This window comes from Agromyces zhanjiangensis (assembly GCF_040496055.1).
Lineage (GTDB): Bacteria > Actinomycetota > Actinomycetes > Actinomycetales > Microbacteriaceae > Agromyces > Agromyces zhanjiangensis.
The window spans coordinates 227,532-283,271 of sequence record NZ_JBEPKB010000001.1; the positions used below are offsets into that span (position 1 = coordinate 227,532).

The window sequence follows — 55,740 nt, forward strand, 5'->3', positions numbered from 1 at the left end:
AGGAACCACCGTGGCAGACGCGACGACCCCGCAGACCATCGGCATCATCATGAACGGCGTCTCCGGCCGCATGGGATACCGCCAGCACCTCGTGCGCTCGATCCTCGCGATCCGCGAGCAGGGCGGCGTGCTCCTCGCCGACGGCGAGACCCGCGTGCAGGTCGAGCCGATCCTGGTCGGCCGCAGCGAGAAGAAGCTCGCCGAGCTCGCCGCGAAGCACGGCATCGAGCACTACTCGACCGACCTCGACGCCGTGCTCGCCGACGACCGCTGGCCGATCTACGCCGACTTCCTCGTGACGAAGGCCCGCGCCGCCGCGATCACGAAGGCCATCGCGGCCGGCAAGGCGATCTATACCGAGAAGCCGACCGCCGAGAGCTACGCCGAGGCCCTCGAGCTCGCGCGCCTCGCAGCGGACGCCGGTGTCAAGAACGGCGTCGTGCACGACAAGCTCTACCTGCCCGGCCTGCGCAAGCTCAAGCGCCTCGTCGACTCCGGCTTCTTCGGCAAGATCCTCAGCGTCCGGGGCGAGTTCGGCTACTGGGTGTTCGAGGGCGACTGGCACCCGTCGCAGCGCCCGAGCTGGAACTACCGGGCCGAGGACGGCGGCGGCATCGTCGTCGACATGTTCCCGCACTGGAACTACGTGCTCGAGAACACCTTCGGCCGCGTCGAGTCCGTCTACGCGAAGGCCGTCACCGAGGTCGCCGAGCGCGTCGATGAGAAGGGCTCGCGGTACACCGCGACCGCCGATGACGCCGCGTACGCGATCTTCGAGCTCGAGGGCGGCGTGACCGCGCAGCTCAACTCCAGCTGGACGACGCGCGTCAATCGCGACGAGCTCGTCGAGTTCCAGGTCGACGGCACGCTCGGCTCCGCCGTCGTCGGCCTGTTCGGCTGCAAGATCCAGCCGCGCAACGCGACGCCGAAGCCGGTGTGGAACCCCGACCTCGCCGACGACCACGACTACGCGCAGGACTGGATCGAGGTGCCGACCACCGAGGAGTTCGAGAACGGCTTCAAGACCCAGTGGGAGGACTTCATCCGCCACGTCGTCGAGGACGCCCCGAACACGTACGACTTCCTCGCGGGTGCGCGCGGCATGCTCCTCGCCGAACTCGGCCTCGAGTCGTCGAGGACCGGGCGCCGCATCGACGTCCCCGAGGTCACGCTCGACTCGGGGGCAGAGACGGCGGATGCTGCGGCATCCGGCACCGACGAGACGAGCGAGCTGACGGGGGCGCGCTGACCATGACCACGCTGACCCTGCTGGGAGCGGATGGCGCGACCCGCGCCGCCCCGCTGAATCCGGCGCCCGCCTTCGCGAAGCCCCGGCGCCCGCTCGAGTCGCGCGTCGCCTACGCGGCCGCGCACGTCGTGCCGAAGGCGCACGCCGACAACACGCCGGGTCAGCCGGCCGAGATCGACTGGGACACGACGCTCGCCTTCCGCCACCACGTCTGGTCGTGGGGCCTCGGCGTCGCCGACGCGATGGACACGGCCCAGCGCAACATGGGCCTCGATGCGGCGGCGACCCGCGAGCTCATCTCGCGCAGCGCCGCCGAGGCGGCGTCCGTCGGGGGCCGCGTGGTCGTCGGCGTCAACACCGACCACGTCGAGGACGAGCACATCTCGCTCGAGCAGGTGATCGACGCCTACGTCGAGCAGCTGCACCACGCCGAGGACGCGGGCGCCGGGGCCGTGCTCATGGCCAGCCGCCACCTCGCGCGCGTCGCGCAGAACGCCGACGACTACCGCCGCGTCTATCGCGAGGTGCTGTCGAAGGCCGGCGCGCCGGTCGTGCTCCACTGGCTCGGCACCGCCTTCGACCCGGCGCTCGAAGGCTACTTCGGGTCGACCGACACGGATGCCGCGGCCGCGACGCTCCTCCAGGTCATCGAGGCCAACCGCGACACGGTGCAGGGCGTGAAGATGAGCCTGCTCGACGCGGAGGCCGAGATCTCCGTGCGTCGTCGCCTCCCCGCGACGGCCCGCATGTTCACCGGCGACGACTTCCACTACGTCGGCCTCATCGAGGGCGACGAGCAGGGTCACTCCGACGCGCTGCTCGGCGCGTTCGCGGCGCTCGCGCCGAATGCCTCGGCCGCGATCCACGCGCTCGACCGCGACGACGTCGCCGAGTACCGCCGCATCCTGGGGCCGACCGAGGAGCTGTCGCGCCAGGTCTTCGCGGCCCCGACGTACTACTACAAGACGGGCGTCGCGTTCCTCGCCTGGCTGAACGGCCACCAGCCCGCATTCCAGATGGTCGGCGGCCTGCACGCCGCGCGGAGCTTGCCGCACCTCTCGCGCATCGTCGAGCTCGCGAACGGTTCGGGCGCGCTCGAGCGCCCCGAACTGGCGGCGGCGCGCTGGCACGAGCTGCTGACGATCAACGGCGTCGACACGACCCGGGCGGATGCCGCATCCGCGACGGCCGCGGGCGCGCCCGCCGTGGCGCCGTCCTCCGAGGCGGTCCCCGCATGAACGCGCACCCCCGCCTCTCGCTGAACCAGGCGACGATCAAGCACGCGTCGCTCCAGGAGGCGCTCGACGTCACCGCGGCGGGCGGCTACCAGGCGATCGGCCTGTGGCGCGAGCCCGTGGCCGAGGTCGGCCTCGCCGAGGCATCCGCTCGCCTCACCGACTCGGGGCTGCGCTTCACGAGCCTCTGCCGTGCGGGCTTCTTCACGATGCCCGAGGGCCCGGAGCGGCGCGCGTCGATCGACGACAACCGCCGCGCGATCGAGGAGACCGCGACGCTCGCCGCCGCGGGCGCACCCGGATCGACGGCCGTGCTCGTGCTCGTCGCGGGCGGCCTGCCGGCGGGCTCGACCGACCTCGTCGGCGCGCGCGCCCGCGTCGCCGGCGCCCTGGCCGAGCTGGTCCCGGATGCCGCCGCGGCGGGCGTCCAGCTCTCGATCGAGCCGCTGCATCCGATGTACGCCTCCGACCGCGCGGTCGTGTCGACGCTGAAGCAGGCGCTCGACCTCGCGGCGCCCTTCGCCCCCGAGACGGTGGGCGTCGAGGTCGACACGTTCCACCTCTGGTGGGACCCGGAGGTGCTCGACCAGGTCGCGCGCGCCGGCCGCGAGGGCCGCATCGCGAGCTACCAGGTGTGCGACTGGAACACCCCGCTGCCGGCCGACGTGCTGCTCTCGCGCCACTACCCGGGCGAGGGCGTGATCGACTTCGCGGCCTTCACCCGGGCTGTCGAGGCCACGGGCTACGACCGCGACATCGAGGTCGAGCTCTTCAACGCCGACATCTGGGCGACCCCGTACGCTGAGGTCGTCGCACGCACCGCGGCATCCTTCGACCGTGCCGTGGCGCCGTACCTCACCGCTGCGGACACCCCCGCCCCGACCCCCGCCCCCGCCGGCTGACGCCGGCCGCCCGCCCCCCACCGAGTCACCCCGACCGGTCGCCCGGCCCCGGACGCGAGCGATCGGGGTGACGCGTCTCCCCGGAACCGAACGCCCAGCACGCACCGAACCGCCGAACACGCAGAGAGAGCCGAGCACCGCGATGACGCAGACCGCCCGCATCACCGTCCACCCGTCGTTCGTCGTCGGCGAGATCGACCGCCGCATCTTCGGCTCGTTCGTCGAGCACCTCGGGCGCGCGGTCTACACGGGCGTGTTCGAGCCCGGGCACCCCGCCGCCGACGCCGACGGCTTCCGCGACGACGTGATCGCCCTCACGCGCGAGCTCGGCACGAGCCTCGTGCGCTACCCCGGCGGCAACTTCGTCTCGAACTACGTCTGGGAGGACGGCGTCGGTCCCGTCGAGGACCGCCCGACGCGGATCGACCTCGCGTGGCGCACGATCGAGCCCAACACGTTCGGCACCGACGAGTTCATGCGCTGGGCCCGGAAGGCGGGCGTCGAGCCGATGATGGCCGTGAACCTCGGCACGAGGGGGGCGGATGCCGCGGCGAACCTCGTCGAGTACTGCAACGTCCCCGGCGGCACCGCCTGGAGCGACCGGCGGCGCGCGAACGGCGCCGAGGAACCCTACGCCGTGAAGCTCTGGTGCCTCGGCAACGAGATGGACGGTCCGTGGCAGATCGGCCACAAGACCGCCGACGACTACGGCAAGCTCGCGAGCCAGGCCGCGCAGGCCATGCGGCGGGTCGACCCGTCGGTCGAGTTCGTGGTGTGCGGGTCGTCGAGCCGCGAGATGCCGACGTTCGGCGAGTGGGAGCGCGTCGTGCTCGAGCACACGTTCGAGGACGTCGACTACATCTCGGTGCACGCGTACTACCAGGAGCGCGACGGCGACCGGGCGTCGTTCCTCGGCTCCGCGGCATCCTTCGAGGCGTTCATGCACGAGGTCGTCGCGACGGCCGACGCCGTGGCGGCGCGCCGCCACTCGGCCAAGCGCCTGAAGCTCTCGGTCGACGAGTGGAACGTCTGGTACATCTCGGAGTTCCCGGGCGAGGACGACCTCGCCCTGCTCGAGCAGCCGCGGCTCATCGAGGACGTCTACTCGGGCCTCGACGCGGTGGTCGCCGGCGACCTGCTCGCGACCCTGATCCGCAACGCCGATCGGGTCGCCGTGGCGTGCCTCGCGCAGCTCGTGAACGTCATCGCGCCGATGCTCACGGAGCCCGGCGGCGACGCCTGGAAGCAGACCACGTTCCATCCGATCGCGCTCACGGCCGCGCACGCCACGGGCGTCGCGCTCGACGCGCGGGTCGACGGGCCGACCCTCGCGACCGACAGGCACGGCGAGGTCGCCGGCGTCTCCGCGACCGTGACGTGGGACGCGGTATCCGGTTCGCTCGTCGCGATCCTCGTGAACCGCACGGCCGAGCCGGTCGGCGCCGCGGTCGAGCACCTCGGGTTCGCCGACGTCGCCCTCGCCGAGGCATCCGTCGTCGTCGCCGACGACAACGCGCGCGGCGCCTCGTCGACGGATGCCGCGGCCGGCCTCGCCGCGCGCGGCGCCGCCGCCGCACCGCTCCCGCTCGAGGGCGTCGCGACCGTCGGCGACGTGACGACCGTGCCGCTGCCGCCGGAGTCGTGGGCGCTCGTGCGGCTCACGGCCCGGGTCGCGTAGCGGCTCCTCCACGCCCGCGCGCCTGCCGCAGTGCGGCCGTACCGCCGTCGGCGGACGGGCCGCCGCACGCTCCCGACGCCCCGCGAACGCCCCCGGCCCGCCGCTGCGCGGCACCGGGCCGCCGCTACGCCGACTGCACCCGATGCAGCTCGGCGTAGCGTCCGCCGCGCGCGACCAGCTCGTCGTGCGAGCCGACCTCGACGACCCGCCCGCGCTCGAGCACCACGATCCGGTCGGCCGAGCGGATCGTCGAGAGCCGGTGCGCGACGACGAGGGTGGTGCGCCCGCGCATGAGGCGGCCGAGCGCGTCGCGCACCTTCGCCTCCGAGGCGGGGTCCAGGGCGCTCGTCGCTTCGTCGAGGATCAGCACGCGCGGGTCGCGCACGAGCGCCCGTGCGATCGAGAGACGTTGCCGCTGGCCGCCGGAGAGTCGCGCGCCGCGTTCGCCGACGACGGTGTCCCAGCCGTCGGGCTGCGCGTCGACGATCTCGAGCGCGTTGGCGTCGCGCAGGGCCGCGAGCACCCGAGCGTCGGAGACCTCGCCGAGCCCGTAGACGATGTTGTCCCGGATCGTGCCCTCGAAGAGCACGGACTCCTGCGGCACGACCGAGACGAACCGGCGGAAGGTCCGGAGGTCCAGTTCCTCCATGTCGACGCCGTCGAGCAGCACGCGGCCGCGCGTGGGCCGCAGGAAGCCGAGCACCAGGTTCAGCAGCGTCGACTTGCCCGAGCCCGACGAGCCCACGAACGCGACGGTCTCCCCCGGGCGGACCTCGAGGTCGATCCCGTCGAGCGCGGGCGGCTCGCCGAACTCGTAGCGCACCTCGGCCTGGTCGAGGCGGATGCCGCCGACCACGTGCTCGACGGCGCGCTTGCCCTCGTTGAACTCGAGGTCGGGCTCCTGCAGCACCTCGGCGATCGACCGGATCGACTCGGTGCCGCGCGCGATGATCGGCAGCAGCATGAGCAGGCCGGTCGCCGCGGAGGTGAGCAGCGCGAAGTAGGAGCTCAGCAGCACGACCTGACCCGCGGTGATGGGCAGCCACCCGGCGATCGAGATCCAGGCGGCGAGCACGAGGCATCCGACGCCCAGCAGTTGCAGCGTGACCCACGACAGCGATGCGAAGCGGCCGTTCAGCAGGTCGAGCCGGAGCCCGGCCGAGCGCACCCCCTCGGCACCCGTCGCGACGCGGTCGACGGCGACGTGCTCGAGGCCGTGGGCGCGGGTGATCGGCAGCAGCGTCGCCATCTCGCCGACGCGCGCCGAGAACTGCTCGACCTCGAGCCGGAACCGCTCGTTGCGCACCCGGCTGCGCCGGTTCAGGATGGCGCGGAGCAGCACGGCCAGCGGGATGGCGAGCGCGTACACCGGCAGGAACTGCGGGACGTTGATCGCGGTCATCACGATCGCCCCGATGAGCACCATGGTCGCCGAGAGCAGCGGATGGGCCGCCTGCTGCAGCATGACCTCGATGTTCTCGACGTCGCGAACGACCTTCGTCTGCACGATCGCGGAGTCGGACCGCGTGTGGAACCCGATGGAGAGCGACTGCAGGCGGGCGGCGAGCGCGTTGCGGAGGTCGCGGCCGATGTCGCGGACGGCGCCCATGAAGAGCTTCGTGTACGTGACGTGGTTCGGGTAGTTCTGCAGGAGCGCGACGATCGCGATGCCCGCCCACAGTGCGAGTTCGCGGAGCGGCCCGCCGGCGACGACCACGTCGATGATCTCGGCGGTGACCACCGGCATGAGCCAGAGCGGTGTGTCCTTCAGGGCGAAGAAGAAGACGGATGCCGCGACCCGGCGGCGGTGCATTCCGAGCAGCCGCAGCACCGAACGTCCGGGTCGTCGCCCGTCGATGGCCCGTTCGATGTGGGAAAGCGCTTGCCCGTGCATTCCTCCATTGTGCCCTCGATGCGGACGGCCCGCTACGCCTCGGAACCGGCTGGGAGCGCTCTCTCCGACTCGTTCCGGGAGTGTCGCCGCGGCCGTCGTCGGCGGCGTGAGCCTCTTCGGCGGCCGCGGTCGCCTGCTCCACGCCGCGATCGGCGCCCTGGTGATCGCGGTCATCACGAACGGACTCGGGCTGCTGAACCTCGGAGCCGGCGTCAACCTCATGGTCACCGGCGGCGTCCTCATCCTCGCCGCCGCCGTCGACGCCGCGTCGCGAGTCCGCTACGGCGGGAGCCTCATGAGGACCTGAGGACGGGTTCCGGCGGTCCGGCCTCCTCAGCTCCGACCGAGCCGAGCCTCGATAGGCTGGATCGGTGTCGTTCGAACCTCGCTCCATCCCGGTCGATCCCGATGCCAAGGGCGCACTCGCGTCGAAGGGACTCGACTACCGCCTGATCGACCCCTCCGACAGCGCGGCGCTCGACGGCTGGATCGACGCCGACCACCGTGGCTTCCACCACGCCCGCCCGCGGGAGGTCACGCGCGAGTACGAGCGGCGCGTCATGGGCGAGCGCCGGCTGCACGGCGTCTTCGATCCCGGCGTGCCCGACCCGATCGTGCCGGTGGCCACGGTCTCGAGCTGGCCGACCGGGCTCAGCGTGCCGGGCGGCCGGAGCGTCGACGGCTGGGCGGTGAGCTCGGTCACGGTCTCCCCCACCCACCGGCGCCGCGGGATCGCTCGCGCCATGATGGAGGCCGAGCTCCGCTCCGCGAAGCGGGCCGGCGCCGCCGTGGCGATGCTGACCGTCACCGAGGCGACGATCTACGGCCGCTACGGGTACGCGCCTGCGGCGCGGGCCGCCACGATCGAGATCGACCGGCGCCGGGCGAAGTGGATCGGGCCGGCCGCGCCCGGTCGCGTGCACTTCGTCGAGCCGACGACGCTCCGCGATGCGGCCGCCGCGATCTCGCGTCGCGCCGTGGCCCGCACGCCGGGCGAGATCGACCGGTGGTCGGGGATCCTCGATCGGATGCTCGGCCTCGTCGACCCCGAGTCCGACGCGTCGCGTTCGCTGCGCGCGATCCGCTACGACGACGAGCACGGCCAGCCCCAGGGCTTCGCCGCCTTCCGAGTGACCCGTGAGCCGAACGAGCCCGGCTGGGCCGAGTTCGACGTGCTCGCTGCGGCGAGCGACGACGCGGAGCGCGCGCTCTGGCGCGTGCTCGTCGAGCAGGACTTCGTGTCCGGCATCCGCGGCAGGCTGCGATCCGTCGACGAGCCGATCGAGTGGCTCCTCGAGGACCCGAGGGCCGTGCGGGTGACCGAGGCGACCGATCACCTGTGGGTTCGCATCGTCGATGCGGCGGCGGCACTGGGCGCCCGGCGGTACGGCGCGGCCGGCGAGCTGGTGCTCGACATCGAGGATCCGCTCGGCTACGCCGCGGGCCGCTACAACCTGCTCGCCTCGGCCGACGGCCGGGCGGTCGTGCACGTCCCGCGCCCCGACGGGTCGACGGATGGCGCGGGCGGCGGCTCGACCACGTCCGCCGCGCCCAAGCGCGAACGCGCCCGTGCCCGGGCCGCGAGCGCCGAGGGTTCGGGGTCGCGTTCGGCTGCGCGCGCTGCCGAACCGCGATCGCTGAAGCTCGACGTGCGCGACCTCGCCTCGATCTACCTCGGCGGCGTCCGGCCCTCGGTCCTCGCGCGCGCGGGCCGGATCACGGCGTCGTCGAGCGGCGCGCTCGAGCTCGCCGACCGCATGTTCGCGTCGACGCGGGCACCGCACCTCAGCATCTGGTTCTGATCGCCCGGGCGGGCGAAGGCTCCGGCGACGTCGGGGCGCTCCGCGCCCCGGAGGTCAGGCGACGTCCTGCCGCGGGAAGATGACCTTCTCGACGATGATGATGAGCGACGCCGCGACCGGGATCGCGACGAGCGCGCCGAGCACGCCGCCGAGGGTGCCGCCCGCGACCGCCGCGATCACCACGAGCGCGCCCGGCACCGCGACGGCGCGGCTCATGATCCGCGGGCTCAGCACGTACGCCTCGAGCTGCATGTAGACGAGGTAGTAGATGGCCGCGGCGAGCCCCGTCGCCGGCGAGGCGGCGAGGCAGATCAGCGAGATGACGACCGCGCCCGAGAGGGTTCCGATGAGCGGGACGAGCGAGCCGAGGAAGGCGATGAAGGCGAGCAGGATCGGCGCCGGTGCGCCGATGATCGTCAGGAAGACGAGGCTCAGCACGCCGTTCACCGAGGCGAGGCTGATCTGCCCGATGACGTACCGGCCGACGGACCCGGTGATCTCCTGCGAGACGTCGACGAAGCCGTTGCGCGACGACGCGGGCACGAAACGGGCCGCGTAGCGCTTCATGGCATCGAGGGAGGCGAGGAAGTACAGGGTGAGGATCAGCACGATCGTCGCGCCGGTGAAGCCGCCGGCGATGCCGGCGCCGACTGCGAGGATACCGCCGGTGAGCGCGCCGATGTTCGCGGGGTCGGCGAGCCAGTCGCCGATCCCGGAGATCGAGTCGGCGAGCCAGGTGCTGCTGCCCGTGATCGCGCCGATCCAGGCGACGAGGTCGCTGTCCTGGAAGTCCGTGACGATCTGCTCCCAGTTGGTGACGACCTCGGTGATCTGGGTGATGACGATCGGCACGATGGTCGCGATCAGGCCGACGAAGAGGCCGATGACGAAGGCGAACACGATGAGGATCGCGACCCACCTCGGCATGCCGCGACGTTGGAGCCAGCTCACGATGGGGTCGAGGCCGAGCGCGAGGAAGAGCGCGAGCGCGATGTAGAGGATGACCGTGCTGAGCTGGCCGACGACGCCGCCGATGAACAGCGCGACGAGCACGCCGATCGCTCCGACGAAGCCGATCCGGAAGGCACGGACGCGCACCTCGGGGGCGCCCGGGTCCCGGTCCGCGGTCACCTCGGCCTGCACGGCCGGCTCGGGTTTCCGGACGGCTCCGGCGACACGTCTCCACATGGCTGCGACGCTACGCCCGCCGCCCGTGCGGGCAGGGTCGGCGCGCCGCGACCGTGCCCGCACCGAGCGGTGGCACGGCCCCGGCCGCTGGGATCCCGACCACCACTAGCCGATGAGCCCGGTGCTCGCCGCGATGCCGACGACGATCGCGATGCCCACACCGAGGATGCCGAGCACGATGCCGGCGATCCCCGCGTTCCGGCGCCGTCGATCGGTTGCGGAGACCGCGTCGCCGTTCGCGCGCGCCCACACCGGGACGCGCCCCTTGCGCACCTGCTTCTCGAGGATCATGAGGCGGATGATGTCGCGCATGGTGCTCGCGACGTCGTGCGCGTTCGGGCGGACGGCGGGGTCGTCCGCGGTCATCGCCCCGAGGATCGACCGCCACTCGGCGCTGAGGTCCTCGGGGATGGCGGGCGGGCGGTGCAGCCGCGCGAGGGCGGCCTCGATGGGCGTGCCCGTGTACTCGCGTTCGCCCTTCAGCGCCTCGAGGAGCACGAGGCCGAGCGAGTAGATGTCGGTCGCCGCGGTCACGTCCTCGCCGCGCGCCTGCTCGGGCGAGATGTACGCCGCGGTGCCCATGATGGTGCCGTGGCCGGTGAGCCTGGTGCCGTCGACGAACTGCGCGACGCCGAAGTCGGCGAGGCGGGTCATCAGCGTGTACCCGAAGGTGGGGATCTCGCTGACGAGGATGTTCTCGGGCTTGATGTCGCGGTGGATCACCCCGCGACCATGCACGTAGCTGAGCACGTCGGCGACCTGCGCGCCGATGTCGGCGACCTGTCGGGGCTTGAGCGGGCCCTCGGCGATGCGATGCGCGAGCGACAGGCCGTCGATGAGCTCCATCACGAGGTAGCGCCGCTCGATCCCGGCGTGGATGAGGCGGCCGGCGTCGTGGACCGGCACGAGTCCGACGTGGGTCAGGCCGCTCAGGAGGTTGATCTCCCGCTCGCGGCGCTGCTGGTCGGCGACCGTCTCCTCGCCGTCGCGGAAGAGCTTGACGGCCACGTGACGGCCGAGCTCGTTGTCACGGGCGCGGTAGACGTCGGCCATCCCGCCGGAGCCGATGTGCTCGAGGAACTCGTATCGGGGCAGCGGCTCGACGAGCGCCTCGGGTGCGGGCTGGGCGGCACCGTCGTATCCGGGGGCCGGAACGGGGCGCGGGGTCACCGCCGGCACCACGGGCATCGCGCTCGGGTCGGTCCGAAGGGCCGGGTCGGAGTACGGCGCCTGCGTCGGGTCCGTGACCGTCCCGGGATCCATGCGACGCGTCGGGTCGGTGCGTACGCCGACGCCGGGCATGCCGGCCGGCCCTGCACCGGGCGGAGCGGTGAGACCGTCATTGGGTGTCGACCCGTGCATCGGCGGCCTCTTCTCCTCGGCCATCGGCCGACTCTGTGCTGTGTGACTGCTGCGTGGCAGTTTCGCTAGTTTATCTAACTAGCATCTTGCCGGACAACTCCTTCCGAGAAGTATCAGCGACGGCATCTCGCGCAACAACTTCGGTCGACAGGCTTGACAGGACGCGGAATCTCCGAGTGGGTCGCGTCAGGAGCCCGTGGCGGTGCGGGCGGCGTCGATCGCGGTCACGGGCGCCGCAGGCGCCTCGTCGCCGGCTGCATCGCGGACGGAGTCGACCGCATCGCGCATCGAGTCGAGGAAGTCGAGGACCGCGACCGCCCGCTCCGGGTCGAGCCCCTCGGCGACCTCGATCATCCGACGGTGCATCTCGCCGAGCGTCGCCCGGACCTGGTCGTCGCTCGCGATCGTGGGCGCGATGACGAGCGCGCGCCGATCGGTCGGGTGAGGCCGGCGTTCGACGTGCCCGCTGCGCACCAGTCGGTCGATGAGCACCGTCGTCGAGGCGGACGAGATCCCGAGGTGCGCGGCCAGGTCCTTGGGGCTCACGGACCGCCCCTCGCCCTCGCGCTTGAGCAGGTAGCGGATGGCGAGCAGGTCGGTCTCGCCCATCCGCATCGCCGATCGCGTTCGTCGTCGCATCGCCGCCTCGGCCGCGCGATAGTCGCGCAGCGCGTTCAGGACCGCGACCCCTCGCCGGGTGCGATCGGCGGAATACCAGTACCCCGAGGATCGCTCGTCAGACATCTAGCTGATACTACATGAACTCGTTACTAGACGGTCTAGCGAATGCCCGGCGGCGGAACGCAGCCCGGCATCACCCCACCATCAGAAGGAGTGCAGGTACACCCACGGCAGCCGATCCATCATCAGCCGGTGACGAGGACCGTCCGCGTCCGGCCCGTCATCGGGCACCGCGCGATGACCGCGGTCGTCGGTGTGGAAGTGCTCGTCCTCCTGCCAGAAGAGCGTCGTCCGGTCGTCGTCGAACCGCCCGACGTACGCGCGCAGCTCGTGCGCGTCGAGCATCGCGAGCGCCGCGTCGACGTCGCCCGCGCTCCGGAGCTCGTGCAGGGTCACCCAGGTCGGCGGGAACAGGGTCATCGCCCCGTCGGCGTGGTGCTCGAGCGCCTCGGTCGGCGTCAGCCACTCGACCCGGACGAGTTCGTCCGGCGCAGGCCGGACCTCGCCGACGGGCGCGCGGGCCGCGAAGAACCGCGTGCGCATCCGCTTCGGCACCCCCTTCGGCGGGTTCCAGAGCGCGAACTCCACGAGCTCGTCGACGGCGAGTTCGAGGCCGACCTCCTCGAAGGTCTCGCGCACGGCGGCCCGGCGCGCCGCGGACGAGGAGTCGATCGGATCGCCCGCGGCATCCTCCTCGTCGACGGCGCCGCCGGGGAAGACCCACGCCCCGGCGAAGGACCCCCGGTGCGGCCGTTCGCCGAGAAGCACCTCCACGCCGTGCGCGCCCTCGCGCAGGATCACCACGGTCGCCGCCGACCCGACGGTCGGCCGGCCATCGGAATCCACCTCGACGTGCATGCCGATCAGGATACGCCGGTGGCTACACTTCGGAACATGGCCGAGACCGCCGACGCTCCCCCGCTCCCCGACGGCGTGACCCTCGTCCGCGCACCCAATCCGGGGCCGATGACGCTCGACGGGACCAACTCGTGGGTGCTCCGCGCCGAGGGTGCGAGCGGCTCGGTCGTCGTCGATCCGGGGCCGACGGATGCCGCGCACCTCGCGCGCCTCGCCGACGGCGGGGTCGCCCTGGTGCTCATCACCCACCGCCATCCCGACCACACGGATGCGGTCGACCGGTTCGCGGAGCTCACGGGAGCGCCGGTGCGCGCGATCGACCCGGCGTGGTGCCGCGGCGCCGACCCCCTCGCCGACGGCGAGGTCATCCGAGCGGGCGGATTCCGGCTCGAGGTGCTCGCCACGCCGGGCCACACGTCGGACTCGATGTGCGTCGTCATCCGAGACGACGTCGACACGCCTCTCGGCGTCCTCACCGGCGACACGGTGCTCGGCCGCGGCACGACGATCATCGCGCACCCCGACGGCGCGCTCGGCCCCTACCTCGACTCGCTCGACCGCCTGCTCACGATCGGCATCGCCGCGGCCGGCACCTCGGGCCCCGTCGCAGTGCTCCCGGGGCACGGCCCGGTCCTCCCCGACCTCGCGGCGATCTGCGACGCCTACTTGGCGCACCGCGCCGAGCGACTCGACCAGGTGCGCGCAGCACTCGCCCGGCTCGGCCACGCCGCCAGTGCCGAGGCGGTCACCGACGTGGTCTACGCCGATGTCGACCCCGCTGTTCGCGGCGCCGCCGAGGCATCCGTCAGGGCGCAGCTCGACTACCTGCGCGGCGCCTGAGCCGAGCGCCCGACGGCGTCGGTCGCGGGCGTCAGTCGCGCGAGGCCGGCTCGAGCGCGGTGCCGGTGTCGTCGACGTACTGCTGGTGCAGGTGCACCGGATCGACCGGCTCCTCGCCCGCGCGCTTGCGCTTGCGCGCCGCCGCGGCGAGGTTCAGCGCCTCGACGAAGATCGCGAAGGCCATCGGCACGTAGATCAGCGCCTTGTCGATCTTGACGCCGAAGCCGTCGGCGACGAGGAACACGCCGATGAGCAGGAGGAACGACAGCGCCAGCATCTTGACGGTGGGGTGGCGGTTGACGAACGCGAAGATCCAGCGCGCGGCGAAGAGCATGATGCCGAACGAGAGCACCACGACCGTGATGATCACGATCATGTTCTCGGTCATGCCGACCGCGGTGATCACCGAGTCGAGCGAGAACACGATGTCGAGCGCCAGGATCTGCGCGATCACGGCGCCGAAGGTCGCGGTGCCCGCACCCGTCGTGTGCTCCTCGTCGCCCTCGAGCTTGTGGTGGATCTCGGTGACGGCCTTGTAGACCAGGAAGACGCCGCCCGCGATGAGGATCAGGTCGCGGCCCGAGAAGCCCATCCCCCAGAGGGTGAACAGGTCCTCCTTCAGCGTGATGATCCAGCCGGCCGCGAACACCAGCCCGATGCGCATCAGCATCGCGAGCGTGAGCCCGAGGTTCCGCGCCCGCGCCTGCTGCTCGACGGGCAGCTTCGCAGCGAGGATCGAGATGAAGATCACGTTGTCGACGCCGAGCACGACCTCGAGCACGAACAGGGTCAGGAACACGGCCAGCAGGTCGGGCGTGAACTCGAGGGAGAAGTCCATGCGCCCATTCTCCCCGACGCCCGGCCGAGTCCATGCCGGGAGGCGCATGGTGGGTCAGCCGGACACGTCCCGGTCGTCCTCGCCGGTCGCGTCGAGCGTGAGCGGCGGGATCGGGGTGCCGAGCGGATGCCGCACCCAGACCTGGCGCGTGCGGCGATGCTCCGCTCGCGTGCTGAACCGGTAGAGCTCGGTGCGGGCTCGCACCGAACGCGGCGGTGCGCCGCCGAACGGATCGTGCGCGAGCAGGCGCAGCGTCGCGGCATCCGCCTCGAGCAGTCGTTCGAGGAATCGCAGGAACCACGGCTCCTCGATGCGCCCGAGCGGCAGGAACCACATGAGCCAGTCGAGCCGCAGGTGGTACGGGGCGAACTGCCGCGGGATGCGGCGCGGATCCCCGGGCTTGCCCTTGAACGCGTACTCCCGCCATTCCGCCGCCGGGTCGCGCGGATCGTCGGCGGTGCCCTCGACGACGACCTCGACGCGCTGCCGGGTCACCGAACCGAACGCGCCGTATGCGTTGACCAGCATGTAGCGGTCGAAGCTGGCGTTCATCAGCTGCCGCTTCGAGACGAGGTTCATGAGCGGATGGCGGCTGAGCCAGAGGATGAGCGCGGTGACGAGCAGCACGATCACGATCCACCACGGCGGGCTCGCGGCATCCGTCGGCGTCTCGATCGCGTCGAGCGGCAGCCATGGGAGCAGCCACCGGACGACGCCGTCGCCGACCGCGCCGAAGGCGAGCACGATCGTGATCCAGTTGAGCCACGCGAAGTTGCCCGTGATCACGAGCCACAGCTGCGTTCCGATGATGACCGCCCCGGCGACCGTGCGCACGGGCTGCGGCGCGAACAGCAGGAAGGGCACGACGAGCTGCGCGGTGTGGTTCCCGACCACCTCGAGGCGGTGGAACCACTTCGGCAGGAGATGCGCCTGCCGGCTGAGCGGGCCGGGCATGGGCTGGGTCTCGTGGTGGTAGTAGAGCGCCGTGAGGTCGCGCCAGGCCCGGTCGCCGCGGATCTTGATCATGCCCGCGCCGAACTCGAGCCGGAACACGAGCCACCAGACGAGCACGATCGTCGGCAGCGGCGGCGCGACCTCGCGCGACCCGAGGAACGCGACGAGGAACCCGGCCTCGCAGAGCAGCATCTCCCATCCGAAGCCGTAGAACGTCTGTCCGACGCTCACGATCGAGAGGTACAGCGCCCACAGCGCGAGGAACGCGAGCATCGGCAGCCAGGGCGGGCCGAGCTGCGGCAGGCCGATGACGACGGATGCCGCGAGCACCATGCCGACGACGCAGACGACGACCAGGCGGGAATCGCGATACCCCCATCGCCGGAACAGCGTCGGACCGAGGAACCCGCGACGTCGCGTGCGCCCGAGGCGCCCGACCCGCTCGCCGGCACGCTCGGCGCGCTCGCGGATGCGCCGCTCGGCGTCGTCGACCGCGCGCAAGAGGCTCGGGACGGGCAGCAGGCCGCGCTCGCCGAGCAATGGGCGGAACTGGTTCAGCGTCGAGAGGAACGCGACGAGGAACAGCGACGCGATGCCGCGCTGGAGCACCTCGCGCGCGAGATCGGCGTCGCGGGCGTCGAACCAGGCGAACCAGGCTGGCCAGTCCACGTGGTCACGCTAACCCGCGCTCGGTGCGCTTCCCGGGTCGAACGGCCTCTCAGGCGGGGGCGTTCCCGGGGTCGACCGCCTCGATCGTCTCCTCCTCGACCTCGTTGTCGGCCTCGAGCTCGTTCGCATCCGGCCCCGGGAAGGCGTCCCGGAGGCCAATCGTGTTGATCGTCCCGGTCAGGTCGGGACTGTCGGGGTTGAGGTCCCCTGCGGGCCCCAGTCGGTCCTGCCCCTCCCACGGGTTCAGCGGGTCGCCGTTCATGTCGTGCTCCTCCCGGCGTTGTCGCTTCGGGATCGTGGTCGGGCACCACGGTCCGCGTCTCAACGTTCCTCCCGCTCCCCCGGAGAGTCAACGGGTTGCGTCGGCGTGGCTCCGACGGCATGCGAAGCACCCCGGGCCACGGGCTCCGGGGCGCTTCGCGGGCGGGATCGGGTCAGGCGACGAGCGCGACGCCGGCGTTCCAGCCGACCTTCTCCTGCACGGCGAGCGTGAGCTGGAGGAAGCCGACCGACTCGAGCTCGCGAGCGCGCGAGAGCGCGCCGGCGTCGACCGCGTTCACGCCGCCGGCGCGCACGACGTCGACGAGCGCGCGCTTGGCCAGCTCGTCGTCGCCGGCGACGAGGACGGTCGTCGGCTGGGCGCCGCCGACGGTCTTCGCGGCGAGCGTGGCGGCGAAGTTGGTGTTGAACGCCTTGAGCACTCGCGAGTCGGGGAGCGCGGCGGCGATGACCGCTGCGGCCGAGCCGTCGGCGGGCACGACGAGCGAGTCGAAGGTCTCGAAGTTCAGGGGGTTGGTGATGTCGACCACGACCTTGCCGGCGAGCTGCTCGCGGCGCGCCTCGATGATCCCGGCGACCGCGGGGTACGGCACGGCGAGGACGACGATGTCGCCCGTGACCGGCTCGGCCGCGTCGCGGCCCACGTACTCGACGGTGTTGCCCCCGGCAGCCACGATGCCGCCGATGGCGGTGCCCATGTTGCCGTTCCCGATGATGCTGACGGTCGTCATGATGTCCTTCCCGCGCCGTCCGACGCGATTGCTTGTAGCGACAAACTTGTTGCGACAACCAACACGATAGCCGCAATCAGTTGTCGCGTCAACTTCTGTGCGAGAATGGCGACATGACGGATGACGCGCGCTGGCTCGACACCGAGGAATCGGCCGCCTGGGTGCGTCTCGTCGCGCTCACCGAGCTCCTCCCCGGGGTCCTCGACCAGCAGCTCCTCCAGGACGTGCAGCTCACGCACTTCGAGTACGCCACGCTCATGGCGCTCGCGTCGGCACCCGACCGGACGATGCGGATGACGGCGCTCGCCGGCCGGACGAACGCGACGCTCCCGCGGCTCTCGCACGTCGCGCGTCGGCTCGAGGATCGCGGGCTGATCCGGCGCTTCCCCTGCCCCACCGACCGTCGTGCCACCAACGCGACGATCACCGACGCCGGACTCGAGCTCATCGACGACGCGGCACCGGGCCACGTCGAGACGGTCCGCCAGTACGTCCTCGACGCGCTCTCCCCCGAGCAGGTGCGGCAGCTCTACGAGATCGCGGGTGCGGTGCTCGGGCGCCTCGACCCCGATGAGCGCCTCACCGCGACCGCCTGCCAGTTCAGCGAGGGGCCGGCGATCGCACGCGCCGGGTGACACCCGATACCCGACACCCGACGCCTTCGGACGCCGATGCCCGTCGCGCTGTACGCGCATGGCCCTAGTTCGTGGGCCGCGGCCGAAGCGATGCGTGGCTAGCATGAGCGAAGCCGTGACCCGAGCGGCATTTCCGCCGCGCCGGATCACCCCTGCTCACGGAGGTCAGGATGAACGCGGTTCGCTCGCTCGGAACGCTCGCCGCCGTCGCTGCGGCACTCATGCTCGGGTTGGGGGCGACGACGCTGAGCGCAGCCGGAGAAGACGCCGAGACCCTGCGATTGCACCTCGGAAGCGACGGCACCCGGTTCGAGTACAGCAACTCCGGTTCGCCGGTCACCCAGCCGATCAGCGCCGCCAAGAACTGCCTCATCTCGGTGGACGGCCCGCTGGCCACCATCGACGGCAGCGACCGTGGGCCGGGCATGAAGGACGGCTCGATCGGCGTCAAGTCCGGTGGCTCCACGGGCGTGCCCTGCGCCCGGGTGGACTCCACCGAGGACCTGACCGTCAGCCTGACCGGCGTCCCCGACGCGGTGCTGGCCTCCCTCGACCTCGAGTTCAAGGGCGCGGTCCAGGTCGACATCCTCGTCTCGAACGGCGGCGCCCCAGTCGACACGTTCCAGGTGCGCGCCGGCGGCGGGATCGTGGCGGGCGAAGGAGTCGACGGCAGCGCGACGTTGCCGTACACGGCGACCGCCACGTCGGCCCAGCCGATCGCGAACTGCCGCAACGCGACGGACGCCGGACCGGATTCGGGTCCGAACGACAACTGCTACCTGACCATCGAGCCGTCGGCATCCTTCGATGCGATCACGTTCACGCCGCTGATGGGCGAGATGTCGCTCGAGGGCAGCTGGGACTTCGGCAACGACCCGGCGTTCGACACGATCTTCGTCCTCGGGTCGGGCTACGACGGCGAACTCGGCTGCACCGCGGAGAACAGCACGGCGACGATCGATCAGGGAACGGTGTACGGCACGTTCACGCGACTCGAGAACACCGACGGATCGGAGTGCGTGCTGAAGCCGTACACGCTGTCGGCCGACACGGCCGCGGGGGAGCTCAGCTTCGTGCCCGTCGACATCGACCCGCCGCAGCCGGCGGCGTACATGGGGACCGTGAAGTTCGCGCCGCAGAATTCCGCGAACCCGTTCACCAGCCACCTCGAGTACGACCAGGACGACGACGGCCCGATGGGTTGGGAGTACATGCCCTGGTGTACGGGAGACCCCTTCGCGACGCCCGATTCGCCCGGCTCGATCGACACCTCGGTGATCCCGGCCGGACACACCTGGTGCATCGTGGAGGAGGGCACGAGCATCTACTCGGCGACGCAGACGCGCACCGCCTGGGACGTCGTCGGCATCGGGGACCCGAAGCTGCGCTGATGCGCTCCGACTGACCGTCACTCGCGCGGGCTCGGAGTGGTTTCGACCACGCCGAGCCCGCGGAGGACGATTTCGGCCTCGGAGCGGATCGCCCTCGCCGCCGAGGCATCGTCGCTGAGTTCTGCCTCGACGAGTCGGAGTTGGGCGACCTCGAACGCCAGTCCCTGCTCCTGCGCCTGCGACAGGCCGGCCGAGACCACATCCCTCGCCTCGGCGTCTCGTCCGATTACGACCAATGCGCTCGCCCGAGTACGGGCGATCGTGCTGCCGAAGAGTTCGGCGTCGGCCTCGGATCCCTGCTCGGTCTCGGCGAGGATATCGAGGGCTTCCAACGGTCTCCCGGCGAGCACCAGCCCATGGGCGAGGAGGATCCCCGCTTCGATCGCGGACTGCGCCTGACCGGTGCGGGTCGCCTCGGCACGGAGCGCGATGAGCCGATCCGTGGCCCCGTCGTCACCCCTGAGCAGCTCCAGACGCGCGAGTTGGATATCGGCGAAGATCGCGGCGTCCACAAGGCCGTGCGCCCGCAGCACGCGCACGGAGGGCACCAACACCCCCTCAGCCTCCTGGAACCGTCCTTGGCTGACGAGCACTTCGCCGATGTTCGCACCGCACGTCGCCGCCTCCGCCTCGTTGCCAGCACGGACGAAGGCGTCGCGGGCGCGCGCGTAGAAGTTCACTGCGCGTTCCCACTCGCCCTCCCAATAGGCCTGAGCCCCGAGGTTGTTGGTCACGATCGCCATGCCCGGCAGGTCCCCGAGCTCCTCGTAGATGGCGTATGCGCGTTCGCCGTAAATCGCCTTCGCGGACTGGCCAAGCAGCATGTAGGCCCCGTCCAACACCTGGTAGGACCGCGCCAACGCCTCCCGCTCCCCCGACTCCTCTGCCTCGGCCATGGCCTGCTTGGCGAGGCGCAACGCCGCACGCGGATGCTCCTGCAGCTGCCGGATCTGGGCGTTGAGGGCGTTGAGCCGCGCGGTGGCACGGAGCGCCTGTTCAGTCCCGGTCCCCTCGACGAGACGGCGGCCCAGCGTCAGGTCCCGGTACGCCGTGGAGTATGCACCCGTGCGAGCACGTGCTCGCGCTCGCTTGAGGAGAAGGTCAGCGGATCGGATCGGGTCGTCGCGAACCAGGCGCGCGGCTTGGCGGTACGCCTCGATGGACTCATCGAACATGCCGGCCTGCTCGAGCACGTCGCCGAGCGCCTCCGACACGTCACCGACCTGCGCCGGAGTGAGATCCGGGACGTGGCGCGAGGAACTCAACGCTCGTCGGTAGAACGTCGCCGCCTCGAGATTCGCGTAGATGTCCTTGGCGCGCTCACCGGCTTCCCGCGAGGAACGCCAGGCCTCCGGCCACCGATGCGCCTCCGAGTAGTGGATCGAGAGGAGCTCCACCTGACCGGAGGGATGGTCGGCCGACGATGCGGCGATGGCGTCGCCGACCTGGGCGTGGAGTTCCCGACGCGTCTTGAACGGGAGGCCCGCGTAGGCGACGTCCCGGATCAGGCTGTGCTGGAACTGCACCCACCCGCTCGCATCGACGGAGAGGAATCCGCCGAGCCGGCGCAGGATCTTCACCTGCCGGCCGACATCGGTCGCGGTCACGCCGAGGACGGCCGGCATGTGCTCCTGTCGGAAGCCGGCGCCGAGCACCGCGAGGCGCCGCAGGAGGTTGCGGTCGGCGGGGGACAACCGGTCGATGCGCGCGGCGATGAGTCCCTCGATGGATTGCGGGAGGTAGTCGACCGCGGCGCCGGCACGGAGCACTTGGAGGAGCTCGAGCAGGAAGAGCGGACTCCCCTCCGCTCTCGCGGCGAGCGCGGCCACCTGGTTCGGAAGCAGGGGGGTGCCCAGCGTGGCGCGTTGGATCAGCACGGTGGCTTGCGCGAGGTCGAGCGGCGGCAGGTCGACGTGGGTGACCGCCGGTCCCTCGGCCGCCACGAAGCCTTGGTCGCCGGGCTGCCGGCTGACGATGATGAGCCACGGCACGTCGTCAACCTCGCCGATGAGCGCCCCCAGGAGGTCCCTGGACGCCTCGTCCATCCACTGGCCCTCCTCGATGATGAAGAGCGTGGGCTCGCGGACGGTGGCGCGGAGCAGCTCCACGACCGCGGAGCGGGTGCGGGCGGGGCGGAACTGGTCGTCCAACTGCGCGACCTCTGCCGACTCCGGCAGTGTGAGTCCGAGCGGCGTGCCGATAAGGGCGAGCCAGGGCTCGAGACCACGAGCGTGCGTGCGCACCAGTTCGGCGAGCGCGACCTCGGTCGCCTCCGGGTCGAGGCCCTCCAGCCCCCACGCGGCTCGGAGCAGGGACCGGAACGGGAAGTACGGCGTCGCCAACTGGTAGAACCGGCACTCGGCGGTGATCACCCGCTCGGGCTTGGCTGCGGCGAGCAGTTCCGCGAGGAGACGCGACTTGCCCATGCCCACGTCGGCCGTGACGTCGATCATCCGGCCGCGCCCCTCGCGCGCATCGGCCCATGCCCCGGTGAGGAGCGCGAGCTCGGCATCGCGGCCGATCAGCGGGGTCGCGCCGAACTGCTCGCCTGCACGGCTCCCCCTCGGCTCGCCCACCGAGTACGCCTGCACCGGCTCCTGCTTGCCCTTGACGGTGAACGGCTCGCACTCGGTGATCCGGAAGGTCGTACGCGAGGCCTCGAGGACGTCGCTCGTGACGAAGACCTCACCGGTCGGAGCCGCGGCCATGATGCGGGCGGCGAGGTTCACCGCGTCGCCCATGATCGTGTAGGTGCGCCGGTAGGCGGGGCCGACGGCCCCGGCGAAGACGTGCCCGGACGTGATGCCCATCCGGACGGGAAGGTCGCGCGGCACGCCGTGTCGGATCGCCCGTGCGGCGAGCAGCATCTGCTCCTCGTTGTTTCCCGCGGTGTCGGGAACGCCCGCGGTGAGGATGATCTTCCCGCCGTCGGGAGCGATGTCGGTGGCGAGGAAGGTGACGCCGCGGTCGTCGGCGCACCGCTGCACCTCCGCGACCAGCTCATCGAGCAGGACGGCCGCGTGCGCCGGATCCTCCGCCACGAGCCGATCGAACCCCGCATAGTGCAGGAAGGCGATGGCCGCAGGCCGATGCTCCGGATCGATCGCACCGGACTCCAGCGTTCGCCGGAGCCCGACGGGCACGAACTGCCGCAGGTCGACCTCGGGCGAAACGGCCGCGAGGAATCCCGACTGCTCGACGTCCGGACTGCGGCGCAGCAGGCGACCGGGCCCGCGTACGGCGCCCACGCTCGAGCGCGGCAGCAGGGCTGCGGTCTCCGGGCTCAACAGGATCTGCGATGCGGTCGCCGCGCCCTCCATCTGCACCGTCCGCGTGGCACCGGGCCCGGCGACGATGAACTCGCGGTGCGAGCCGCCGACGAGGAAGAAGTCGAACGAGCCGCTGTGGATGCCGACCGACATCCGCAGGTGCACCGTGCCCGCGCTCGTCGCGAACCCGTCGAGCCGCCGAAGCTCCGAGCGCATGTCGTGCGCCGCGACCGCGGCCCGGAGGTGGTGGTCCTCCCCCGTGAACAGCAGCAGCTGGGCGTCGCCCCCGAACTTGAGCAGGTTGGCGCCGAAGGCGTAGGCAGCGGGCAGCAGACGGTCGAAGGTGCCGTCGATCACCTCCGTGACCTCCTCGGCGCCGACGTCGCCGTGCCGGGCGAGGCGCTCCGACATCCGGGTGAAGCCGGAGATGTCGACGAGCGCCATGGTGCCCTCGACGGCCTGGTGCAGCCGACCGGGATGCTCCTCGTCCCAGAAGCGCACGAGCCGGGGCACGTACGGCTGGAGGACTCCGGTCGTGTCGGTGTCCTCTTCCGAGCCGGGCGCGTTCATCGCGGGGACCTCCCTCCGTGTCAATCTAGGCCACGACCCCGCCTGCTGCCGTGAGCAGCGCTGCCTTCAGCGGCATCCGGCCCATCGACCGGCGACGCGGCGCAGGCTGGGCGCATGACCGATCGAGAGACCCCACCAGTCCAGCCCATCGACGCCGAACTGACCAGGCGGCTCTTCCACGAGCGCATCATCGTGCTCGGCGACGAGCTCGACCAGGCGGGCGGCAACCGCATCTGCGCCCAGCTCGTCGCGCTCGCCGCCGACGACGCGCGCCGCGACATCCGCTTCTGGATCAACTCGCCCGGCGGGTCGGTGCCGGCGATGCTCGCAATCCACGACGTGATGCGCGCCATCCCGAACGACGTGGCGACGATCGCGGTGGGCATGGCCGCGAGCGCGGGGCAGTTCCTGCTCACGGCCGGCACGCCCGGCAAGCGCGCGGCGCTCCCCCACTCGCGGATCCTGCTGCATCAGGGCTCCGCGGGCATCGGCGGGACCGCGGTCGACGTCGAACTCCAGGCCGACGACCTCAGGTACACCCGCGACACCGTGCTCGGCCTGATCTCGCGCTACACGGGCCAGGCCGTCGAGCGTGTCCGCGAGGACTCGCTCCGCGACCGCTGGTACACGGCGGAGGCCGCGGTCGACTACGGATTCATCGACCACGTGTCAGAGCGGCTCGACGAGCTCTTCCCGCTCGAACCGCGGGCGGTCGCGGGGCTGGGGGTGTCGGCATGAGCTCGTACGCGATCCCCTACGTCGTCGAGAAGCGGGGCGGCGTCGAGCGGTCGCTCGACGTGTACAGCCGCCTGCTCTCCGAGCGCATCGTCTACCTCGGCACCGAGATCGACGACGGCGTCGCGAACGTGCTCATCGCGCAGTTCCTGCACCTCGCGTCCGATTCGAGCGAGTCGCCCATCAGCCTGTACGTGAACTCGCCCGGCGGCTCGCCGAGCGCGGCGCTCGCCGTCTACGACACGATGCGGCACATCAGGCCGGATGTCGCGACGACGTGCGTGGGACGGGCTGGCGGTCCCGCGGCGGTCCTCCTCGCCGGTGGCGCACGAGGGCAGCGCTCGATGCTGCCGCACAGCACGGTGACGCTGCACCAGCCGTCGACCCAGGGCCGGGGCACCGTGCCCGACCTGATCCTGCACGCCGACGAGGTGCTGCGCGTGCGCGCCGAGCTCGAGGCCGCCCTCGCGGCCGACACCGGTCGCGCGCCCGAGGCCATCCGCATCGACACCGACCGCGACCTCATCCTCCCGGCGCGGGCCGCGGTCGACTACGGGCTCGCCGACCACGTGCTCGCCGCGCAGGTCCCGTCGGCCGTGGCGGCCTGACCCGCCCCGCCCCGGCGCTGCACGCCCTGCCGCTGCCACGCCCCAGGTCCCACGCGGCCAGCTGCCACGCTGCCGCGTGGGGACGTCGAGATGACGCGAACGGCGCTTCCGCTGCCTTGTGAGCGCACGTCGCGCCGTCTCGACGGACGGGCGGCGGCGCGTCAGGCGGCGAGGAGGTAGGCGTCGACGGGGCCGACCGGGCCGGGTGCGACGGAGACGGCAGGGGCAGGGACCGGAGCGAGCGTTGCGGCGTCGGCGCTGCGCCGGAACTCGACTCGTTCGGGTCGACGCGGTTCGAGCCGGCCGGCGACGCGGCCCACGACATCGACGAGTTCGAGCCCCAGCGCCGCGGCCACGGCGCCGAGCACCTCGGACGACGCCTCCTTGCGGCCCCGCTCGACCTCGGACAGGTACTGCGGCGAGACGCCCGCAGTCCGCGCGACCTCGGTCAGGATCCGCTCCTGCTCGAGCCGCTCGTCGCGGAGCACGTCACCGAGCACGTCGCGCCACAACGGCCTCGCTCGGCGCGGGCGCTCGGCCGCGGGACCCGGGAACTCGATCGTCTCGCCCATGAGCCGAGGCTACGCACGGTGTCGTGCGGGCGACAGGTCGATCCGCTCACAGCAGAACGACCGGCATCGGGTGCCGACGCCGGTCGCGAGCGCGGCGATCACGCCGTCTGGTAGGTGAGGCAGTCGGCGTCGTCGGCACCCGGCCCGATGCGCACGGCTGCGGCGTGGCACTCGAGCGCATCGTTGTGGATGCACTCCGACCGCTGGCAGGCGCCGACGTGCGTGACGACCTTGTCGAGCCCGCCCTTCGTGCCGAGCGGGATGAACGTCGCGCACTCGGCGTCGCCGGCGCTGCCGGCGATCGTGACCGCGGCGGCATGGCAGCGGGAGTGGTCGTTGTAGGAGCAGCCGGCCACCGAGCACTCGGTGACGGCGGGCAGTTCATCGAGGGTCAGGCTCATGGCGACCTCCTGAGGCGGTGTCGGTCCGGCAGTGCGGCGATGCTACTCCTGCCCCCAGCAGGCGGCCACCCCGCGTCCGCGTGTCCGCCCACCGGGACGGCCGCACGTCAGAGCAGCCACGGATCGATGCCGGGATCGTCGGCCCGGGGCGGGTCGGCGAGCGCCGGAGGCGGGGGCGTCCGCCGGCGCACGCGTCCGGTCATCCATCCCCGCACGGCGCCCGACACGCCGGTCGAACCGGCGCCCAGGCGGACGAAACCGCCGAGGTCGGGCCCGGTCGGAATGTCCTTCGGCAGCGCCGCGGACGCGACGATCCAGCGCGGCATCCCGAGCAGGTCGAGCACCCGCGCGAGGCGCTCCGACTCGAACACGCTGTCGGAGGCGAGCGATTCCGCGAGCACCTCCTCCAGCTCCCCCGCCGACTCCGGCCGCCCGGCCGCCGCCGCGAACGCCGCGGCGTGCTCGGCGCCGAACGGGTCGTCGAGCACCTCCTCGTCGGCGCCCGCTTCCCGCGACGGGTCGCTCGAGTAGCGACCCAGCTCGTCGGCGCCGTTCCACGCGGCGATGACGAGCTGGCGGTCCAGCCGAACCCGCACCGCGAACGCCCGGGCGTGCAACGCGTCGGCGAGCGCCGCACCCGCCTCGAGCACGCCGCGCCGCGCGGCGGCGACCGTGCCGTCGCCCGGCACCGCGATGGCGACGACCCAGTCGTCGGCCGGCGGGGCGAGCCAACCGGTGAAGCCGAGGTCGCTCAACGCGCCGTGCACGGCATCGTGAGACGCCGCCGACGCGGGCACGAGCAGGGCCGCGTAGCTCTCGCCGCCCGGCTCGCCGGATTCCGCTGGGACGCCGGGCACGGGGAGGGTCATACCCTGATCATCCCGCAGTACCGGGGCCGACGTCAGCCCGCAGCGCGCGGCGTCAGCCCGCGCTGCGCCGGGTCAGACCACCAGCACGTGGCTCGCGTGGCCGTGCGCGACCACGTAACCGGCCCGCGCGTACAGCGCGAGCGCGCCCGACGGGTTCTCGGCGTCGACGTCGAGCACCGAGCGTTCGAGGCCGGCCGCAGAGGCCTCGGCGAGGTGCCTTGCGAGGAGGGCCTGCGCGATGCCGCGTCCGCGCTCGTCCGGGACGACGCCGACGAGGCGCACGTACGTCGAGGTGAACCCCTGGCCGGGCCAGTCACCGGAGTTCCGCGTCGCAGCGACGAGTCCGACGACGCGCTCCGTGCCGGACTCGTCCGCGGCGATGGCGACGACGCCGAGATCGGGTGCGAAGTCGCGGCCGGAGACCATCGACTCCCAGGTCACCCGGTCGACGGACTGGCTTCCCCAGTGCTCGGCGAAGCTGGCGTTCCTGGCGAGACGCGCCGCCTCCGACCACGCGGGCGACCACGTCTCGAGCCGTACGCCAGGGGCTGCCGGCACCTCGGCGACGGGCGCGGCGAGGTCGCGCTCGAGCGAGGAGAACTGACGGGCGACCCGGAAGCCGGCGTGCGCGAGCAGTGCCGCGGCATCCGTCACCCCGTCCTCGATGAACGAGATGATCCAGCCGGGCAGTCGCGCGCCGGTCGCCGCGAGCTGCTCGCGTGCGCGCGCGACCTGCCAGCCGAGCAGCGCGCGGCCGATCCCCCGACCGCGCGCGTCGGGCCGCACGGCTCCGAGCACGACCGAGCGCACCAGGGTCTCGCGGCCGGTCGGCACGACGGCCGACCCGTGGGCGACGATCCGGCCCGAGCGGTCGAACCCGATCATGCTGTCGCGTCGCGGGTCGACGTGCGGCAGGTCGAACACGGCCTCGAGCTCGTCCCGGCTCTCGGTCCAGTGCGGGTGGTCGGCGCGCGCGACGTCGGCGTGGAACCCGAGGAGCTCCTCGACGTCGTCTTTCGCGACCGGGCGCCAGTCGGCGACCTCCGGATGCGTCGGCGTGGCGGGCGGGCCGATCGGCCCGATCCGCTCGGCCAGGGTGGGCATGGGGGTCGCGTCGTCGGGCATGGCCCGATCGTGCCACGGATGACGGCGGAACCCGGGCCGACCGACCGGTCAGGCGACCGGACCGGGGCCGACGACGAGCTCGAGCACGACGGCGTTCTCCGGCGCGAGCAGCGGCATCGGCAGGCCGACCTCGCCGAGCACTCGCCCGGGCAGCCGGAGCTCGCCGCCCGCGAACCACGGCGGGTCGGCGTCCTGGATCGTGCTGGCGGGTCCGAGGTCGATGCGTCGCACGACGTAGTCGGCGTCGGGGTCGAGGCCGGGGACGCGCACGGCGGGCGGCAGCGCGGCGACGGGGGCGCCGACGACCGCGACCGACACGACCGCGTGCCGACGGTCCGGCGCGACGACGCCGTGCACGACCCGGGCGGGGTCGGCGTCGTCGGCGCGGACGACGCGGCCCGAGTGCAGCAGTCCGCGCAGCCGTCGATAGGTCGCGGCCCACGCGGCGACGGCGTCGAGCTCGGCCTCGCTCGCCGTCGCCAGGTTCCACTCGATGCCCGCGCTGCCGAACAGCGCGGTGGCGAGGCGGAAGGAGAGCTCGGACGTCCGACCGGTGGTGTGCGCGCGGGCCGCGCCGAGGTGGGAGCCCAGGTACTCGGGCGGCACGACGATGCCCGTGTGCCGCTGGATCGACTGGCGTTCGAGGGGGTCGTTGGTGTCGCTCGTCCACACGCGATCGGTGCGCTCGAGGATGCCGAGGTCGATCCGTGCGCCGCCGGAGGCGCAGGACTCGATCTCGACGCCGGGGTGCGCGGCGCGCAGCCGGTCGAGGAGGGCGTACAGGGCGGTGGTCTGGGCGTGGGCCGAGCCGCCGAGCAGGTCGCGATTGTGGTCCCACTTGAGGTAGCGGATGTCGTGGTCGGCGAGCAGCGCGTCGAGCGCGCCGAACACGTGGTCGGACGCGCCCGGGGCCGAGAGGTCGAGCACGCGCTGCCACCGCCATTCGGGATCCCCTTCGCGCCCGAGCACCCACTCGGGGTGCGCGCGGGCGAGGCCGGAGTCGGCGCTGATCATCTCGGGTTCGACCCAGAGTCCGAACTCCATGCCGGCCGAGGCGACGCGGTCGATGAGCGGCCCGAGCCCGTCGGGCCAGACCTCGGGGTCGACCGTCCAGTCGCCCAGGGCGCGGCGGTCGTCGCGGCGGCCGAGGAACCAGCCGTCGTCGAGCACGAACCGTTCGACGCCGACCCGGGCGGCGGCGTCGATCAGGGGCTCCAGGCGCTCGAGCGACTGGTCGAAGTAGACGGCCTCCCACGTATTGAGCGTCAGCGGGCGCGGTACGCCGGCGATCGTCGACCACGAGCGGATCCACGGGTGGAGCCGGTCGGAGACGCCGTCGAGTCCCGTGGCGGAGTGCACGGCGACGAGCCAGGGCGACGACGCGGACTCCCCCGGGCCGAGCACGACCTCGCCCGGGGCGAGCAGCTCGCCGCCGCCGAGCGTCGCAGGGCCGAGCGGGCTGCGCTCGGCCCAGGCCTCGGTGTCGCCCGACCAGGCGACGTGCATCGCCCAGGCCTCGCCGTGTCCGTAGCCGAACCCCGGCGTGCCGGCCACCGTCAGGAACGCGGCGTCGTGGCCGCCGCGACCGTGCCGCGATTCGCGGACCACCGCGCCGTGCTCGAGCGCCCGCCGGATCGGCCGCCGCTCGCGCGCCCACAGGCCGCCGAAGTCGAGCAGCTCGCTCGCGCGGGCGGGAACCGGCAGGATCGGCGCGATCCGCCCGACCGCGAGCGATCCCTCGCCGCGGTTCGCCACGTCGTGACGGATCCGCAGCACGCCCTCGGGCGTGAGCTCGAGCCGGGTCGCGACGGCAACGCGGGCCTCGACGTCGACGACCTCGAACGAGACCGAGCCGCCCGCGGCATCCGTCTCGGCGACCTCGACCGACTCCGGCACGAGCCGGAACCGGGGCGCGCGCAGCGCCGACGCGGCGAGCGGGCCGTCGGCCGCGGCCGGGTCGCGCGAGAGCTGCACGCCGGGGCGCCCCGACCATCCCTCGCCGACCGTCGGCACGAGGCTGAGCCGGAGGGGAGTGTCGATCGACGACGGCGGCACGGCCGGCACGGATGCGGCGGCGAGGGCCTCGAGCGCCTCGGCGGCGAGTGGTCCGAGGTCGCTCCCCCAGTGCAGCACAGCGGGCACGGCCGTGCCGCGGGCGTCGACGATGAGGCTGACGCCCGCGGCACGGAGGTGGTGGATCACGGCGTGAGGCTACTCCGCGACCGGGATGGACTGGGCCTCGAGCGCGTCGATGGTGGACTGCTGTCCCTTCTCGAGCGCCTCCATGAGGGTGCTGCTGCCGGAGGCGGCGCCCTTGAACCCGTCGGACACGTCGGCGTACGTCTGCGTCATGGTCGGGCCCCACACGAAGTCGGGGTTCACCTGCGCCGACGCTTCGGCGAACACGTCGTAGATCGCCTGGCCGCCGTAGAACTCGACGCCCTCGGTGAGCGTCGGCAGTTCGAGGCCGGCCTTGGTCGCCGGGTAGATCGCCGCCTTCTCGTTGAGGATGGTGAGCGCCTCGTCGGAGGTGTTCAGCCACAGGGCGAACTTCGCGGATTCGTACAGGTGGTCGGTGCCCTTGAAGACCGCGATCGACGAGCCGCCCCAGTTGCCGGCGGCGGCGCCGCCCGACTCCCACTGCGGGGCGAGCGCGACGGACCAGTCGCCGGCCGTGTCGGGCGCACCCGACGCGATCGAGTTGGCGCCCCAGACGGCGGAGTTCCAGGTCCAGACCTCACCCGAGTTGTAGGCGTTGTTCCACTCGTCGGTCCAGGCCGGGTAGGTCGAGACGAGGTCGTTCTCGATGAGGTCCTGCCAGTACTCGGCGACCGTCATCGACGCGTCGCTCGTGAGCTCGACGGTCCACGCGTCGCCGTCGTTGGCGAACCACTGGCCGCCGGCCTGCCAGACGAAGCCCGCGAACTGGTTGATGTCGGTCTGCGAGAAGTTCGTGATGTAGCCGCCCTGCTCGCGGATCGCCTCCGCGGCCGTGCGGTACTCGTCCCACGTGGTCGGCACGTCGATGCCGGCCTGCTCGAACAGGTCGCTGCGGTAGAACAGCGCCATCGGGCCCTGGTCCTGCGGGATGCCGTACACCTGGTCGTCGGTGCCGAGCGAGACCTGGCCCCACGTCCACTCGAGGAACTGGTCCTCGGCGGCCACGACGTCCTCGCATGCGCCGAGGTCCTCGAGGCCGTCCTGCACGCGGAAGTTCGGCAGCGCGTCGTACTCGATCTGGCCGAGGTCGGGGGCGTTGCCCGCCTCGAGCTGGTTGAAGAAGTTCTGGTACGTGCCGGAGTTGCCGTTGGGGCCGGTCTGCACCTCGACCTGGATGTCGGGGTTCTCGTCGTTCCAGGCCGCGACGGCGTCCTCGATGCCGGGGATCCAGCTCGTGAACTCCAGCGTGACGTCCTCGCCCGCAGGCTCGCACGAGGCGGCGGAGCCGCCCGACGAGGCGTCGGCCGCGGCGCACCCGGTCAGGACGAGCGCGGCGGAGGTGAGCAGGGCTGCGGTGACCGCTCGTTTCGTGTGTCGCATGGTTTCCTCTTCTCGGTGGGGGTGGTTCGCCCGGATGTCCCGGGCGGGGGTGTCTACTTCAGGGAGCCGGCGCCGAGGCCCGTGCGCCAGTAGCGCTGAAGCAGCAGGAACGTGATGATCAGCGGGATGATCGAGAGCAGCGAGCCGACGAGCACGTACGTGCGCAGCTCGGGGAACTGGTTGATGGTCGAGTTCCAGGCGTAGAGGCCGTACGTCACCGGGAACAGCTCCTCGCTGCGCAACATGATCAGCGGCAGGAAGAAGTTGTTCCAGATGGTGACGAACTGGAACAGGAACACCGTCACGAGTGCCGGGAACATGAGCCGGATCGACACGGTGAAGAACGTGCGGATCTCACCCGCGCCGTCCAGTCGGCTCGCTTCGAGCAGTTCGTCGGGCACGGATGCCTCGGCGAAGACACGCGAGAGGTACACGCCGAACGGGCTGACGACGCTCGGCAGGAAGACCGCCCAGAACGTGTCGGTGAGCTGCACGCGGCTGAACAGCAGGAACAGCGGCAGCGCGAGCGCCGTGGCCGGCACGAGGACGCCGCCGAGCACCACGTTGAAGATCGTCTCGCGACCCGGGAAGCGGTACTTCGCGAGGGCGTACCCGCACATGGCGGCGAGCACCGTCGCGACGACCGCTCCGAGCCCGGCGTAGAGCAGGCTGTTGAGGATCCACCGCAGGTAGACGCCGTTTCGATAGTCGAACAGCGCGCCGACGTTCTCGAACAGCTGGAAGTCGGCGAACCAGAGGGGGTTGGTGCTGAAGAGCTGCCCGCGGTCCTTCGTGGAGGCCACGAGGAGCCACCAGATCGGGACCAGGAAGTAGAACGTGAAGACGGCCATCACGATCATGGCGCCCGTGCGCGAGAACAGGCTCTCGCGGGGACCGCGTCCGCGGGTCGCGCCCGGGTGGGCGTCGCCGCGCCGGCCGAGTCCGCGGGGGTTCACCGCGGGCGAGGCCGAGGTCGCCTCGGGTTCGATGGCGGTGCTCATGCGTCCGCCCCCTTCCGTCGGGTGAATCGCAGGAATGCGAAGGAGAGCACGAACGTGGCCAGGGCGAGCACGACCGAGAACGCCGCGGCGAGCGACACGTTCGGAACCGCGCTCGTGGCGTAGATCGTCATGTTCGGCGTGTAGGTGCTCGTGACCGCCGAGCTGAACGAGCGGAACGTCTGCGGTTCGGCGAGCAGCTGGAGCGTGCCGATAATCGACAGCACCGCGGTGAGCACGAGCGCCGGGCGCACGAGCGGGATCTTGATCGACCATGCGATGCGCGCCTGGCCCGCGCCGTCGATGCGCGCCGCCTCGTAGACCTCCTGCGGGATGGCCAGCAGGGTCGAGTAGATGATCAGCATGTTGTAGCCGACGAACACCCACGTCACGACGTTCGCGATGGCCCAGAGGACGAAGTCGGCGGAGAGCAGGTCGACGCGACTCGTGAGCGCCTCGAACGGCGAGAGGTTCGGCGAGTACAGGAAGCCCCACATGATCGCCGCGATCACGCCCGGCACCGCGTACGGAGCGAAGAACGCGAGCCGGAAGAACTTCTTGCCGCGGACCAGGGGCGAGTCGAGCAGGAGCGCGAACAGCAGCGCGAGCCCGAGCATGACCGGCACCTGGACGACGCCGAAGAGCAGGACCCGGCCGACCGAGGACCAGAACGCCTCGTTCTGGAAGACGAGTGCGTACTGCTGGAACCCGCCGAAGACCTCGGTCGCGGCGCCGTAGGTGCCCTCGCGCTCGACGACGAGCATCGACTGCCAGATCGCCACGCCGATGGGCACGAGGTAGAACAGCGCGAACATCGCCGCGAACGGCGCGACGAACGCGACGATCGCCCAGGGGTGCTGCACCCGTCGGCGGCGGGCCGCCCGGGTCGTCCCGGCACCGCCGCGCGCTGCGGTGCGCACGCCGGTCGGGGTGGTCATGGGTGCGGTCATGCCGCTCCCTCCTCTCTGATCACGCGGACCGTGCCGCCGGGCACCGAGAGGCGCCCGTCGACGACGGATCCGGTCACGAGCTCGGTACCGCGGACGGCGACGTCGGCGTCGTCGGCTCCGTGGTTGACGACGAACAGGTACGCACGTCCGTCGGCGGAGCGGCGGGTCACCTCGACCTCGGCGGACGCGCCGGGCACAGGTGCCACGCCGGCGCCGTCGAGCACACGACCGACGAGGGATCGCAGGTCGTCGCGTCCGAGCATCGTCGCGAGGTACCAGGCGTCGCCTCCGCCGTCGGCGCCCGCGCGGCGGGTCACGGCGGGCCGGCCTGCGGCGGGCCCGTCGGCGAAGCGGTCGAGCACCGCGGCATCCGTCGCCTCGAGCCGCTCGGCCCACAGCGCGGCGGTCGCACCGGACTCGAGCGCGATCGGCGTGCCGGGCAGCACCGGCGCGAACTCCTGGACGCGCACGCCGAGCAGGTCGCGCCACGCGCCGGGGTAGCCTCCGGGGCGCACGCGGTCCTGCTCGTCGACGATGCCGCTGTAGAACGTCACGAGGGCGTGGGTCCCGGATGCCACGGCCTCGTCGAGCGCGGCGGCATCCGCGTCGGAGACGAGGTAGAGGCCCGGGGCCACGACGAGCCGGTAGCCGGTGAGGTCGGCGCCGGGCCGGACCACGTCGACGGTGATGCCGAGGTCGAGGAGCGCGCCGTGGAGGGCGTGCACCTGGTCGAGGTACTCGATGGCGTGCGTGGGGCGGGTCTCGGCGTCGGACGCCCACCACGACTCCCACGAGAACAGCAGCGCCACGTCGGCGTGCACGCGCGTGCCGGCGACCTCGTCGAGTGCGCCGACGATGCGCCCGAGCTCGACGACCTCGCGCCACAGCTCGGAGTCGGTGCCGGCGTGCGGCACGAGCGCGGAGTGGAACTTCTCGGAGCCCTGCAGCGACGCCCGCCACTGGAAGAAGCACACGGCGTCGGCGCCGCGGGCGACGTGCGCGAGCGAGTTGCGGAGCAGTTGGCCCGGCTCCTTGGCGAGGTTCACGGGCTGCCAGTTGACCGAGCCCGTGGAGTGCTCCATGAGCAGCCAGGGCTCGCCGCCCGCGAGACCGCGGGTGAGGTCGGCGGCGAACGCGAGCTCGGTGCGCGGCTCGCCCAGTCGGTGGTCGAGGTAGTGGTCGTTGGCGATCACGTCCATCTCGGGCGCCCACTCCCAGTAGTCGAGGTCGCGGATGTGGGCGGTGACCATGAAGTTCGTCGTGATCGGAATGGCGCTGTGCCGACGGATGGCCTCGGCCTCCGCGCGGTAGTGGTCGAGCAGTGCGTCGGAGGAGAACCGGTGGAAGTCGAGCACCTGCCCGGGATTGCGGCTCGAGATCGTGAGCTTCGGGGTGAGGATCTCGTCCCAGTCCGTGTAGCGCTGACTCCAGAAGCTCGTGCCCCATGCCCGGTTGAGTTCGCCGATGGTGCCGTGGCGCTCGCGCAGCCACCGGCGGAAGGCCGCGGTGCTCTCGTCGCAGTGGCACAGGGCGTTGTGGCATCCGAGCTCGTTCGAGACGTGCCAGAGCTCGACCGCGGGGTGGGCGCCGTAGCGCTCGGCCACGGCGTCGACGAGCGCGAGCGCGTACCGGCGGAAGACCGGAGAGCTGGGGCACCACGCCTGGCGACCGCCCGGGAAGCGGGTCGTGCCGTCCTCCGCGACGGGGAGGATCTCCGGGTGGCGCGTGGTCAGCCAGGGCGGGGGCGACGAGGTGCCGGTGCCGAGGTTGATCCTGATGCCGGCGGCGTGGAGCAGTTCGACGACCTCGTCGAGCGCCGCGAAGTCGACGGCGCCGTCGGGGCCCTGGAGGGCCGCCCAGCCGAAGACGTTGATCGCGACGAGGTCGACGCCGGCCTCGCGCATGAGCGCGACGTCCTCGCGCCACACGTGCGGTTCCCACTGCTCGGGGTTGTAGTCGCAGCCGAATGCGATGCCCCGGTGCTGGAAGCGCGGGCGGGCGGCGGCGGGCGCAGGCTCGGCCTGCAGGGGCGGGATCGGCGCCAGCGTCGTCGCGGGGTGTTCCACGGTGCTCCCGGTGATCGTCGTTGATTCTGTGAACGTGCACAGTATCGCCGGAGCAAGACCCTCCGGCGATTTCTGTGAACGTACACAGAGTGTCATCGCGCCTCGCTCCTGTCAACACCCGTGCGCAGTACAGTGAGTCGCATGACGACGAAGCCGGCCCGCTCCAAGCGGGCCACCGTGCACGACGTCGCGCTCGAGGCGGGCGTGTCGCGAGGCACCGTGAGCCGCTACGTCAACGGCGAGCGCTACGTCTCCGCGGCCGCGCGCGAGGCCATCGAGGCGGCGATCGCGAAGGTCGGCTACGTGCCCAACACGGCCGCACGCAACCTCGTCATGCAGCGCACGCAGGCGGTCGGCTTCATCGTGCACGAGCCGCACTCCCTCTTCGTCGAGGACCCCAACATCGGCGAGATCCTGCTCGGCGCGAACACGCGGCTCTCAGAGGCCGACCACCAGATGGCCGTGCTGATCGTCGACACCGAGCGCGACACCGACCGGGTCGCCCGGTACCTTTCCGGCGGGCTCGTCGACGGCGTCATCATCGTCTCCGCGCGCGCCGACGACCCGGTCACGCGGGTCGTCGAGCGCCTGAAGCTCCCCGCCGCGTACGTCGGCCATCCACCGGGCGCCGCCGGGTCCGCCTCGTTCGTCGTCATCGACAACGTCGGCGCGGCCTCCTCCATCACCCGCCGGCTGATGGAGACGGGGCGCCGGCGCATCGGGATGGTCGCCGCGGCGCTCGACCGCGACTCCGGCGCCGACCGGCTCTCGGGGTTCCGCGAGGCGCTCGGCGACGCGTTCGACGAGGCACTGGTCGAGCCCGTGCCGCTCTACTCCTACTCGGCCGGCCGCGACGGCATGCGGCGACTGCTCGAGCGCGCGCCCGACCTCGACGGCGTGTTCGCGGCCTCCGACGCGGTCGCCGCCGGCGCCATCGAGGCGATCAAGGAGACCGGCCGCCACGTGCCGGACGACATCGGCGTCGTCGGCTTCGACGACTCCGCCTGGGCGCTCCGCACCACGCCCGCACTGTCGACGGTGCGCCAGCCTGCGGCGGGGCTCGGCGCCGAGGCCGCGCGCCTCGTGCTCACCCGCCTGCGCGGCGACGAACCGCCCGCCGAGGTGCGGCTCGACTGCGACATCGTCTGGCGCGGCTCGGCCTGACCACGCGCCGCGCGCGACGTGCGCGACGTGCGCGCCCGCTCAGCGGAGCGCGTCGGCGATCGGCGTCTCGCCCCGGTTGAACCGGATGGTTCGGCCCACCGTCGCCGGCTCGACGAGCGTCGCGGCGACGGTCGCCGCGACATCCGCCCGGTCGACGTCGGAGCTCTGCTCGGCGGTCGCGTCGATGCGCCCCGTCCCGGGCCCGTCCGCGAGCGTCGAGGGACCGAGGATCGTGTAGTCGAGGCCGGACGCGCGCAGGTGCTCGTCGGCGTCGGCCTTCGCGTCGGCGTAGTGGCGGAACGCGCTGTCGACGGGCACGCGGTGGTCGACGCGCGAACCGAAGTACGACACCATCACGTACCGACCGACGCCCGCCTGCGCCGCCGCCTCCATCGAACGGACCGCCGCATCGTGGTCGACCGCGCGCGTCCGCACCGGGTCCCCGCCGCCCGCGCCCGCCGACCAGACCACCGCGTCGTGGCCGGCGATCAGGTCGGCGAGGCCGGCGACGTCGAGCGCCTCGACATCCGCCACGATCGGGTTCGCGCCGGTCGCGCCGACCTCGGCGGCGTGCTCCGGGTTGCGGATGACCGCGTCGACCTCGTCGCCGCGCTCCGCGAGGATCCGCTCGAGCTGCAATGCGACCCGACCGTGCCCACCGATGATCAGCACCTTCGCCATGACCAGCCTCCCCACCGTTCGACACCCCCACGCTACCCACGGCCGGGACGGCGGGCCACTGTTCCGGGCCGACCGCACCGATGCTGGCGCGGACGTCGGTCTGCGCGCCAGAATGAGGCTACGGACACACACGGAGGTGCGCATGTCGGTCGAAACGGTGCTCTGGGGGGCCATCTTCGGGATCATGGCGGTCGGCGGCGTCGGCCTCGCCGCCTGCCTGTGGGTGTTCGCGCGCACACCGAAGCGGTGAGGACCCCTGCCGTCATCGGCGCGGTCCCGCGCCGATGACGACGCTGAGGAGCGCCGGCGTGCTGCTGCACCGCCACGCCCCCGGGCTCGAGGTCTTCATCGCGCACATGGGCGGTCCCTTCTGGGCCGGCCGCCACGAGCGCGCATGGTCGATGCCGAAGGGCCTCATCGACCCCGGCGAGGAGCCGCGCGACGCGGCGTTCCGCGAGTTCGCCGAGGAGGTCGGCGTGCCGGCGCCCGACGTCGCCTACGTCGACCTCGGAACGGTCCGGGCCTCCGCCAAGAAGGTGCTCCACGTCTTCGCGGGCGAGGCGCCGGGATTCGAGCTCGCGGAGCTCCGCCCCGGCACCTTCGAGCTGGAGTGGCCCCCGCGGTCGGGGCGGATGGAGACCTTCCCCGAGATCGACGAGGCGCGCTGGGTGCCCGTCGACGAGGCGCGTGAGCTCCTGGTGAAGGGGCAGGTCGCCGCGCTCGACCGGCTGGAGGTCACGGCGTAGCACGCGCCAGCGGGCGTGGGTCGATCGGCGAGCCGGATGCCGCGGCTCAGGCCGACGGCGCCGGGCTCGGTGATCCGTCGGGCCTGCGTCGCCTGAGGTGCAGGTGCTTGCGCTCGTCGAGCGACGGATCGGGCGCGTCCCACACCTTGACGATCGCCCAGCCGACCGCGGTCAGGGGGACGGCGAGCACGGCGCCGGCGATGCCGCCGAGGATCGTGCCCGCCGTCAGGGCGATGAGCACGACGAGCGGGTGCAGCTTGAGCGACTGCGCCATGACGACGGGTTGGAGCAGGTCGCCCTCGAGCTGGTTCACGGCGATCACGATCGCGACGACGATGAGGGCGACGATCGGGCCGTTGGCGACGAGGGCGACGAGGGCGGCGAGGATGCCGGCGACCGTCGCGCCGACGAGCGGGATGAACGCCGTGAGGAACACGATGACCGCGAGCGGCAGCGCGAGCGGCACCTGCAGGATCGCGAGGCCGATGCCGATCGCGACCGCGTCGACGAGCGCGACGATGGCCGTGCCGCGGACGTACCCGCCGAGCACCTTGACCGAGGTCTCGCCGACGCGGCGTCCGCGCTCGAGGCGGTCGCCCGTGAACGGCCGCATGAAGAACGCCCAGATCCGGTCGCCGTCCTTCAGGAAGAAGAACAGCACGACGAGCATCAGCACGAGGCCGGTGATGAACTCCGTCGCCTGCGACACGCCGGTGAGGGCGCTCTGCCCGAACTCCGCGCTCGTGACGAAGTCGAGGATGCCGTCGCGCCACTCGTCGAGTTGCGACTGCTCGATCGGGATCGGCAGGGTCTGCACCCAGTCGACGAGGTCCTCGAAGCCCGCGACCGCGGAGTCGGCGAGGTCGTCCCACTGCGAGCGGACCGCGAACACGATGGCGGTGACGATCCCGCCGAGCACGAGGATGCCGCCGAGGAGCGCGGTCCACGCGGCCAGGATCGGCGGCATCCCGCGCCGGAGCCACGCGATCAGCGGGCTCGCGGCCGCCGCGAGGATCAGCGCGATGAGCACGGGGATCACGATGAGCGTGACCCGGGTGAGCGCCCAGACTGCGAGCGCGCCGAGCGCGATCACGATGAGGACCTGGAGGCTGCGGATCGACCATCGGCCGAGCCGGTCGTTCCAGATCGGCCCGCCGATGCTGCGGCGCGTCGGCTCGTCGGCCGGGGTCGGACCGGGCACTGGATCGCGGGCGGGGCGGCGTCGGAGGACCATGGCTCGACCCTAGGCGCGGTGAGCGCGCGGACACAGGCCTTGACCCGGTGCGTCCGCGAGGCGGTGGATGCCGCGGCATCCCCGACTCAGGCCGACCCGCTCCACGGAGCGGGGACGAGGACCCAGGCGACCTCGGCCGGCGAGTCGTCGTCGGCCGCCCAGGTGTGCGGCTCGCGTCCGGGGAAGGTGAGCGCGTCGCCCGCCTCCAGCCTGACGGTGCGGTCGGCGAAGCGCACGGTGACGGCGCCCGAGACGACGTGCATGACCTCGACATCGCAGTTGACCGTGTACAGGTCGGTGCCGCCGTGCGCACCGGGCTCGAGCGACGAGCGGAGCAGCTGCACCCGTTCCTCGCCGCGCGGCGACATCAGGCGCTCGTCGACGTGCACGCCGCCGAGGTTGATGCGCGGCGCGTCGGCGCGTCGGACGTGCTGGATCTCCGGCTCCGCGAACAGCGCGCCGACGGGGAGGGAGAGCACCTGGCAGAGCTGGACGAGAGTGGCGACGCTCGGCGACGTCTCGTCGCGCTCGAGCCGGCTGAGGAAGCCCTTGCTGAGCCCCGTCGCCTCGGCGACCTGCGCGAGCGTGAGGCCCTGCGCGATCCGCGTGCTGCGGAGCTTCGCGCCGATCGGCGTGCCGGACGCGTCGGCGGAGGGATGGATCGGACGCACGTCGACTCCTCTCGTGCAGTGACGCGCACGCGGCATCCGTCGCCCTTGACGCGGACGGGGTCGTCGGCGTAGCGTGTCCCGCAAGTTTCCTCAACAGTACCGGAAGTTGTCTCCTATGCAACACACTCCCGAATCCGCGCCGATCGGCCCGGTGGATGCCAGCGTCGTCCCCCGCTTCGCGGGCATCGCCACGTTCGCGCGACTGCCGCGCCTCGACGAGGTCGAGCGCGCGGACGTCGCGATCGTCGGCGTCCCGTTCGACTCGGGAGTCAGCTACCGCCCCGGCGCGCGCTTCGGCCCCGCCCACGTGCGCGAGGCGTCGCGGCTGCTCCGCCCGTACAACCCCGCACAGGACGTGTTCCCGTTCGGCGCGCAGCAGGTCGCCGACGCCGGCGACCTCGCGGTCAACCCGTTCGACATCGGCGAGGCCGTCCGGCAGGTCGAGGAGGGCGCTCGCGAACTCGGGTCGCGTGCGGCGAAGCTCGTCACGATCGGCGGCGACCACACCATCGCACTGCCGCTGCTGCGTGCGGTGCACGCCCAGCACGGCCCGGTCGCGGTGCTCCACTTCGACGCGCACCTCGACACCTGGGACACCTACTTCGGGGCGCCGACGACGCACGGCACGCCGTTCCGCCGCGCGAGCGAGGAGGGCCTCATCGACCTCACCGCCAGCATGCACGTCGGCATCCGCGGGCCGCTCTACGCCAAGAGCGACCTCGAGGACGACGAGCGGCTCGGGTTCTCGATCGTGACGAGCGAGTACCTCGAGGAGCACGGCGTCGCGAACGCGATCGAGCGCATGCGCGCCCGCGTCGGCGACGCTCCGCTCTACATCTCGATCGACATCGACGTGCTCGACCCCGCCCACGCACCGGGCACGGGCACCCCCGAGGCCGGCGGGCTCACCAGCCGCGAACTGCTCAGGATGCTGCGCGCCCTCGCCGACCTGAACATCGTCGGTGCCGACGTGGTCGAGGTCGCCCCGGCGTACGACCACGCCCAGCTGACGGCGGTCGCCGCGAGCCACGTCGCCTACGAGCTCATCAGCGCGATGGCGCCGCGCGGCTGAGCGGGCGCGACGAACCCACCCCACCCAGAACCGAAGACCACGGACCAGAGGCGAAGGAGCCCCCAGATGCCCGAAGCACGCACCCCCACCCGCGAGGAGGTCGAGGCCGCGGCATCCGCGATCGTCGAGGCCTTCGCCGCGACCGACCGCGAACGCTACTTCGCGACGTTCGCCCCCGACGCGACCTTCGTGTTCCACACCGAACCCGCCCGCCTCGAGGACCGCCTCGCCTACGAGCGGCTGTGGGACGAGTGGGTCGACAGCGGATGGCGCGTCGTCTCGTGCGAATCGACCGACCGGGCCGTCCAGCCGTTCCCCGGCGGCGCGATCTTCTCGCACTCCGTCGCCACGACCGTCGAGACGCCGGAGGGCCGCGAGTCCTACCGCGAGCGCGAGACCATCGCGTTCCGGATCGATCCCACCCGCGGGCTCGTGGCCGTGCACGAGCACCTCTCCCCCCTGCCCGATCGCGATCCGGTCGCCTGACCCACCCCAAGCCACCCGAGGAGAACCAGCAATGTCGCTCTACACCCGCCTCGAGCAACGGCTCGAACGCAACTCCGACGACGCCGGACCGGTGCAGGGCAGCCTCTCGCTGCTGCGCATCGGCATGATCTGGCTCGCGGCGAACCTCGTCGTGACCACCCTGCTCACCGGCACCCTCTTCGTGCCCGGCATCGACTACGGCCTCGCGATCCTGCTGATCATCGTGGGCACGCTCGTCGGCGCCGTCGTGCTCGTGACGGTCGGCAACATCGGCACGCGAACCGGCCTGCCGACCATGGCGCTCACGCGCGGGCCGTTCGGCACGCGCGGCAGCCTGCTGCCGGTCTCGGCGAACGTCGTGATCCTCATGGGCTGGAGCTGGGTGCAGGCGATGCTCGCGGGCATCGCCCTGGACTTCCTCGTCGCCTCCGTCACCGGATTCTCGAATCCGGTCATCTGGGCGGTCGTCTGCCAGACGATCGTGGTGATCCTCGCGATCTTCGGCCACGAGGGCATCGCCAGGATCGAGCCGTGGCTCGCCGGCGTCATGCTCGTGATCATGGCGTTCATCTTCATCGCCGCCTTCACCACCTTCACGCCGGCGGAGTTCCAGGCGATCCCGGTCGACGAGTCGATCGGCTACACCCCGATCCTCGTGCTCGACGTCGTCATCGCCACCGCCATCTCGTGGACCGTGCTCTCCGCCGACTTCAACCGGTTCGCGCGGACGAGCCGGGCCGGCATCATCGGCTCGGGCGTCGGGTACAGCCTCTCGACGATCATCGCCATGTCGCTCGGCGCCACCGCGATCTCGTACGTGGTGCTCGCCGGCGGCGAGGCGATCCCGTTCGACCCGGTGACGATCGTCGAGCCGTTCGGCTGGCCGCTCGCCGTCGTGATCTTCACCTCGGTGATGGCCACGAACACGATGGTCGTCTACGGCATGGTCACCTCGGTCGTGAACGCGGTGCCCGGCGCGAAGGTGAAGTTCCTGCCGACGGCGCTGGTCCTCGGCCTGGTCTCGATCGTCGGTTCGACCTTCTTCGGCCTGCTGGAGCAGTTCACGACCTTCCTCGTGACGATCGGCGCGCTGTTCGCCCCGGTGTTCGCGATCATGATCGTGGACTACTACCTCGTGAAGCGCGGCTCGTACACGCGCGAGATCCTCGACTCCCGCGGCGGGCGCTACTGGTACCGCGGCGGCGTGAACTGGCTCGCGGTGCTCGCCTGGGTGGTCGGCGCGGTCGCCGTGTACCTGTGGACCTGGGTGTGGCCGACGCCGATCGGCGCGACGATCCCGGGCTTCGCGCTGACGTTCGTGCTCTACCTGCTGCTCTCGCTCCGTGAGCGGGCGTCCCACACGGCGCAGCCGAGCGAGCACCTCTCGCGCGAGACCGTCTCGACGGACGCCTGAACCCCGTCATGCGCGACCTCAGCCACCCCATCGTCGACGGCATGACCGTCTACCCCGGCGACCCGACCGTGCACCTCTCCCCGGCACTCGAACTCGACCGCGACGGCGCCGCCGTCACCGCGCTCGTGCTCGGGTCGCACACCGGGACGCACGTCGACGCCCCGGCCCACACCGTCGCGGAGGGTCGGACGATGGCCGAGGTCGCGCTGGACGAGCTCGTCGGCGAGGCCCTCGTGTTCCACCTCGAGGGCCTCGCCGACGGCGCGACCTACGGGCTCGACGCCCTGGCGGCCGCGGCGCCCGGCGGCGTCCTGCCCGACGGCGTGCCCGAGATCGTCGTCATCGACACCGGGTGGTGGCGGTGGTTCGGCGACGGGCGGGCGCTCCGGCATCCGTCGCTCGACCCCGCCGCTGCGGCCGAGCTCGTCGGTCGCGGCATGCACGTCCTCGCGGTCGACACCCTGAGCCCCGACGCGACGGATGCCGCGGGCACGACCTCGTTCCCCGTGCACGACGTCGTCCTCGGCGGCGACCACCTGATCGTCGAGAACGTCACCGGACTGGAGGGGCTGCCGCACCGCGTGCGCGTCGGGTTCTTCCCGCTGCGACTCGGCGCCGACGGCGCACCCGTCCGTGCCGTCGCGTTCGACGGCTGACCCGCCGGGGTTCCGCACGACGCGGATCGCGAGCACACTGGGGCGATGGACCTCGGCGCGTTCTCCGTCAGCCTGGCCGTCACCGACCTGCCCGCATCGCGGGCGTTCTACGAGCGGCTCGGATTCGAGGCGTTCGGCGGCGAACCCGACCAGGGGTGGCTGATGCTTCGGAACGGGTCGCACGTGATCGGCCTGTTCCATGGCATGTTCGAACGGAACCTCCTCACGTTCAATCCGGGCTGGGACCAGGCTGCGAACGACGTCGACCCGTTCACCGACGTGCGAGACCTGCAGCGGGCGCTCCGCGACGCCGGGGTCGAGTTCGTGTCCGAGGTCGACGAGACGGGGTCCGGGCCGGGCAGCTTCGTCATCGTCGACCCCGACGGCAACCCCGTGCTGGTCGACCAGCACCGCTGACGGCCCTGGGCACCTGACCGCGAGCCTCGCACCGCTGCTCCGCCCCGCCCCACGTGCGACCCGACGGGAGGAGTTTCCGGGCGACGCGCCGACGGCACGGGCGCGCCGTGCGGCGTGTCATCCGGAACTTCCTCCCGAACGCGGGCCGTGACGCCCGGCTCGGGCAGACTGGAGCGATGGACCCGGTACAGGCGCTGGAGGAGATCGCGTCGCTGCTCGAGGTGCAGCTCGCCTCCCCGTTCAAGGCCAAGGCGTTCCGGCGCGCGGCGGGCGCGATCGGCCCCCTGGCCGACGACGAACTGCGGGCCCGTGCCGCCGACGGGCGCCTGAAGCGGACACCCGGCATCGGCGACTCGAGCCTCGGCGTCATCGTCGAGGCACTCGACGGGAAGGTGCCCGCCTACCTCGCCGACCTCCGCGAGAAGGCGGGCGTCGAGGTGGCGACGGGGCTCCGGTCGCTGCTCCGCGGCGACCTGCACGCCCACTCGGACTGGTCGGACGGCACGACGAGCATCGCCGCGATGGCGCGCGCCGCGGCCTCCGCCGGGCTCGAGTACTTCGCGCTCACCGACCACTCGCCGACGCTCCGCGTCGCGAACGGCCTCTCCCCCGAGCGGCTCGAGTCGCAGCTCGAGATCGTCGGTGCGCTGAACGCGGGGCTCGCCGAACCCGACCGCGACGACGACGCGCGCCGCGAACGCGGCGACCTCGGCGTCCGCATCCTCACCGGCATCGAGGTCGACATCCTCGAGGACGGCGTGCTCGACCAGCGCCCCGACCTGCTCGACCGCCTCGACGTGGTCGTCGCGAGCGTGCACTCCAAGCTGCGGTCGCCGCGCGACGAGATGACGAAGCGGATGCTCCGCGCCATCCGCGACCCCCGCATGAACGTGCTCGGGCACTGCACGGGCCGGCTCGTGCAGGGCTCGCGCGGAACGCGCCCGCAGTCGGAGTTCGACGCCGAGGCCGTGTTCGCCGCATGCGCCGAGCACGACGTCGCGGTCGAGGTCAACTCACGCCCGGAGCGCCAGGACCCGCCGGACGACCTCATCGCCGTCGCGCTGGACGCCGGCTGCCGGTTCTCGATCGACACCGACGGGCACGCGCCCGGCCATTTCGGGTTCCTCGCGCTCGGCGCGGCCCGCGCCGAGGCGGCGGGGATCCCGCCCGAGCGGATCGTCACGACCTGGGACGCCGACCGGCTCGTCGACTGGGCGGGGTCGAAGAAACGGGTCGCCCGCTAGCCGTCGGAGCGGCCCCGACCGGCCGACCCGGGACCCGGGCTCCCGTCCGAGCGCTCCACCAGCCAGTCGAGCACCTCGGGCACCACGCCGAGCACCGCGACATGGCCGTCGTCGAGTCGCATCCACAGCCGCGCGCCGCGCAGGCCGGCGACGAGGCGCACGGCGTGCGGGCGCGGGATCACGCGGTCGAGCTCGCCCTGCACGAGGAGCGTCGGCACCCGCACCTCGGCGGGGTCGAAGCCCCAGTCCCGCGTGAACGCCACGTCGTCGTCCACGAGTCCGCCCGGACCCGCCGATTCCGCTCGCCCGGCATCACGACCGACCGCACCCCACTCGCCGCCGAGCGCGGCGAAGTCGCTGTCGATGAACTGCGCCGGGTCGAATTCGTCGGTCTCGGCGTACCGCAGGCGCTCCGCGCGCGAGACGGCCGCCGCGCGCAGTGCACCCGGGTCGTGCATGCCGACGTACCACTCGTCGCCCCCGAACGGCGCGGGGCTCGCGAGCACGGCGACCGCCGTGACGCGGTCGGGCAGCAGCGCGGCGCACGCGAGTGCGTGCGGCCCGCCGCCCGAGTACCCCATGACGGCGAAGCGATCGAGGCCGAGCGCGTCGGCGATCGCGTCGACGTCGCCGGCGACGGAGGCCACGTCCCGTCCTGGCCGGGCTGTGGATCCGCCGTACCCGGGGCGCGCGAACGTGACGAGCCGGATGCCGCGCGCCCGCGCTGCCGCGACGAGCGGCTCGAGCGGCTCACCCGTGTGCGGCGACCCCCCGTGCCAGACCACGACCGGCGCTCCAGGCGGCGGCGCGCCGGTGTCGAAGGCCCGCACGACGCCGCCGTGCGGCGACGACACGTCGACGGTCGTCGTCTCCACGCGATCGTCGGCTATCGCTCGACCGCTCGACGGTCGTCGCGACGGGTCACCAGCCACCTCAGCCAGAAGAACACGGCGATCGCGACGACGGCCACGATGGCCAGCTTCACGACGAACCACAGCACGCTGAAGACCACGTCGACGAGGACCCATGCGATCACGACGGCGGCGATGACGCCGAGGACGGTCCAGACGGTGCGGCTCATCCTTCGAGCCTAGCCCGGCCCCGGCTCAGCGCGCCCGCGCCTCACGCGGCGCCCGTGTGGACCAGAGCGCGAGCGCGATGAGCAGCGGCTGGAACCAGAGGCGAACGAACCGCGCGCGGTCGGTCGTCAGCCCGAACGCGTCGCGTCGCTCGCGCCACTGCGCGACGTTGCCGGGGAACACGGCCGCGAAGAAGGCCGCGACGATCCAGCCGACGCGCGATCGCTCCCGCGGGAGCGCCACGAGCGCGGCGCTGAGCCCGACCTCGACGACGCCCGAGCCGACGACGACCGCGTCGGCGTCCATGGGCACCCACGGCGGCACCTGCGCACGGAACTCGCGCCGGGCCCAGGTGAGGTGGGACACGCCCGCGAAGGCGAGGCTCGCGGCGAGGAACCAGCGACCCGCGCTCCGCGCGGGCGTCGACGGCGGCACTGAGGGCGATCGGGTCATGCGCTCGAGCCTAGGCAGGGCCGCCGACGCTGTCAGCCCTGCACGCGCCCCGACCTCGCGGCGATGCGCTTCAGTCGCGGCGGCGTCGCGGCGACCCACGCGACCACCATCACGACGACCGACAGGGCGAAGATCGCGAATCCGACCCAGTCGTCGGCGTCGCGCGCCGCGTACATCTGGTTGAGCTTCCGAAGGGCGCCCGTCGAGAGCACGAGCACGACGTGCACGAACGTGAAGGCGAGGAAGAACAGCATCACCGGGTAGTGGACGGCACGAGCCATCCGCTCGGTCCTCGCCGACGCCCAGCGCCCCTCGACGGGCCAGATCGACGACAGCCGCAGCCCGGTGATGAACGCGAGCGGCGCCGCGACGAACACGACCGCGAAGTACGCGAGCTGCTGCAGGGCGTTGTACACGACCCACGAGTCCTCGGTCGGCCACTCGAGCGACGCGTACTGCAGCGCGGCGGAGATCGCGTTGGGGACCACGGCCCAGTCGGTCGGAACGATCCGGAGCCACTGCCCGGTCGCGAAGAGCAGCACGACGTATGTGATGCCGACGAGGATCCAGAGGGCGTCGAGCCACAGGTGGAACCAGAGCCAGATGCCGAGCCGTCGAGGCGCGCGCTTCGTGCGCGGCCAGCGCGTGTTGTCGCGCGTCCAGAAGCCGGGTGGGCGACGCCTGCCGCGGAGCTCGAGCCCGGTCTTGACGAGCAGTACGAGGAAGAACGAATTGAGGAAGTGCTGCCAGCCGAGCCACCAGGGGATGCCGACCGGGGTGCCCTCGGGGGGCGGGACGATGCCCGGGTAGGCGTCGACGAACGCCGCGACGGCCGGCAGCGCGACGAGCAGCCGGGCGATCACGACGACCACAACGAACGCCACGAGCGCGATCGCGAGGCCCCACAGCACGCGCGTGCGCTGCGCCCTCCACCATTCGGCGGCGCGGGCGGACGTCGTGGGGGTCGTGGTCATGCGGCGTCGGGTCCTTCTCCAACGGATGCCGGCGTCGGCCGGCTGCCGGGCGGCGCGGGCGCGCACCGGGCGTGAAACGGATGCCTCCGACGATATCGCCGTCGGCTGGGAGCGGGTGACGCGCGCGCAACACCGCGTCGCACCCGAGGCCCGACCTATGCTGGCCCGATGCTGCACGATCTGGTCGACGGGGCCCGCATGCTGCTGCGCGGATTCGCGTTCTGGCGGCGCGATCCGGGCGTGATGCTGCTCGGGCTGGTGCCCGCGGCCATCGTGTTCACCCTGCTCGTGTGGGGGCTCGTGGCGCTCGGCGTCGGGCTGCCCGGCCTGGTCGACCTCGCCACTCCGTTCGCCGACGCCTGGCAGGAGTTCTGGCGGCTCGCATTCCGCACGCTCGTCGCGGTCGTCGTGTTCGCGGGGGCGGCGGTGCTGGCGTTCGTGACGTTCACGGCGCTCACGCTCATCGTCGGCGACCCGTTCTACGAGCGCATCTGGGCGGCCGTCGAGGCGGACGCCGGCGGCGCGCCGCCCGGCGAGGCTCCAGGGTTCTGGAGCGGGGTGCGCGGGTCGCTCGTGCTCGTGCTTCAGGGCCTGCTCTCCGCGGTGCTCGTCGGGCTCGTCGGCCTCGTCCCGGTCGTGGGCACGGTGGTGGCCGCCGTCCTCGGTGCCGTGCTCACCGGCCGCCTGCTGGCTCGCGAGCTCACGGCGCGCGCACTCGACGCGCGCGGCATCCCGGCGGAGCACCGACGCGCGCTGCTCCGCGCGAATCGCTGGCGGTTCCTCGGCTTCGGGGTCGCCACGCAGCTCTGCTTCCTCGTGCCGCTCGGCGCGATCGCGACGATGCCGGCCGCGGTCGCCGGGGCGACGCTGCTCGCGAGGTCGGCAGCGGTCGAGCCGTCGCGCTGACCGCCGAGCGGATTTCCGAGCGGGTGCATCCGATACGCAGCGTGCGCAGGAAGTAGGTGATGGCGGGTCACCCTCGCGCCACGTCGCTCGCGGCGCGGCGCGAGGCTCCGCCGGCATCCGGACGAGCTCCCGGAGGGGGACACGAGGGTTCGACCGGGGATGGAAGACCCGGCGGCGGATGTCGCGGCGGCCGCCCACGCACCGCGGCATCCGTCGTCGCTCGGGTCAGCGCTGGGCGGCCAGCACCTCGTCGACCCACTCGGGGACGAGCACGCTCGCGAGCCCGAGCCGCGTCTCGGCGAAGCACGCCGTGACCTCGCTCTCGTCGAGGTTGAGCTCGAGCGTCGTCGCGCCGAACGCGGCAGCGGTCAGCACGAAGCCGGCCGCCGGGAACACCGCCCCCGAGGTCCCGATCGCCACGAACGCCTCGCATCCCGCGAGCGCAACGTCGATCTCGTCGAGGCCGTCGGGCATCTCGCCGAACCAGACCACGTCGGGGCGGAGCATCCGCTCGCCGCAGGTCGGGCACGGCGGCCCCGGTTGCAGGTCGCCCGGTGCGTCGGTGCGAGCCTCGCACGCGACGCAGCGCACGCGGCCGAGTTCGCCGTGCATGTGGATCACGCGCGCGGAGCCGGCCCGCTCGTGCAGGTCGTCGATGTTCTGCGTGACGACGAGCAGCTCGTCGCCGAGCTCGCGCTCGAGTGCGGCGAGCGCCGCGTGCGCGGGATTCGGGGAGACGGATGCCACGGCCCGGCGCCTCGCGTCGTAGAAGCGCTGCACGGTGTCGGGGTCGCTCTCGAACGCCTCCGGGGTCGCGACGTCCTCGACCCGGTGCCCCTCCCAGAGCCCGCCCGCGTCGCGGAAGGTCGGCACGCCGCTCTCGGCGGAGATCCCGGCGCCGGTGAGGACCACGATCCGAGGCGCGCCGCCGACGCCCGTGGTCACGCGACGGCCTCGGGCGCACGCCCGCGGAAGACGAGCACGCGGGTCGGCCCGAACGGGAACGACGGCACTCGCACCAGGCGCGCCTCATCGACCTCGAAGCCGGCCTCGGCGAGCGCGGCCCCCGTGTCGCGGTCCCAGTGGCAGCCGTGGCAGAACCGCGTCGACAACGGCGTGACCGCGCGCTGGATGCCGCGCTTCAGCGTGCCGGGCGGCGCGACGACGTGGTCGACGAACACGACGGTGCCGCCGGGTCGCAGCACCCGTCGCACCTCGGCGAGCGCGGCCGCCTGGTCGGTGACCGAGCACAGCACGTAGGTGCCGACGACCGCGTCGACGGATGCGTCGGGCAGCGGGATCCGCTCGGCGACGGCGTCGAGCGGGGCCTGCTCGTGCTTCCACTCGCGGGCCCGCTGGGCGAGCTCGGCGCGACGCTCCGAGTCGGGCTCGAGCCCGACCCACTCGACCGCGGGGTCGAACGCGCCGAAGTTCTCCCCCTCGCCGGCGCCGATCTCGAGGACCCGGCCTCGGACGCCCCCGATCGCCTCGCGCTCGAGGTCGTCGAGGTCGTCGTCGGTGATGAGCGGGGGCCGCGCGGCATCCATCACGTCATGCGACCACGCGGCGCCCCGATCGTCAAGCGGCGGGCCGGGCGGTCAGCGGCGCAGCCAGACCGTCGTCTCGCCGGGCAGCACGCCGTCGCCGAGGTCGCCGCTCGCGACGAGCACCGAGCCCGCCGGCAGTGCCACCGGCTCGGTGCCGAAGTTGGCCACGACCTCCCAGCCGCCGGGTCGCCGGAAGTGCATGACGTCCGGGTCCGGGGTCGGCACCCAGTCGAGTTCCTCCGCCCCCTGGAGGTCGTGGCGGAGTGCGAGCGCGCGACGGTACATCGACAGGCTCGATGCCGGGTCGTCGACCTGGCCGTCGGCCGCGTACTCGCCGAACCAGGCCGGCTGCGGCAGGTGCGCACCGTCGGGGCCGAAGCCGAACGAGTCGCCCTCGGCCGTCCACGGCAGCGGCACGCGGCATCCGTCGCGGCCGATGTCGACCCCCGGGTTCCGGAAGTACGCGGGGTCCTGTCGCTGCGAGGCGGGGATGTCGGCGACCTCGGGCAGCCCGAGCTCCTCGCCCTGGTACAGGTAGGCCGAGCCCGGCAGGGCGAACACGAGGAGGCTGGCAGCGCGGGCGCGGCGCAGGCCTCGCTCGCGGTCGAGCTCGGGGGTCGTCCCGCCCGAGAGCAGCCACGCCCCGCCGTGCTTCTCGCCGGGCACCGACGGCTCGGGGAGCCCGTAGCGCGTCGCATGCCGGACGACGTCGTGGTTCGAGAGCACCCACGTCGTCGACGATCCCGATGCCGCGGCGAGCGCGAGGTTGGCGTCGACGATGCGGCGGAACCGGGCCGCGTCGAACGTCGCCTCGAGCAGGTCGAAGTTGAAGGCCTGTCCGAGCCCTTCGACGCTCGCGTAGCGGGGCCGCCGGTGAGTCTCCACCCAGGCCTCCGCGACCGCGGTGCGCGGCGGCGTGTACTCGTCGAACACGCGACGCCACTCGGCGTAGATCTCGTGGACCTCGTCGCGGTCCCACAGCGGGTGGGCGCCGTCGCGCGGCAGCGCGTCGAGCGTCGCCTGGTCGGGCAGTTCGTCGTCGAGGCGCTTCGCGAGGCCGTGCGCGACGTCGATGCGGAACCCGTCGACGCCGCGGTCCGACCAGAAGCGCAGGGTGTGCAGGAAGTCGTCGCGCACCTCGCGGTTGTCCCAGTTGAGGTCGGGCTGCTCGGTCGCGAAGTAGTGCAGGTACCACTGGCCGTCGCCGACGGGCTCCCACGCGGGCCCGCCGAACGCGCTGGTCCAGTCGGCGGGCGGCAGCGATCCGCCGGGGCCGAGCCCGTCACGGAAGACGTAGCGGGCGCGGGCGGCCGAGCCGCGCGGGGCGGCGAGCGCCTCGCGGAACCACTCGTGGCGGTCGGACGTGTGGTTCGGCACGATGTCGATGATCACGCGGATGCCGGCCTGGTGGAGCGCCTCGACGAGGTCGTCGAAGTCGGCGAGCGTGCCGAGTCTCGGATCGACGTCGCGGTAGTCGTCGACGTCGTACCCCCCGTCGGCCAGCGCCGAGGGGTAGAACGGGCTGAGCCAGACGGCGTCGATGCCGAGGGCCTCCAGGTACGGCACGCGGGCGCGGATGCCGCGGAGGTCGCCGATCCCGTCGCCGTCGGCGTCGGTGAAGCTGCGGGGGTAGATCTGGTACACCGCCGCCTGGCGCCACCAATGGGCGTCGTCGTCGTGGGTACGGCGTCGGTCGGGGCGTGCGAGCACGTCGCTCATCGCGGTGCGGGTCCTCTCGTCGGACGGGGGTCGGTGGGTGGGAGCCGGGACGGTGGAGGCGGGCAGGCGGACGGGACGGGCCGCTCAGCCCTTCACCGCGCCCTGGGTCACGCCTTCCATGACCCAGCGCTGCGTGAAGAGGTAGACGATGATCGCGGGCGCCATCGCCATGAGGTACGACGCGAACGACACGTTGTAGTTGTTGCTGAACTGCGTCTGGAAGATCGACTGCACGACCGGGAGCGTCTGCTGGGCGGAGTCGGCGATGATCAGCGACGGCATCATGAAGTCGTTCCACGACGCGAGGAACGCGAAGATCGCGACCGTCGCGCTCATCGGCGCCAGCAGCGGGAAGATCAGCCGCCGGAACGTCTGCCACGTGGTGGCGCCGTCGATGCGGGCGCTCTCCTCGAGCTCGAGCGGGATCGAGCGGAGGAACGCCGTGAACAGCAGGATGCTGAACGACAGCTCGAACATGATCTTCAGGATGATGACGCCGACCGGGTTCGCGAGGCCGACGAGGCCCGTGAGCTGGATCTGCGGCAGCGCGACGACCGGGAACGGCAGGAACAGCGCCGTCAGCAGGTAGAAGAACGACCAGCGGAAGACCCGGTGATCCCAGTTCCGCACGATCGCGTACGACGCGAGGGCTCCGAGGATCACGGTGCCGACCACGGTGCCCGCGGTGATGAACAGCGAGATCAGGAAGGCGACGGGGAAGTTGGTCAGCTCCCACGCCTGTGCGAAGCCGGAGAAGTCGATCGGGCTCGGCAGGGAGAACGCGTTGCCGTCGACCGCCTGCGACGTCGACTTCAGCGACATCGAGATCGTGACGTAGAGCGGGAGGAGCACGGTCAGGGCGCAGAGGAGCAGGATGACCATGGTCGTCCAGTTCGTCCGCTCCTGGCCGACGCGGCCTCGGCGGCGCGGCGCCCGCGTGGCGACGGCCTCGTCGCTCGAGCGTGTGGTCGAGACGGAAGCGGGACCCCGCTTCGCTGCTGTCTGGGTCATCAGTTCGCCGCCCTTCCGCGGGAGATTCGGAGTTGGAGGACCGAGATGGCCACGGCGATGATGAAGAAGATCGTCGCGTTCGCCATCTGGTAGGCGTAGTCGCCGCCGGTGAAGCCGGTGAAGATCGTCATCGCGATGCTGCGGGTGGCGGTGCCCGGACCGCCGTTCGTCAGGCCGACGATGACCTCGTACACGTTGAGGTAGTTCTTGAAGCCGATGATGATGTTGATGACGACGTACCCCGCGACGAGCGGCAACGTCACAGACCAGAGTCGGCGAGCCGCGCCGGCGCCGTCGATGTCGGCGGCCTCGTACACCTCGCCCGGGATCGAGAGCAGCCCGGCGATGTAGATCAGCAGGGTGGCGGGGATGGACTGCCAGGCGGTCACGATCACGATCGAGATCCAGGCGAGGTCCGGGTTCGCGAGGATCGACTCCGACAGCCACGGGATGCCGGTGGCCGCGCCGAACGCCGGCAGGGAGTTCGAGAACAGGAAGTTGAAGACGTAGGCGATCACGATGCCCGAGATCACCATCGGGATCACGAACACCGCTCGGAGCGGGGTCTTCAGCCTGATGCGCGACGTGAGCCCCACGGCGAGCAGGAAGGCGATGACGTTCACGAGGAGCACCGTCACGATCGCGAAGCCGAACGTGAAGCCGTAGCTCGCGAGGATCGCCGGATCGGTGAACACCGCGACGTAGTTGGTGAACCCGGTGAACTGCCAGTCTCCGAAGCCGATGAAGTTCGTGAACGAGTAGAAGATCCCGAGGACCGCCGGGACGGTGATCGTCAGGGTGAACAGCGCGAGCGTCGGGATCAGGAACCAGTAGTAGATCGGGTCGACGCGCATGCGACCGCGCCGATCGTGGCGGCTGCCCGCCAGGTGGTCGACGGTGCCGTGCTCGGCCTCGTCGACGAGTGCGCCGGCCGACGCCGCGGCGGTGCTGACAGGTGTGCTCATGTCGGGGTGTCCTTTCGAATCGCGGTCAGCCGCGCAGCGCGAGTCGCGCCCAGTCCGCGTCGATGGTCGCGAGCGTCGCGGGGATGTCGCCGCCGGTCGCCATGGTCTGGATGTAGTTGTCGATCGGGATGGTGAGCGGGATCGACCGCGAGAGGCCCTGGTAGAACGCACCCGCGTCGTAGTACTCCTGCATCGGGACGATGCGCTCGTCGGTGACGGGCGCGGCATCCGTCGTCGTGCCGAAGCCGAGGAACTCGGCGTTGTACTCGTCCATCACGTCCTGCTGCATGAGGTACGTCACGAACCGGCGTGCGGCCTCCTTCTCGGTGCTGGCCTCGGGGATCCACAGGGCGAGGTCGAGGTTCACCCTCACCTTGAGGTCGTCGGGGTCGTCCGACGAGGGCAGCGGGAACGTCGCGAGCTCGAGGTCCGGGTTCGTCTTCGCGATCTCGCCGAGCGCCCACGGGCCCTGCATGTACATCGCGCCCTCGCCGTTCGCGAAGGCGACGTTGCCGTCGCCGTAGCCGCGGCTGGCCGCATCGTCGTTGGAGTATTCGGCGAGCTGCCGCATCTGCTCGCTGGGCTCGAGGATGTCCCTCTGGAAGGACGCCTCGGAGTCCGGACCGACCTCGGTGCCGATCTCCTCCATCTGCGCGAGGAACCCCGGCACGTCGACGGAGCCGCCGACGGTGTAGTCGAAGAGGCCCTGGCCGAGGGTCCACGGGTCCTTGAACGTGCTGTAGATCGGCGTCACACCGGCCGCCTCGAGCTCGTCGCACACCGCGATCAGCTCGTCCCAGGTCGTCGGGACCTCGATGCCGTGCTCTTCGAAGACCTCCACGTTGTAGATCACGGATGCCGCGGCGACCGAGTACGGCAGGATGCTCGTCCGGCCCGGGTACGTGGCGTACTGGTCGACGAGTTCCTGCACCTCTGGTCGGATGCGGTCGGCCTCGGGCATGTCGGAGAGGTCGGAGAGCGCGCCGCGCTCCATGAACCGCGCCATCTCGTAGTTGTAGTTGAGCAGCCCGACGTCGGGCGGGTTGCCCCGCAGGAAGCCCGCGGAGAGGTTGGACGCCGTGTCGAGGGTGACGCGGACGTCGTCCTGCGACGCGTTGAAGTCGTCGACGAGGCCGCGGAAGTACGGGATGGCCTCGGGCTTGGACATGTGGAAGGTGATGTCGGCGGTGCCGCCGCCGGCGGAGCCGCATCCGGCGAACGCGAGCGCCGTGGCGACCGCGGCGGCGGCGGCGAGCGGCACGCGCGCTCGCGAGCGCCGTCGGGCCGGTGCGGGTCTGGTGGTCGCGATACGAGGCACGTCGTCGTCTCCCCTGGATCTCGAGGGCGACACGTGCCGGCGCGTCGACCCTGACGGACTGACTAAATCTAGGATGTAGATTTACTTTGTGTCGTAAATAATGACGGAGGGATCGGGAAAGGTCAAGGACATGGGCGAGAACGACGTCGCGACGTCACCTCAGGTGCTGCGGCGCGTCAATGCACGCCGGGTGCTCGAGCACGCATGGCAGGCGGGCGCCTTCACGGCCGCCGACGTGATGGCCGAGACCGGGCTCACCCGGTCGACCGTGATCGGCCTCTGCGATGAGCTCGTGCGCATGGGCTGGCTGACCGAACTCGAGGACGCCCGGGCGTTCGGCACCTACACGAAGGGACGTCCGGCCCGCCGGTACTCGCTCCGGGAGCGCGCCGCCGCCGTCGTCGGCCTCGACGCCGGCTACGACCACGTCGCCGCGACCGTCGCCGACCTGCGCGGCACCCCCCTCGCTCGGCGCTCCGCCTCGATCGCCGCGGCGGAGCCCGGCCGCACCGAGCGGCTCGCCGATGCCGATCAGCGGCGTGCGCTCGCACGGACCGTCGTCGACGAGGCCCGGCGGGCGGCCGGGGTCGCCGCCGAGGACGTCGTCGCGATCGTCGTGGCCGTCCCGGCGCCGGTCGACGTCGACGGCGTCTCTCCGGCCGACGACTGGTTCTGGAACCTGACCAATCCCGGGTACGCCGAACTCTTCGCGCGCGATGCCGAGATCGTCGTCGTCGAGAACGACGCCAACCTCGCCGCCATCGCCGAACGCTCGGCCACAGGCGGCGGCGGACGCGACGTGGACTCCTTCATCGCGCTGATCGTCGGCGAGGGCCTCGGAGCCGGCCTCATGATCGACGGCCGGCTCGTCCGCGGGCGCCGAGGCGGAGCCGGCGAACTCCGGTTCCTCGACCACGTCGAGGGCGTCGGCTCGCCCGACGGACTCGCCCTGCTCGCCAGGCGATGGGCGACCGAGGCGCTGCACGCCGGCGTGGACCCCGACAGCGCGCTCGGACGCCTCGACCCGGGAGCCGTCGACGAGGCGCAGGTCGGCGCGGCCGCGTCGGCGGGCGATCCGGTGGCCGGCGAGATCG

Annotated in this window: 53 protein-coding genes (1 of these 53 cut by a window edge); 21 read left to right on the forward strand and 32 right to left on the reverse strand. The window is 72.1% G+C overall.

All coding sequences use genetic code 11. The features are described 5' to 3' along the window. The first annotated feature begins 49 nt into the window (after nt 1-49). The 4 genes from ABME02_RS01060 (at nt 50) to arfA (ending at nt 5,064) form a co-directional block, all read left to right on the forward strand. Nucleotides 50-1,249 carry a Gfo/Idh/MocA family protein gene (locus ABME02_RS01060; RefSeq protein ID WP_353813818.1) on the forward strand — a complete coding sequence of 400 codons (1,200 nt, stop codon included), beginning with the start codon at nt 50-52 and terminating at the stop codon, nt 1,247-1,249. 2 nt (nt 1,250-1,251) lie between these two features. Then, nucleotides 1,252-2,487 (forward strand): DUF993 family protein, encoded by a 1,236-nt coding sequence (locus tag ABME02_RS01065; RefSeq protein ID WP_353813409.1) that lies wholly within the window; start codon nt 1,252-1,254, stop codon nt 2,485-2,487. Beyond that, nucleotides 2,484-3,386, forward strand: coding sequence for a sugar phosphate isomerase/epimerase family protein (locus ABME02_RS01070; protein ID WP_353813410.1), 903 nt, complete (start codon nt 2,484-2,486; stop codon nt 3,384-3,386). The genes ABME02_RS01065 and ABME02_RS01070 overlap by 4 nt, the downstream gene beginning before the upstream one ends. Before the next feature lie 142 nt (nt 3,387-3,528). Then, on the forward strand, nt 3,529-5,064 hold the full coding sequence (gene arfA, locus ABME02_RS01075; RefSeq protein WP_353813411.1) for an arabinosylfuranosidase ArfA: 1,536 nt from the start codon (nt 3,529-3,531) through the stop codon (nt 5,062-5,064). Between the two features lie 124 nt (nt 5,065-5,188). Here arfA and ABME02_RS01080 read toward each other — a convergent pair whose 3' ends face one another. After that, nucleotides 5,189-6,958: an ABC transporter ATP-binding protein gene (locus ABME02_RS01080; RefSeq protein WP_353813412.1), complete on the reverse strand. Its 1,770-nt coding sequence runs from the start codon at nt 6,956-6,958 to the stop codon at nt 5,189-5,191. A 106-nt stretch (nt 6,959-7,064) separates the two neighbouring features. Here ABME02_RS01080 and ABME02_RS01085 point away from each other — a divergent pair, with 106 nt between their 5' ends. Together ABME02_RS01085 and ABME02_RS01090 are read left to right on the forward strand one after the other, a co-directional pair. Next, nucleotides 7,065-7,265 (forward strand): hypothetical protein, encoded by a 201-nt coding sequence (locus tag ABME02_RS01085; RefSeq protein ID WP_353813413.1) that lies wholly within the window; start codon nt 7,065-7,067, stop codon nt 7,263-7,265. 64 nt (nt 7,266-7,329) lie between these two features. Next, on the forward strand, nt 7,330-8,760 hold the full coding sequence (locus tag ABME02_RS01090; protein ID WP_353813414.1) for a GNAT family N-acetyltransferase: 1,431 nt from the start codon (nt 7,330-7,332) through the stop codon (nt 8,758-8,760). Nucleotides 8,761-8,814: 54 nt separating this feature from the next. Here ABME02_RS01090 and ABME02_RS01095 read toward each other — a convergent pair whose 3' ends face one another. The 4 genes from ABME02_RS01095 to ABME02_RS01110 all read right to left on the reverse strand — a co-directional run bounded on the left by ABME02_RS01095 (nt 8,815) and on the right by ABME02_RS01110 (nt 12,849). Then, the gene (locus tag ABME02_RS01095) at nt 8,815-9,948 is read right to left on the reverse strand and encodes an AI-2E family transporter (protein ID WP_353813415.1); all 1,134 of its coding nucleotides are present in this window, start codon (nt 9,946-9,948) and stop codon (nt 8,815-8,817) included. Between the two features lie 105 nt (nt 9,949-10,053). Further along, complete coding sequence (locus ABME02_RS01100; RefSeq protein WP_353813417.1) at nt 10,054-11,211, reverse strand: serine/threonine-protein kinase; 1,158 nt, start codon at nt 11,209-11,211, stop codon at nt 10,054-10,056. A 285-nt stretch (nt 11,212-11,496) separates the two neighbouring features. Next, on the reverse strand, nt 11,497-12,054 hold the full coding sequence (locus ABME02_RS01105; protein ID WP_353813418.1) for a MarR family winged helix-turn-helix transcriptional regulator: 558 nt from the start codon (nt 12,052-12,054) through the stop codon (nt 11,497-11,499). An 81-nt stretch (nt 12,055-12,135) separates the two neighbouring features. Beyond that, nucleotides 12,136-12,849, reverse strand: coding sequence for an NUDIX hydrolase (locus ABME02_RS01110; RefSeq protein WP_353813419.1), 714 nt, complete (start codon nt 12,847-12,849; stop codon nt 12,136-12,138). Between the two features lie 36 nt (nt 12,850-12,885). Here ABME02_RS01110 and ABME02_RS01115 point away from each other — a divergent pair, with 36 nt between their 5' ends. After that, nucleotides 12,886-13,689 carry an MBL fold metallo-hydrolase gene (locus ABME02_RS01115; protein WP_353813420.1) on the forward strand — a complete coding sequence of 268 codons (804 nt, stop codon included), beginning with the start codon at nt 12,886-12,888 and terminating at the stop codon, nt 13,687-13,689. A 31-nt stretch (nt 13,690-13,720) separates the two neighbouring features. On the opposite strand, the gene ABME02_RS01120 is transcribed toward ABME02_RS01115, so the two are convergent. The 4 genes from ABME02_RS01120 to ABME02_RS01135 all read right to left on the reverse strand — a co-directional run bounded on the left by ABME02_RS01120 (nt 13,721) and on the right by ABME02_RS01135 (nt 17,160). After that, a complete protein-coding gene (locus tag ABME02_RS01120) occupies nt 13,721-14,527 on the reverse strand; it encodes a TerC family protein (RefSeq protein ID WP_353813421.1) in 807 nt (268 codons plus the stop codon). A gap of 54 nt (nt 14,528-14,581) precedes the next feature. Beyond that, nucleotides 14,582-16,150, reverse strand: a complete 1,569-nt coding sequence (locus tag ABME02_RS01125; protein WP_353813422.1) for a lipase maturation factor family protein — start codon at nt 16,148-16,150, stop codon at nt 14,582-14,584. A 49-nt stretch (nt 16,151-16,199) separates the two neighbouring features. Continuing rightward, nucleotides 16,200-16,412 (reverse strand): hypothetical protein, encoded by a 213-nt coding sequence (locus ABME02_RS01130; RefSeq protein ID WP_353813423.1) that lies wholly within the window; start codon nt 16,410-16,412, stop codon nt 16,200-16,202. Nucleotides 16,413-16,584: 172 nt separating this feature from the next. Continuing rightward, on the reverse strand, nt 16,585-17,160 hold the full coding sequence (locus ABME02_RS01135; RefSeq protein WP_353813424.1) for an NADPH-dependent F420 reductase: 576 nt from the start codon (nt 17,158-17,160) through the stop codon (nt 16,585-16,587). A gap of 113 nt (nt 17,161-17,273) precedes the next feature. Between ABME02_RS01135 and ABME02_RS01140 the strand changes: the two genes are divergently transcribed. Next, nucleotides 17,274-17,795 (forward strand): MarR family winged helix-turn-helix transcriptional regulator, encoded by a 522-nt coding sequence (locus ABME02_RS01140; protein WP_353813425.1) that lies wholly within the window; start codon nt 17,274-17,276, stop codon nt 17,793-17,795. A gap of 170 nt (nt 17,796-17,965) precedes the next feature. After that, on the forward strand, nt 17,966-19,186 hold the full coding sequence (locus ABME02_RS01145; protein WP_353813426.1) for a hypothetical protein: 1,221 nt from the start codon (nt 17,966-17,968) through the stop codon (nt 19,184-19,186). Between the two features lie 17 nt (nt 19,187-19,203). On the opposite strand, the gene ABME02_RS01150 is transcribed toward ABME02_RS01145, so the two are convergent. Then, on the reverse strand, nt 19,204-23,025 hold the full coding sequence (locus ABME02_RS01150) for an adenylate/guanylate cyclase domain-containing protein (protein ID WP_353813427.1): 3,822 nt from the start codon (nt 23,023-23,025) through the stop codon (nt 19,204-19,206). Nucleotides 23,026-23,139: 114 nt separating this feature from the next. Here ABME02_RS01150 and ABME02_RS01155 point away from each other — a divergent pair, with 114 nt between their 5' ends. Next, nucleotides 23,140-23,763 (forward strand): ClpP family protease, encoded by a 624-nt coding sequence (locus ABME02_RS01155; RefSeq protein WP_353813428.1) that lies wholly within the window; start codon nt 23,140-23,142, stop codon nt 23,761-23,763. Further along, nucleotides 23,760-24,368: a ClpP family protease gene (locus tag ABME02_RS01160; RefSeq protein ID WP_353813429.1), complete on the forward strand. Its 609-nt coding sequence runs from the start codon at nt 23,760-23,762 to the stop codon at nt 24,366-24,368. Before ABME02_RS01155 ends, ABME02_RS01160 begins: the two co-directional genes overlap by 4 nt. 161 nt (nt 24,369-24,529) lie before the next feature. Here the strand turns inward: ABME02_RS01160 and ABME02_RS01165 are convergent, their stop codons facing one another. From ABME02_RS01165 to ABME02_RS01205, 9 genes are all read right to left on the reverse strand, one after another. Continuing rightward, nucleotides 24,530-24,940, reverse strand: coding sequence for a helix-turn-helix domain-containing protein (locus ABME02_RS01165; protein ID WP_353813430.1), 411 nt, complete (start codon nt 24,938-24,940; stop codon nt 24,530-24,532). Nucleotides 24,941-25,038: 98 nt separating this feature from the next. Further along, entirely contained in the window at nt 25,039-25,341 is a 303-nt protein-coding gene (locus ABME02_RS01170) for a DUF1540 domain-containing protein (protein WP_353813431.1), read from the reverse strand. A 107-nt stretch (nt 25,342-25,448) separates the two neighbouring features. Continuing rightward, the gene (locus tag ABME02_RS01175; RefSeq protein ID WP_353813432.1) at nt 25,449-26,210 is read right to left on the reverse strand and encodes a hypothetical protein; all 762 of its coding nucleotides are present in this window, start codon (nt 26,208-26,210) and stop codon (nt 25,449-25,451) included. 72 nt (nt 26,211-26,282) lie between these two features. Further along, nucleotides 26,283-27,335, reverse strand: a complete 1,053-nt coding sequence (locus ABME02_RS01180) for a GNAT family N-acetyltransferase (RefSeq protein WP_353813433.1) — start codon at nt 27,333-27,335, stop codon at nt 26,283-26,285. A 48-nt stretch (nt 27,336-27,383) separates the two neighbouring features. Beyond that, the gene (locus tag ABME02_RS01185; protein ID WP_353813434.1) at nt 27,384-29,537 is read right to left on the reverse strand and encodes an alpha-galactosidase; all 2,154 of its coding nucleotides are present in this window, start codon (nt 29,535-29,537) and stop codon (nt 27,384-27,386) included. A gap of 9 nt (nt 29,538-29,546) precedes the next feature. Beyond that, nucleotides 29,547-30,875, reverse strand: a complete 1,329-nt coding sequence (locus ABME02_RS01190) for an ABC transporter substrate-binding protein (RefSeq protein ID WP_353813435.1) — start codon at nt 30,873-30,875, stop codon at nt 29,547-29,549. 53 nt (nt 30,876-30,928) lie between these two features. After that, nucleotides 30,929-31,876: a carbohydrate ABC transporter permease gene (locus tag ABME02_RS01195; protein WP_436408223.1), complete on the reverse strand. Its 948-nt coding sequence runs from the start codon at nt 31,874-31,876 to the stop codon at nt 30,929-30,931. Beyond that, nucleotides 31,873-32,823, reverse strand: a complete 951-nt coding sequence (locus ABME02_RS01200; protein WP_353813436.1) for a carbohydrate ABC transporter permease — start codon at nt 32,821-32,823, stop codon at nt 31,873-31,875. The genes ABME02_RS01195 and ABME02_RS01200 overlap by 4 nt, the downstream gene beginning before the upstream one ends. Beyond that, a complete protein-coding gene (locus ABME02_RS01205) occupies nt 32,820-34,850 on the reverse strand; it encodes a beta-galactosidase (protein ID WP_353813820.1) in 2,031 nt (676 codons plus the stop codon). Before ABME02_RS01205 ends, ABME02_RS01200 begins: the two co-directional genes overlap by 4 nt. A 180-nt stretch (nt 34,851-35,030) precedes the next feature. On the opposite strand from ABME02_RS01205, the gene ABME02_RS01210 reads away from it, so the two are divergent. Continuing rightward, nucleotides 35,031-36,053: a LacI family DNA-binding transcriptional regulator gene (locus ABME02_RS01210; protein WP_353813437.1), complete on the forward strand. Its 1,023-nt coding sequence runs from the start codon at nt 35,031-35,033 to the stop codon at nt 36,051-36,053. Between the two features lie 39 nt (nt 36,054-36,092). Here the strand turns inward: ABME02_RS01210 and ABME02_RS01215 are convergent, their stop codons facing one another. Beyond that, nucleotides 36,093-36,734 (reverse strand): SDR family oxidoreductase, encoded by a 642-nt coding sequence (locus ABME02_RS01215; protein ID WP_353813438.1) that lies wholly within the window; start codon nt 36,732-36,734, stop codon nt 36,093-36,095. 308 nt (nt 36,735-37,042) lie between these two features. Between ABME02_RS01215 and ABME02_RS01220 the strand changes: the two genes are divergently transcribed. Next, a complete protein-coding gene (locus ABME02_RS01220; protein ID WP_353813439.1) occupies nt 37,043-37,480 on the forward strand; it encodes an NUDIX hydrolase in 438 nt (145 codons plus the stop codon). Nucleotides 37,481-37,526: 46 nt separating this feature from the next. Here ABME02_RS01220 and ABME02_RS01225 read toward each other — a convergent pair whose 3' ends face one another. Together ABME02_RS01225 and ABME02_RS01230 are read right to left on the reverse strand one after the other, a co-directional pair. Further along, on the reverse strand, nt 37,527-38,714 hold the full coding sequence (locus ABME02_RS01225) for an AI-2E family transporter (protein ID WP_353813440.1): 1,188 nt from the start codon (nt 38,712-38,714) through the stop codon (nt 37,527-37,529). A gap of 86 nt (nt 38,715-38,800) precedes the next feature. Continuing rightward, the gene (locus ABME02_RS01230; protein WP_353813441.1) at nt 38,801-39,385 is read right to left on the reverse strand and encodes a helix-turn-helix domain-containing protein; all 585 of its coding nucleotides are present in this window, start codon (nt 39,383-39,385) and stop codon (nt 38,801-38,803) included. A 115-nt stretch (nt 39,386-39,500) separates the two neighbouring features. On the opposite strand from ABME02_RS01230, the gene speB reads away from it, so the two are divergent. From speB to ABME02_RS01260, 6 genes are all read left to right on the forward strand, one after another. Then, a complete protein-coding gene (gene speB / locus ABME02_RS01235) occupies nt 39,501-40,457 on the forward strand; it encodes an agmatinase (protein WP_353813442.1) in 957 nt (318 codons plus the stop codon). Nucleotides 40,458-40,523: 66 nt separating this feature from the next. Next, nucleotides 40,524-40,943 carry a YybH family protein gene (locus tag ABME02_RS01240; RefSeq protein WP_353813443.1) on the forward strand — a complete coding sequence of 140 codons (420 nt, stop codon included), beginning with the start codon at nt 40,524-40,526 and terminating at the stop codon, nt 40,941-40,943. 31 nt (nt 40,944-40,974) lie between these two features. Continuing rightward, on the forward strand, nt 40,975-42,357 hold the full coding sequence (locus ABME02_RS01245; protein WP_353813444.1) for a purine-cytosine permease family protein: 1,383 nt from the start codon (nt 40,975-40,977) through the stop codon (nt 42,355-42,357). A 41-nt stretch (nt 42,358-42,398) separates the two neighbouring features. Then, entirely contained in the window at nt 42,399-43,013 is a 615-nt protein-coding gene (locus ABME02_RS01250; RefSeq protein WP_436408224.1) for a cyclase family protein, read from the forward strand. Between the two features lie 45 nt (nt 43,014-43,058). Continuing rightward, on the forward strand, nt 43,059-43,430 hold the full coding sequence (locus tag ABME02_RS01255) for a VOC family protein (RefSeq protein ID WP_353813446.1): 372 nt from the start codon (nt 43,059-43,061) through the stop codon (nt 43,428-43,430). Between the two features lie 176 nt (nt 43,431-43,606). Further along, nucleotides 43,607-44,674 (forward strand): PHP domain-containing protein, encoded by a 1,068-nt coding sequence (locus ABME02_RS01260; protein ID WP_353813447.1) that lies wholly within the window; start codon nt 43,607-43,609, stop codon nt 44,672-44,674. On the opposite strand, the gene ABME02_RS01265 is transcribed toward ABME02_RS01260, so the two are convergent. Genes ABME02_RS01265 through ABME02_RS01280 form a run of 4 tightly spaced genes read right to left on the reverse strand, consistent with a single transcriptional unit; the run spans nt 44,671 to nt 47,180 of the window. After that, entirely contained in the window at nt 44,671-45,549 is an 879-nt protein-coding gene (locus ABME02_RS01265) for an alpha/beta fold hydrolase (protein WP_353813448.1), read from the reverse strand. The two genes, ABME02_RS01260 and ABME02_RS01265, sit on opposite strands and share 4 nt — an antisense overlap. Nucleotides 45,550-45,560: 11 nt before the next feature. Then, complete coding sequence (locus ABME02_RS01270; protein ID WP_353813449.1) at nt 45,561-45,755, reverse strand: hypothetical protein; 195 nt, start codon at nt 45,753-45,755, stop codon at nt 45,561-45,563. Nucleotides 45,756-45,780: 25 nt separating this feature from the next. Then, nucleotides 45,781-46,206, reverse strand: a complete 426-nt coding sequence (locus ABME02_RS01275) for a DoxX family protein (RefSeq protein ID WP_353813450.1) — start codon at nt 46,204-46,206, stop codon at nt 45,781-45,783. Nucleotides 46,207-46,238: 32 nt separating this feature from the next. Next, on the reverse strand, nt 46,239-47,180 hold the full coding sequence (locus tag ABME02_RS01280) for a cytochrome b/b6 domain-containing protein (protein ID WP_353813451.1): 942 nt from the start codon (nt 47,178-47,180) through the stop codon (nt 46,239-46,241). Between the two features lie 168 nt (nt 47,181-47,348). Here ABME02_RS01280 and ABME02_RS01285 point away from each other — a divergent pair, with 168 nt between their 5' ends. Then, a complete protein-coding gene (locus ABME02_RS01285; protein WP_353813452.1) occupies nt 47,349-48,086 on the forward strand; it encodes an EI24 domain-containing protein in 738 nt (245 codons plus the stop codon). 225 nt (nt 48,087-48,311) lie between these two features. Here the strand turns inward: ABME02_RS01285 and ABME02_RS01290 are convergent, their stop codons facing one another. From ABME02_RS01290 to ABME02_RS01315, 6 genes are all read right to left on the reverse strand, one after another. After that, nucleotides 48,312-49,031, reverse strand: a complete 720-nt coding sequence (locus ABME02_RS01290) for an NAD-dependent deacylase (protein WP_353813453.1) — start codon at nt 49,029-49,031, stop codon at nt 48,312-48,314. Next, the gene (locus ABME02_RS01295; RefSeq protein ID WP_353813454.1) at nt 49,028-49,633 is read right to left on the reverse strand and encodes a class I SAM-dependent methyltransferase; all 606 of its coding nucleotides are present in this window, start codon (nt 49,631-49,633) and stop codon (nt 49,028-49,030) included. The genes ABME02_RS01290 and ABME02_RS01295 overlap by 4 nt, the downstream gene beginning before the upstream one ends. 51 nt (nt 49,634-49,684) lie before the next feature. Beyond that, complete coding sequence (locus tag ABME02_RS01300; protein WP_353813455.1) at nt 49,685-51,352, reverse strand: glycoside hydrolase family 13 protein; 1,668 nt, start codon at nt 51,350-51,352, stop codon at nt 49,685-49,687. A gap of 84 nt (nt 51,353-51,436) precedes the next feature. Further along, on the reverse strand, nt 51,437-52,363 hold the full coding sequence (locus ABME02_RS01305; RefSeq protein ID WP_353813456.1) for a carbohydrate ABC transporter permease: 927 nt from the start codon (nt 52,361-52,363) through the stop codon (nt 51,437-51,439). Continuing rightward, the gene (locus tag ABME02_RS01310) at nt 52,363-53,217 is read right to left on the reverse strand and encodes a carbohydrate ABC transporter permease (protein WP_353813821.1); all 855 of its coding nucleotides are present in this window, start codon (nt 53,215-53,217) and stop codon (nt 52,363-52,365) included. The genes ABME02_RS01305 and ABME02_RS01310 overlap by 1 nt, the downstream gene beginning before the upstream one ends. Before the next feature lie 136 nt (nt 53,218-53,353). After that, nucleotides 53,354-54,589, reverse strand: a complete 1,236-nt coding sequence (locus ABME02_RS01315) for an ABC transporter substrate-binding protein (RefSeq protein ID WP_353813457.1) — start codon at nt 54,587-54,589, stop codon at nt 53,354-53,356. 187 nt (nt 54,590-54,776) lie between these two features. Here ABME02_RS01315 and ABME02_RS01320 point away from each other — a divergent pair, with 187 nt between their 5' ends. Beyond that, a protein-coding gene (locus ABME02_RS01320) for an ROK family transcriptional regulator (RefSeq protein ID WP_353813458.1) crosses the window boundary here: on the forward strand, nt 54,777-55,740 show its 5' portion. 281 nt of this gene lie beyond the right edge of the window; 964 of the gene's 1,245 nt are visible here — the first part of the coding sequence; the start codon lies at nt 54,777-54,779; its stop codon lies beyond the right edge, outside the window.

Bases quoted from the DNA above. Each gene is read 5' to 3' on its own strand.
- ABME02_RS01065 (WP_353813409.1), top strand. From the start codon at position 1,252: ATGACCACGCTGACCCTGCTGGGAGCGGATGGCGCGACCCGCGCCGCC.
- ABME02_RS01255 (WP_353813446.1), top strand. From the start codon at position 43,059: ATGGACCTCGGCGCGTTCTCCGTCAGCCTGGCCGTCACCGACCTGCCC.
- ABME02_RS01070 (WP_353813410.1), top strand. From the start codon at position 2,484: ATGAACGCGCACCCCCGCCTCTCGCTGAACCAGGCGACGATCAAGCAC.
- ABME02_RS01225 (WP_353813440.1), bottom strand. From the start codon at position 38,714: ATGGTCCTCCGACGCCGCCCCGCCCGCGATCCAGTGCCCGGTCCGACC.
- ABME02_RS01175 (WP_353813432.1), bottom strand. From the start codon at position 26,210: ATGACCCTCCCCGTGCCCGGCGTCCCAGCGGAATCCGGCGAGCCGGGC.
- ABME02_RS01310 (WP_353813821.1), bottom strand. From the start codon at position 53,217: ATGCGCGTCGACCCGATCTACTACTGGTTCCTGATCCCGACGCTCGCG.
- ABME02_RS01295 (WP_353813454.1), bottom strand. From the start codon at position 49,633: ATGGATGCCGCGCGGCCCCCGCTCATCACCGACGACGACCTCGACGAC.
- ABME02_RS01305 (WP_353813456.1), bottom strand. From the start codon at position 52,363: ATGACCCAGACAGCAGCGAAGCGGGGTCCCGCTTCCGTCTCGACCACA.
- ABME02_RS01100 (WP_353813417.1), bottom strand. From the start codon at position 11,211: ATGGATCCCGGGACGGTCACGGACCCGACGCAGGCGCCGTACTCCGAC.
- ABME02_RS01260 (WP_353813447.1), top strand. From the start codon at position 43,607: ATGGACCCGGTACAGGCGCTGGAGGAGATCGCGTCGCTGCTCGAGGTG.
- ABME02_RS01300 (WP_353813455.1), bottom strand. From the start codon at position 51,352: ATGAGCGACGTGCTCGCACGCCCCGACCGACGCCGTACCCACGACGAC.
- ABME02_RS01200 (WP_353813436.1), bottom strand. From the start codon at position 32,823: ATGACCGCACCCATGACCACCCCGACCGGCGTGCGCACCGCAGCGCGC.
- arfA (WP_353813411.1), top strand. From the start codon at position 3,529: ATGACGCAGACCGCCCGCATCACCGTCCACCCGTCGTTCGTCGTCGGC.
- ABME02_RS01190 (WP_353813435.1), bottom strand. From the start codon at position 30,875: ATGCGACACACGAAACGAGCGGTCACCGCAGCCCTGCTCACCTCCGCC.
- ABME02_RS01280 (WP_353813451.1), bottom strand. From the start codon at position 47,180: ATGACCACGACCCCCACGACGTCCGCCCGCGCCGCCGAATGGTGGAGG.
- ABME02_RS01215 (WP_353813438.1), bottom strand. From the start codon at position 36,734: ATGGCGAAGGTGCTGATCATCGGTGGGCACGGTCGGGTCGCATTGCAG.
- ABME02_RS01250 (WP_436408224.1), top strand. From the start codon at position 42,399: ATGACCGTCTACCCCGGCGACCCGACCGTGCACCTCTCCCCGGCACTC.
- ABME02_RS01245 (WP_353813444.1), top strand. From the start codon at position 40,975: ATGTCGCTCTACACCCGCCTCGAGCAACGGCTCGAACGCAACTCCGAC.
- ABME02_RS01180 (WP_353813433.1), bottom strand. From the start codon at position 27,335: ATGCCCGACGACGCGACCCCCATGCCCACCCTGGCCGAGCGGATCGGG.
- speB (WP_353813442.1), top strand. From the start codon at position 39,501: ATGCAACACACTCCCGAATCCGCGCCGATCGGCCCGGTGGATGCCAGC.
- ABME02_RS01240 (WP_353813443.1), top strand. From the start codon at position 40,524: ATGCCCGAAGCACGCACCCCCACCCGCGAGGAGGTCGAGGCCGCGGCA.
- ABME02_RS01060 (WP_353813818.1), top strand. From the start codon at position 50: ATGAACGGCGTCTCCGGCCGCATGGGATACCGCCAGCACCTCGTGCGC.
- ABME02_RS01120 (WP_353813421.1), bottom strand. From the start codon at position 14,527: ATGGACTTCTCCCTCGAGTTCACGCCCGACCTGCTGGCCGTGTTCCTG.
- ABME02_RS01150 (WP_353813427.1), bottom strand. From the start codon at position 23,025: ATGAACGCGCCCGGCTCGGAAGAGGACACCGACACGACCGGAGTCCTC.
- ABME02_RS01095 (WP_353813415.1), bottom strand. From the start codon at position 9,948: ATGTGGAGACGTGTCGCCGGAGCCGTCCGGAAACCCGAGCCGGCCGTG.
- ABME02_RS01110 (WP_353813419.1), bottom strand. From the start codon at position 12,849: ATGCACGTCGAGGTGGATTCCGATGGCCGGCCGACCGTCGGGTCGGCG.
- ABME02_RS01165 (WP_353813430.1), bottom strand. From the start codon at position 24,940: ATGGGCGAGACGATCGAGTTCCCGGGTCCCGCGGCCGAGCGCCCGCGC.
- ABME02_RS01170 (WP_353813431.1), bottom strand. From the start codon at position 25,341: ATGAGCCTGACCCTCGATGAACTGCCCGCCGTCACCGAGTGCTCGGTG.
- ABME02_RS01210 (WP_353813437.1), top strand. From the start codon at position 35,031: ATGACGACGAAGCCGGCCCGCTCCAAGCGGGCCACCGTGCACGACGTC.
- ABME02_RS01270 (WP_353813449.1), bottom strand. From the start codon at position 45,755: ATGAGCCGCACCGTCTGGACCGTCCTCGGCGTCATCGCCGCCGTCGTG.
- ABME02_RS01275 (WP_353813450.1), bottom strand. From the start codon at position 46,206: ATGACCCGATCGCCCTCAGTGCCGCCGTCGACGCCCGCGCGGAGCGCG.
- ABME02_RS01105 (WP_353813418.1), bottom strand. From the start codon at position 12,054: ATGTCTGACGAGCGATCCTCGGGGTACTGGTATTCCGCCGATCGCACC.
- ABME02_RS01140 (WP_353813425.1), top strand. From the start codon at position 17,274: ATGACGGATGACGCGCGCTGGCTCGACACCGAGGAATCGGCCGCCTGG.
- ABME02_RS01155 (WP_353813428.1), top strand. From the start codon at position 23,140: ATGACCGATCGAGAGACCCCACCAGTCCAGCCCATCGACGCCGAACTG.
- ABME02_RS01285 (WP_353813452.1), top strand. From the start codon at position 47,349: ATGCTGCACGATCTGGTCGACGGGGCCCGCATGCTGCTGCGCGGATTC.
- ABME02_RS01115 (WP_353813420.1), top strand. From the start codon at position 12,886: ATGGCCGAGACCGCCGACGCTCCCCCGCTCCCCGACGGCGTGACCCTC.
- ABME02_RS01080 (WP_353813412.1), bottom strand. From the start codon at position 6,958: ATGCACGGGCAAGCGCTTTCCCACATCGAACGGGCCATCGACGGGCGA.
- ABME02_RS01130 (WP_353813423.1), bottom strand. From the start codon at position 16,412: ATGAACGGCGACCCGCTGAACCCGTGGGAGGGGCAGGACCGACTGGGG.
- ABME02_RS01135 (WP_353813424.1), bottom strand. From the start codon at position 17,160: ATGACGACCGTCAGCATCATCGGGAACGGCAACATGGGCACCGCCATC.
- ABME02_RS01160 (WP_353813429.1), top strand. From the start codon at position 23,760: ATGAGCTCGTACGCGATCCCCTACGTCGTCGAGAAGCGGGGCGGCGTC.
- ABME02_RS01195 (WP_436408223.1), bottom strand. From the start codon at position 31,876: ATGAGCACCGCCATCGAACCCGAGGCGACCTCGGCCTCGCCCGCGGTG.
- ABME02_RS01145 (WP_353813426.1), top strand. From the start codon at position 17,966: ATGAACGCGGTTCGCTCGCTCGGAACGCTCGCCGCCGTCGCTGCGGCA.